Raw genomic sequence first — 57,019 nt, 5'->3', positions numbered from 1 at the left:
GTATCGCCAAGAAATTATTTATACTGATGCACCCTACATTTTGAATATTTTTTTATTTGGAAGTCTCATATCAAAGATAGGGTATAAATCAGAAATTGAAAAATTTCTGATTTATTTGGAAAAGGTATTATTGCCCCTAAACGACAAGAACCTCTCCTAAATGGCTGGAGTAACCACCAACTTTGCATTTATTTACGCCGAGTAGTGTCAGCCTTTTACACAAACAACTTGCTTAAGTGTAGCTACAACTTCGACTAAATCGGCTTGATTGTTCATTACTTGATCAATTGGTTTATATGCACCAGGTATTTCATCTAAAACGCCAGTATCTTTCCGGCATTCTACACCCTTTGTTTGCTCAATTAAATCATCAAGTGTATAAGTATTTTTTGCCTTATTCCTCGACAATAAACGACCAGCGCCGTGAGAGCAAGAACAAAAGCTATGTGCATTACCTTTACCTTTAACAATGAAAGATTTTGCTCCCATTGAACCGGGAATAATGCCATAATCTTCTGTCTGAGCGCGGACTGCACCTTTACGCGTTACATAGATATCTTCTCCAAAATGTACTTCTTTTTCGGCGTAGTTATGATGACAGTTAACCTGCAATAGAGATTTTGTCAGTTTTCCTCCAGCCAAATGCTTTTCAATGATGCGTTTGAAACGCGCCATCATTACATCACGATTGACACGAGCATAATCTTGCGCCCATTGTAAATCATGCCAGTATGCTTGAAATTCTGGTGTACCAGTTATAAAGTAAGCTAAATCAGGATCAGGTAATTTATTACCAGCCAATTTTGCTAACTCCTTTGCTGTACTAATATGACACTGAGCAAGTTGATTGCCGATATTGCGTGAACCAGAGTGCAGCATCAACCAAACTTGATTTTCTGTGTCTAGGCAAACTTCTACAAAATGATTTCCACCGCCAAGAGAACCCATTTGTCTCATAGCTTTAGATTGTAAGTCTTGGACACCTTTGTGTAAGTTTTTAAAGTCATGCCAATGTTGCCAGTTAGTGACTGATTTTTCTACTTCTTTATTTTCATTAAAACCTGTAGGAATTGCGGCTTCAATATCTAGGCGTATTTTCTTTAGTTTGCCTTCTAATTGTTCACCAGTAAATGGTGTTTTTATAGCACTCATACCGCAATTGTGTACAAAAACGCCAGCTTTGAGAGCAAAGTTATGATATTCTGGCACTGAGAGACAGTAAACATCCTCTGTATAATTGAGAGGAATTACTGCCACTACTTTGTGATTACATTGATGTTCTTTCTTGCGGTGGTTGTGCAGCCCAATAGGAGTTTTAATAGATGCTCCACAAATTTCGCATTTATAGTATCGGTTAGCAATTTCTTGAGATTTTGCTTTTCCTTTCTCGCTAGTATTGTAGGCAATTAAATATTGCTTACCCCGCATTCCATTATCTGCAACTGCATTTTTAAAATGTTCCGGTTGCTGCTGCATATATTGAAGGATGTTTCTAGTTCCTCGTTCTGCATAATATTGGTATCCTTCTGGAGTTGTTGCTTTGTGAGCTAGGGAAGCAATTCTTTTTTGTTCAAATTCAGGAGATTGCCAATGTTGATTATTTTCTACTAAAGAACGATGGTAAGCAGAATGTTCATTATTACCCATAAATTCCAAATTTTCTGGTCGGTTATCAGAGGTTTGGAAATTACGGTGATGAATGACTGTTATTTGACCTTCAAATCTAGGAATTTTACCCAGTAAACCTGATCTAGCAACAATCCAATGTGCTTTGTGCCATCGACTTGAATATGGTTGAGAAATTAGAGTATAACCATCTTTGTCAATCCGAGAGTAAAAAGGCATTAAGGAAGTTTCTGGTTGCAGTAACTCAGCTTTTTTATAAGTCCCATCTCGCAACATAAATTGATGGTCAGGAGTACAAATAATTTCCTCGTCATTGTCTAAAATTACTTTGACCAGTGGAGCATTTTTTCTGGTTAACTTGGCATTTGCTTGAGCTGCAACTATTTTCCCAGTTGGAGTACAAGTATAAATAATAAATTCGTTTCCCTGTTCTGCTAGGTCTTGAATTCGATAACATTGACCATCAACTAGAGGAACTAAAGTATCTCCAACAAAACAGCCGATATCCACGCCTACAGCAGCAGGAATGATTGCTTCTTTAGTAGCAATTACAGAACCAACTAAAGCACCTTTTCCTAAATGAACATCTGGCATTAATGCTACGTGTTTAAATACAAATGGTAGGGATGCCACATTTTTAGCCATCTTGGTTTCTTCTGAACCTAGTTCATGATTTGCCCAAGATAATACAGGTGCTGGTGTTTTAATTTCTAATTGTTCGTAAGGCATATTTTCAAATTTATGAGTTGGGATTTTCTAGAGAAGGTTTTTATTAGAGATAGTTAAAGATTTGTAGTCAGGATTTTAATTTCAAAAGAAGGACTAAAGTCCTAACTAAGAACTTGATTGTAATGAATTTAGATGACTTAACATTGATTTGCTCTATTTTTATACTACAAACATAATACAGAATGAATTGTGTGTCAAGAAGTAGTTTATGATACTAATTTGCCAGCAAATTACGTGAATTTAAAATTCATCGCAGAAGGTGTAAGATACAAGATAACCAAGGCTAACTCAACTTTATGGCAGCGCGTCCAAATACAATTTGGGGCAATTTTCTATCTCCTGTAGTCCGGTTTTTGATGGATGAGGATAAGTGGCGACGTTATGCTCAAAGTATCGACTGGGAGAAAGAAAGCGATCGCTTCCGCAGAACTGATGTCATAATTCCCTCGTACTACAATCACCAGAACTTTCACGGTATTGAGGGGGGATATCTCAATTCTAGTGCAGCCGTCAGCTACGACCCAATTACGGAATACGCTCTACCACCCAATGAGACTTGGGTGCGTCAAGCGTTAATTGATGCGGTGAAAGTCCAGCCAAGACGCATACTTGACTTAGGCTGTGGTACGGGTTCCACCACATTAATGTTAAAGCAGGCTTTCCCTCAAGCGGATGTCATTGGTTTGGATTTATCACCCTATATGCTGATAAGGGCAGAAGATAAAGCCAAAATTGAGGGTTTAGATATCAGCTGGCGACATGGGAACGCAGAAACCACCAGTTTCCCAGATGCTTCTTTTGATTTAGTGACAGCTTCTTTGTTGTTCCACGAAACACCAGTTGTAGTATGCCAGACAATTCTACAGGAATGTTTCCGATTGTTGGTAGCTGGTGGACAAGTATTGATTCTTGATGGGAGTCAGAAAAGCCTACGTCAGCTAGATTGGCTCAACGATATTTTTGAAGAGCCTTACATTCGTGAGTATGCTGCTGATAGTGTAGATGCGCGGATGGGTGCGGTGGGATTTGAGGCGGTGCGAACTGAAGAAGTTTGGTGGATACATCAAGTAAGTAGTGGTGTAAAACCCATTCCTGTAAAAGATGGAACTACACAAGCAAAAGTCAGACAACATATACCAGCAATAGATAATAATAATTTGGAGGGTTTAGAGTCTCCAGCTTTTGGCATAACGGCATGAGTTTAAAGGCAATTCTGTTTGATTTTAATGGCGTAATCATTAACGATGAGCGCATCCACCTACAACTGATAGATGAGATTCTCATTCAAGAAAATCTCCAACCCCAAAAAGTGCAAGAACGTCAAGCTTCATTAGGAAGGAGCGATCGCGCTTATTTTCAAGAACTGCTCATGAATCGCGGTAGAGTAGCTACAGAAGAGTATTTAACTCAGTTGCTGCACCGTAAAGCCCAAGCTTATGTGCAAGAACTCGGAAAGCTTGACAAACTACCGTTGTATCCAGGTGTAGAAGACTTAATATATCAAGCGCGATCGAGTAATCTGCAACTAGGGTTAGTCAGTGGTGCTGTTCGCCAAGAAATAGAACTGGTGTTTGAACGCGCCAATTTGGCTGAATATTTTACTGTTATTGTAGCGGGTGATGATATCACCACCAGTAAACCCCAACCCGATGGTTATTTGTTGGCAGTGGAAAAATTTAATCAAAAATATTCTGATTTGCATCTACAACCACAAGAGTGTCTAGCCATTGAAGATACTCCACCAGGAATACAAGCAGCTAAACAAGCACAAATGCAAGTAGCTGGTGTGGCGAATACTTACCCCTTTCATATGCTTCAGCGTTGCTGTAATTGGACCGTGGATTATCTTACTGATTTGGAACTAGAACGAGTTCAGGAAGTTTATTCGCAAAAAGAGATGAAACCTAGTGTACCTGAGTGTTAAAATATGATAAGTGTATCAGGGTGTATAACTCTGCATTCACAAGGGGAATTAGCTCAGTTGGTAGAGTGCTGCGATCGCACCGCAGAGGTCAGGGGTTCGAGTCTCCTATTCTCCATTTGTACATTAAATAATTATTGTCAGTTTTAAAGAATTATTTAATGGACATCAGTCACGGATTACTTCTATCGCCTTTAGTCCTGATGGAGCAATGCTTGCCAGTGGAAGTTCTGATGGTAGTCTTGGACTATGGAACATTAATGGTCAATCTATCATTCAACCTTCTAGAGTTGATGGTTGTTGGGTTGATTGTCTAGCCTTTAGTCCAGATGGAAAATACATCATAAGTAGTATCAATAATGATCCTCTCAGTGGTCGTGGTTTTGCTGGTGTACTGAAACTTTGGGATTTAGAAGGTAACATTATCGGTAATCCCTTCACTGGTCATGAAGACAGTGTTACTTGCGTAGCTTTTAGTCCTGATGGCACACTAATAATTAGTGGTAGTGTTGATGGCACTGTTAGACTTTGGGATCAACAGGGGAATGCTGTTGGTTCACCGTTTATTGGTCACAAATTTCGTGTTACATCTGTAGATTTTGATCCAACTGGAAAGCAGGTTGTCAGTAGCGGTGTGGATGGCACAGTGCGTTTGTGGCCAGTTGATTGGGTATATTGGTTGCAAGTAGGATGCGATCGCCTCCGCTACCATCCTGTTCTCAAGAATCCTCAAACTGAAGTAGAGAGACAAGCTTGGGAAACTTGTCAAAATTATGTGTGGGAACCAGAAAAAGGTACTCAAAAGTTATATGAGCAAGCACTACAAAGGATTAAGGACGAAGAAAACTTTCCCGCAGCAGAAGAAAAAAATTTTTCAGACGCGATCTTAATCTTGAATCTAGTGATTCAGTTTAATCCAGATCATGCTGATGCTTATTACCATCGGGGCAAGTGCTATGCTGATTTTCATAATAAGCACAAAACGATAGTGGATTTTAACACGGCTGCGACTCTCTATCGGCAGCAAGGAAAAACTGAAACTGAGGAGTACCTGGAGGTTAAGAAATTCCTCAATCAGCTTTAATTTTAAATTATTTCTGTTTGTGGCGATGTCTTGAAAGTCAAGTCATTGCCTTCGGGTACTAAAAGTTATTCAACCTCGGCATATAAAGCTGAAAATGCTTTGCTGATGAGCGTTATGAGCATAAGCTTTTCTAAAAAAATATGTCATCATTTAACTTAAAAGCTTACGGCATTTATGACACCATTTACTTTAAATTTATTTGATTGAGTGCTTTGATAGAAAAATTACCTAAAGCCTTATCAATTAAGACTTTCAGCGACTTCTACTGTTTAAAGTAAATATGACAATAATTCTTTAATTTGGACATTATTTATTTAATGGACATCAAACCACCAAGGGTTCCTGGCAGAGTTGGTTTTAATCAAAAATGCCTGTTTTCGCAGGAACCGCTTCAAACCTGCTGCACCCATGCGCGAACCACCCATGCCAGAAAATTTGAAGGCATTTTTCTCTCCCTCCTGCATAATGGCGGTGAGGGCAGCATCATTAATACTAATAGCACCTACATTTAATTGGCGGGCTACTGTTAAGGCTTCATCTTCTGATCCAGCAAATACCGCCGCACTAAGTCCATAAATTGAGTCGTTGGCTAAATATATCGCTTCCTCAACGGTGGGAAAGGGCATTACTGGCATAATGGGGCCGAAAGTCTCTTCGGTCATCACCTTCATGGAATGGTTGACTTGAGTTAGCACTGTGGGACGACACCACCAACCGCCGCCTAATTCCTCAACTTTACCGCCGCAGTGAATTACTGCTCCTTTCTCCACTGCCTCTAAAATATGATTGTTAATAATTCCCGCTTGTCTTTCGGCAATGATGGGGCCGATCGCTCCATCTTCAACTGAGGGGTAAGCTAGTTGTAGACGATGGGCTTTGGCTATTAGTTGATGATAAAACTCTTCAAATATAGATTCAGCGACGTAAATTCGTTCAATAGATAAACAAGACTGTCCTGTATTGACGACTGCGCCCCATAAAATAGCTGAGGTTGCTAAGTCTAAATCGGCTGATTCTAAAACGATCGCCGGATCTTTGCCTCCCAATTCCAGATAAGCTGGAATAAAGCGTCTGGCTGCAACTTCTGCTACTTCTCGTCCAGTGGCGACACTACCTGTAAAACATACCAAATCTACACAATCAATCAATGCAGCCCCAGTTTCCCCGGCTCCCTCCACAAAAATTAAGATATCTCGTAAGTCAGGAACTGTATTTAGTGCTATCAACAGTGGTGCTACAAACCGGGGTGCAATTTCACTGGGTTTGACAACTACCGCACAACCCGCCAGCAATGCCGGAATTGTATCAATCATCGATAGTAACAAGGGAAAATTCCACGGACTGATGACACCAACTAAGGAGTAGGGAACAGATGCTTGTTGTAAGGCGATAAACGGAATACTGGTATTTTTGGCAGATTCTTGCAGTAATTCTGGCGCTAAACCACACCAGCGATCGATGCTGGCCAGGAACGAATCAATTTCTAATACAGTTGTAGATAATCTGCCCGTATCATTCACCAACGCATCTGTTAGCTGTTCTCGCCTAGATAGTATGCCTTGTTTCCATTGCTGTAAGGCGCTAATTCTGCCTTCTACGCCCAATTGTTGCCAACGAGATTGCGCCCGCCGCGCCCGGTTACATTGCTGTGCCAGCAACCTCGGCGGTGGCGGTATAATCACATAATCAAATTTTCCAGTCCGTGGGTTACGAACTTCTATTGTTTTGGTCATTTGTCAATAGTCATGAGTCATTGGTCAACCATCAAATAATTCCTAACTCAGTTAGGCGTTTAATGGTTTGTTGTTGTGTTTGTATAAAATGTTTGCGGTCTACTTCCTGATCCAGCATAGTATTGGCTGGGTAAAATTGTGACTGACTATAGCTTTGAGCATACATCTCAAATCTTTGACGAGATAGTAAATTATATAACCCTGGTCTTTGGCGATCGCGTCTTAATGCGGCTAGGTCTATTTCGGCAAAGGCTGCCATACTCTCGCCTGCACCAGTCTCTGCTAAAATTATGCCCCGATGGTCAATGATTTTTGAGCCGCCATCAACGGAAGCAATGGGAATGGGGCTATTAGCTAGACCTGCGGTATTAGCTGAAACCACATAAGCCATATTCTCGACGGCGCGAGTAATTTTGGCTGCATCTTTGGGGGTGAGGTTTTGGCTATACACTTCAGAGGTGGAGTGGAGGAAAATTTCTGCTCCTCGCATTGCTAAACATCTCGCCACTTCTGGGTATAAAATTTCTTCTGATGCTAAAGCTGCTAAGTTACCAATGGCAGTTTTAGCCACGGGAAACACACCCTCTAAGCCGTAACAATCAAGGTATTTATCCCAGACATCATGGGGTGTGGGAGCAAATAAAGAATTTAACCTTCGATAACGTAAAATTACTGATCCCGATGGGTCAATAACAAAGCAGGTTTGAAAGTAAAGTTGGGGAAAGTTGGGGTCAAGTTCGTAGGCGTTACCAGCCAAAAATATTTGATGTTTCTGGGCAATTTTCCCCAATGCTTCGTATTCAGCACCGTCAATTTCCAAACAGGCTTTATCCGCCCATAATTGCAAGGGTTCTCCCATCGGGAAACCTGTCAGGAAATATTCTGGTAGGACAATTAAGCGACAGTCAAAACCAATGAAAGCAATACTCGCAGCGATTTGTTGTGCCAAGCGGTTAATAGTATTGTGCATCATCAATCCAGCTTCTTGGCGATCGCTTGCTTGATTCACTGCATGACAGGTAACTTGCAGCGCCAAAGCTCGAAATGAGTTGAGATTACTAGAGTTATCTGCCATGCTTTTGTAAATAGGGAGTGGGGAAAAGTAAAATTAAGAATTACGAATTATTTTATTCTGTCGCCTCCCCAAAGCGATCGCACTAATTTATCTGTCATCTGTTCGCCGAATAGCCGTACTGCAATTTTATTATCTGGGTCGCGTTCGGCGATCGCTCGACGGACAATTAAATCACGTTCTGCTAAAGCAGTGCGTTCTGATTCTGGTACAGGTTCTGCTTCATCTACCCAACCCAACCAACGATCTATCATCTCATGAGCTACTGAACTTAGAGCCGCAATGGTTTCATCTGTGACTGGGCTAGTATAACAAAGGCTTGTCTGAGATTGTACCTGACGAATGTAGAGAGTTTTGCTGATATATTGCTGGAAGCGATCGTCATTGGCAAATGCTAAATATCGGTCGTTTGCAGGTGCGTAGTAACGGTCTAAATAATCTAAATCGGTGAATAAATCGCTACGTGCAATATAATCCATGTAGAAGAATAAGTGTGGTACGGTAGCAAAGGCAAAAGCTAAATGGGGAACACGAATGTGTGAATCCAACCAAATAGTTAAGTGCATATTGCAAAAACCTGAGTTGGGTTCGCGCAACCATGAATGCACTAGCCAATCAATTTCTGCACCAGAGAAAGTATTCAGTGAACCGTGGGCTGCTCCTACCTGAGCAGAATAACTTTGTAAATCTTTGGTAGACTGATCTGGTTGTAACTCAAAACGTGCGTCTAGTTTCTGGCGGAGTTCTTTGGTAATATTCCACAACTGCTCAAATATGACTGTGGTTTCCCCAGAAAATTGCTGTTCAATCATTGTTTGTAATCTCCTTTTTCAGTTGGGATCTATGCAAACAAAATTAATTTAGATACAAAACACTCACATCTTGCTTGTGTTTGAGTTCATTCTCAAAATTGGATGATTTTTTCTTGGACTTCCTAATACAGTGTAAGTCTTCCAGGGAGGCGCACGTTAATCAAACTGCTTCACTCCCAATATCTAGGACTGACGTACCCTGCTTTAATTCACCTAAGCAAGACTGATCTGCTCACTCATGCGCTGTTCCAACACTTCTAACAATTCATTAACATCTTTACCAACTTGCTCAAAACAAACTGGCGGCGCTGGCTCTGGTGCAAACTGAATTAACTTAATTTCACCCTTACCAATACCAATCATCAATACTTCTACTTCTGGTTGATTATGTTCAATAATTCCCAAAAGTTCCTGAAGCCGATTTTCCACATTACTATTTAATTTTTCTACCGCTTCTTGAGGACAATAAACAAAACGTGGTGTAGGTTGTAAATCGATGCCAATACTACCTTGACTATCACCATTTTCTAACCATAAAGCCCATGATAACGCTGCCAATTCTGGTTGGTGTTCTTTGACAAATCTATCCAACTGACTGCGCCACTTGTTATTACTTGATTCCGGTTGGGTATTACTAAAGATCATAATCCACTCCTGAAGCCTCTAAACTCTAACCTCTATTTTCCAGCCAATGTTGCTAAAATAGGCATTCAAGGAAAGCAGGAGCCAAAACAAAGAATGCACCACCAACAACTACAATAGTCGTGACTAGCTGGATCATACTGTTTGCTTCCACGTCCGAAAAACGTCCTAGTTAGTTAACATCATCACTGAGGATGGATATGAAACTACCTATGCTGCATTCCTCAAAATAATATGCTAATTCCCACTCCTCTAGGTGACTATATGCGTCCAAAGGTAAGCTATGCTGGATATTCTGTGCCAGGTTACGCCATAACAAGATGACAACAATACTCAAAAAATGACTCTAGTATCCTAGTGATGGCTTTGAGCAGCACCACAATTCAAAATTGCCCAAAGATATATTTGAACTCCCGCTAATATTTAGATGCTATGGCAACAGATGTTGAAAGTTGTGTGCAACTGATATTACCACAGAGTCAAGGATGAGGGGATGAGAGAATGAGGGATATAAGCTTTACCTTCTCCTTCCCTACGGGACACTACGCGAACACAGACGCTACCGCGAACCCGCAGGGTGGGAGATGAGGGAGACTTAACTTCTGACTCAGTACTTACTACTCAGCGCTCAGTACTCACTACTCACAAGGAGAAACTAGCTTGAAAGATCAGCAATTGGGAAACTGGCAAACTACTGTTTTAGGAATTTTCTTGGCAATAATTGTGATTGTCGGGTTAAATTCCTTTGTTATTATCAACCCAGGGCAAGCAGGAGTGTTGAGTATCTTAGGTAAAGCTAGGGATGGTGCGTTACTGGAGGGTATTCACTTGAAACCGCCTTTCATCTCGGTGATGGATGTTTATGATTTGACGGTACAGAAATTTGAAGTACCAGCAGAAAGTTCCACCAAGGATTTGCAAAATTTATCTGCTAGATTTGCGATTAACTTTCGTCTTGATCCCATTCAAGTAGTGGATGTGAGAAGAAAGCAAGGAACCTTAGAAAATATTGTCTCAAAAATTATCGCTCCCCAAACACAAGAAGCATTTAAAATTGCCGCAGCCAGAAGAACAGTGGAAGAGGCAATTACCAAACGGAGTGAGTTAAAAGAAGACTTTGACAATGCTCTAGGCGATCGCCTGGATAAATATGGAATAATAGTATTAGATACTAGCGTAGTTGACTTGACATTCTCGCCGGAATTTGCCAGAGCCGTAGAAGAAAAACAAATTGCTGAACAACGCGCCCAAAGAGCAGTCTATGTAGCGCGAGAAGCCGAACAAGAAGCGCAAGCAGAAATTAATCGTGCCAAAGGTAAAGCAGAAGCCCAAAGACTTTTAGCAGAAACTCTCAAAGCCCAAGGTGGACAGTTAGTACTGCAAAAAGAAGCAATCGAAGCGTGGAAAACTGGTGGCGCTCAAATGCCAAAAGTACTAGTTATGGGTGGAGAATCACAAGGTAGTGTACCTTTCATTTTTAATCTAGGAAACACCCAAAATTTAAACTAATTTGCCTAATCACACACAAACACAACCGCAAAACATCATTAAACTAGTTTATGTCAATGCCCAACCATCCCAATCTTACCACCGCCGACGCGAAAAAAATCCTCAACAAATTCAACTGTTTAGATATCGCCCCGATTCTCAAGCCCTCAGAAAAGGAATCAATTCGTCGGGCATTGATTTTTATCACCAAACTTTCTGATTATCAAATATTAGGAATTTGTGCTGATACAGCCGAGGAAGGATTACTCGCCATGAGAACTTATTCCCATGCTTTAGGTTATGAAGTTCCTATTGATTTGCCTGTAGTTGAAGGCCCAGTATATATCAAACTAAATGGCAAAAACGGCTTGTGTTACCTCGATTCCTACGCCGGACATCATCGCGGTGTCCTAGTATCTTGCCAATCTTACTATGAAGGAGGAATCAACGAAATGTATGGACATCTACCCCTCGACTTATTTGTTTAAAGTCAAGCAATAATCTGAGGTACGCTACACTAAGTAAACGTACCTCTTCCCCCTAAAATATTACTTGTCAAGAGTCATAATCTCTCTTGTATATCTTAATATGCTGCTCTGTGTCAGCTTTCCATCAAAATTTATACTTTACATAATCAGCCAATCAACAGTAAATTAAACTGTATCTTTTAAAATTGCTATGAGCATCATCACATTACAATCAGTTAAAAAAGATTTTGGAATCAAAGAAATTTTAAAAGATGCGAGCTTTAGTTTAGATGTTACCGATAAAGTTGGTTTAATCGGTACAAATGGTTCTGGCAAATCCACCTTATTAAAAATGATTGCCGGCATAGAACCAGTAGACAGTGGTCAAATTTTATGCACTTCCGGTTCTAAAATCATCTACTTACCCCAACAGCCAGATTTAGATGAAAACCATACAGTTTTAGAACAGATTTTCGCTGACAGTGGCGAACAAATGGCTTTAGTCCGTGAGTATGAAGAACTTTCTGATAAACTAACTCATTACCCAGAAGATAGCCAATTAATGTCTCGCCTTTCTTCTGTCATGCAGCGTATGGATGCGACTGGTGCTTGGGAATTAGAAACCAATGCCAAAATCATCCTTAGCAAATTAGGAATTACTGATTTTGATGCACCAATAAGCAGTTTATCTGGTGGCTATCGTAAACGTATTGCTTTAGCAACTGCTTTACTTTCTGAACCAGATGTTTTACTCATGGATGAGCCAACAAACCATCTCGATGCTCTGTCCGTTGAATGGTTACAAAGCTATCTTAACCGCTTTCGCGGCGCATTATTTCTCATCACACACGATCGCTACTTTTTAGATAAAGTCACCAACCGCATCATCGAAATTGACCGGGGTGATATTTACAGCTATGCAGGTAACTACTCATATTACCTGGAAAAGAAAGCCTTAGCCGAAGAATCAGCAATCAGCACTCAACGCAAACATCAAGGTGTATTACGGCGAGAATTAGAATGGCTTAAACGTGGTCCCAAAGCCAGAAGCACCAAACAAAAAGCCAGAATTCAGCGCGTCCACGCCATGCGAGAAACTGAGTTTAAACAAGCTCAGGGTAAAGTTGACATCTCCACAGTTAGCCGCCGCATTGGCAAGAAAGTTATTGACTTAAATAACATTGCTAAAGCCTATAATGATCGCACCTTAATTAAAGATTTTACCTACGAATTTAGTCCAGAAGACCGTATCGGGATCATTGGTGGAAATGGTGCAGGAAAGTCCACCTTAATGAATATTATTACGGGACGTGTAGAACCAGATTCCGGTAGTGTAGATATTGGTTCCACTATTCACATCGGTTATTTTGACCAACATTCGGAAGAATTACTCACAGCTTTAGATGAAAATCAGCGCGTGATTGACTACATTAAAGAAGAGGGGGAATTTGTTCAAATAGCCGATGGCACAAAAATTACTGCTTCCCAAATGTTAGAGCGTTTTCTGTTTCCAGGGAATCAGCAGTATGCACCAATCCATAAACTATCTGGTGGAGAAAAACGCCGACTGTTCCTGCTGCGTATCCTCATCAGTGCGCCCAACGTCTTGATTTTGGATGAACCGACAAACGATTTAGATGTGCAAACATTGGCAGTATTGGAAGACTATTTAGAGGATTTTAGCGGATGTGTCATCGTAGTTTCCCACGATCGCTACTTTTTAGACCGCACTGTTGATACAATATTTGCTCTAGAAGAAGGTGGCAACCTACGGCAATATCCAGGTAATTACTCCGTTTATCTAGACTACAGGAAAGCCGAAGAAGCAGAACAAACAACAGCCAACACTAAAGAAAAGACAAAAAATTCCCCAGAAACAAAAGTTACATCGCAAACTAAAGATGTAGAAACTAAAAAGCGGCGTAGACTATCTAATTGGGAAAAGCGGGAATTTGAACAGCTAGAAGGCAAAATCGCTCAAATAGAGGACGAAAAAGCCCAAACCGAGCAAGCACTAGCTCATGTCTCTCCTGGTAATTATACCCAAGTACAAAAACTCTACGAACAAATAGAAGCGCTCAAAAAAGCAATTGATGCAGCAACTGAGCGCTGGTTAGAATTAGCTGAGATAGAGTCTTCCGAGAATGGGTGAGGGCAAAATGATAGCGCTAAAGCAGAATTTACCACCAAACTGGGCATTAACTGATGCTCAGTTTGCCAACACAAACCAATTCTTTAAGAATTCTGCAACTGAGTTTACCAAAAGTTTGCCTTACTATTTACCATCAGATGTTACTCTTTGTCTGAGTGGAAGTTTGACTAGGTTTTCAGGTTAGTGCTTTTCATCGGGCTATTGATAACTTTAGCCGTGCATCCAATAGTTAGATATAGTGCCAAACAATGATCATGATCAATCCTCATACTCAAGACCTCCGCTCTCAGTCCATTCATTTTTTAGAACAGAGTCCAGTACAACGCCTGCAAATTCTCCAAGAATTAGGTATAGGTCGTTTCAAATTCTTATCTAAAATCCGTCTGAATGACGAAAACATTGATTGTGTGATGCGATTTCTCCAAAATCCTGGACAGATGAAATTTCCCAATTTATCTGGCGCTAATTTATCTGAATTAAATTTAGATGAAGTAAGTTTGATTCGCGGGAATTTATCAGAAGCAAATTTGCAAGGAAGCAGTCTATTAAATGCTGACCTCATATTTGTGAATTTCACTAAAGCTGACTTGAGAAAAGCAGATTTAAGAGGCGCAACTCTGAATGGAACTGTTTGGTTAGACACCCTCGTTGATGAGTGCCAATTAGGCATTGGTAATGGTTTAACTCAACAGCAACGTAAAGATTTACAACTGCGTGGAGCTAAGTTTAACTATTTGGTAGATGATAATTAAAATGCAGCATAGTGAGCAGATTGCTGAATTTTAATTATCTGGGAAAGGTGCATGAGTAAGGCGATGAAGTTACCCCAAAAACTAATGTTATTGGGATCAGGGGAATTGGGCAAAGAATTTGTCATTGCGGCTCAACGTCTTGGGAATTATGTGATAGCCGTTGACCGCTATGCCAACGCCCCAGCTATGCAGGTTGCCGATCGCTCTGAAGTTATATCGATGCTTAGTGCTGATGATTTAGAAGCCGTTGTGACTAAGCATGAACCAGACTTTATTATACCAGAAATAGAAGCAATTAGAACTGAGAAATTGCAGGAATTTGAGCAGCGAGGTATCACTGTAATTCCGACGGCTGCGGCTACAAATTACACGATGAACCGCGATCGCATCCGGGAATTAGCCCATGAAGAATTAGGTATTAGAACAGCGAAATATGGGTATGCGGTCACATTAGAAGAATTGATTGCTGTTTCTGATCAGATAGGCTTTCCCAATGTAGTCAAACCAGTAATGTCGTCCTCAGGTAAAGGACAATCAGTGGTAGCCTCAAAAGAGGAAGTAGAGAAAGCTTGGAATTATGCGATCGCTAATTCTCGTGGTGATAGTCAAAAAGTCATAGTCGAAGAATTTATCAACTTTGAAATTGAAATCACCCTCCTCACCATTAAACAATGGAATAGTCCTACAATTTTCTGTTCACCCATCGGACACCGCCAAGAAAGAGGCGATTATCAAGAATCTTGGCAACCAGCCGACATCAGTGAAGATAAGATATTAGCAGCACAAGCCATAGCTCAAAAAGTCACCGATGCTTTAGGCGGAGCAGGTATATTTGGTGTAGAATTTTTTATCACCAAAGATGAAGTCATTTTTTCTGAACTTTCACCCCGTCCCCACGACACGGGAATGGTAACATTAATTTCACAAAACTTGAACGAATTTGAGTTACATCTGCGAGCAATTTTAGGCTTACCCATTCCCAAGATAGAACAGTTGGGATCATCAGCCAGTGCCGTAATTTTAGCCTCAGAAAAATTAGATGCACCCATGTTTACAGGTGTCGCCGAAGCTTTAGCCGAACCAGATGTAGATATTAGATTATTTGGTAAACCTACAGCACACCCTTATCGCCGCATGGGTGTAGCTTTAGCCAAAGCCGAGAATGTGCAAGCAGCTAGGGAGAAAGCAACAATAGCGGCGAGTAAGATTCACATTATTTAGTGAGTAGTTGCTGACTACAGGAAAAAAAAAGAATTGCCGAAGTCCCTTAAAATGCTCATACCCTAAACCAAACATGAAATGATGCAAGCATTATCTTCAGATTATAATTGACTTATTATTAATATGACGAATGTCACAAGGAGCATAAAAATGGATGTTGAAAAACTCCGTGACGAAACAATAGAGATATCAGACATTACAGCCTGGGATAAAAATGGGCAAAAACTTTTAGTATCAAAAATTAGAGCCAGAGACATTCAAGAAGATATTAAATCTAAATTGGCAGAAATTCTCGAATTTGAGTATGAGCATAATGGAGTTATAGTGCCTTATGCTATGACTGCTACCCGTAAAGAAATTAATATTTTTGAATGGGATGGGAAAATACTCAAGGATATCTATACCTTTCCAACTAATGAAGTTATGTCTGAGTACGATTCAGAATTTAGTAATAAGAGAATTTTTGAGTATTATCTGGAAACATTAGTTGAGGGATGGTTAAGAGATTTAGCTGAACACTGGAAAACTGATAATCCACCTAAATCACAAGAATTAACGCAGATCGGTTTCGTGGAAAAGCTTGCAGATGCGCTACAGTAAAGGGCAGTAATTTCAGTGATAACGCTTTATATCGAAACTAATTTTTTTATTGGTTTTGCTAAAAGCCAAGATGAGGATTCTGAAAAATTAGTCACTAACATATCGCCAGATAGAAATACACTGATTAAAATTGTGACTCCTTCAGTGTGTTGTATGGAATCTCTTTCTGTACTAAATGCTGAAATTAGCATAAGCAATCGATTTCAAGATAATTTAGATTTTGAAAGAAATAAACTCAAAGGGGATAAAAACTCCCCATATTCCCAAGAAATTCAAAAATACCTTGAACAAGCCAAAATTAAAAATAAAGCACGATTGAATGAAATAAACAATCGCCTTTTTCAAGTTCTTGAATGGGCTAGTAAGAATGTAGAGTTAATAAAATTAAAACCAGATATACTAAGCGCAAGTCTTCAACAAATACTTATCACTGATCAAACAGATAACCTAATTTTGCATTGTATTCTTGATCATGCTCGAACTCATCAGAACACATCTCCAGATGAGAAGAAGATTTTATTAACTGCAAACTCTAAAGACTTTGGTACAAAAGAAATCAAGGAAATATTGCAGGGAGTTGGTATAAAGTATCTTACCAGCACGGAAAAATTTTTAGGTTGGCTGCAATCAAACAACATAGAAGCTTACAAGTCCATACAACCAAACTTTCGATTACCCCGCAGTGGGTGGTGAGTTACGCTATTGTACCCGATAATATGTACCAGAAAGCGATCGCTACTAAGTAACATAGATGAAGATATTGTATTTGCCCATCTAGGTTATGAAGTCAGAACTGCCGATAATCACAAGCGATCGCCTATTATTACGTGTAGGTATTCAAGAAGATATACCGGAAATTATCAAATACTTTCTTGATAATCAAGATTACCTCACACCATTTTATCCTACTTGGGTAGACCATTTCTTTACAGCAGAATATTGGCATTATCAAATAGAAAATAATTTTCTAGAATTTATCCACGACCAATCTTTAAAGCTGTTTATCTTCCCGAAAAAAAAACCAACTAAAATTATTGGTACGATCAATTTTAATAATTTTATCAAAGGTGCTGCCCATTTTTGCTATGTAGGATATAGCTTGGCAGAGGCTGAACAAGGTAAAGGCTATATGACAGAGGCTTTACAAGCAGCAATTGATTATGTATTTCAAGAGTTAAATTTTCATCGCGTCATGGCAAATTATATGCCACATAATCAACGCAGTGGTAACGTACTGAGGAGATTAGGCTTTGTTGTTGAAGGTTATGCCAGAGATTATTTATTAATTAACGGTAAATGGGAAGACCATATTTTAACAAGTCTTATCAACCCCAAATGGCAAGAAAACGAAAATAGGTAATGAGGAAATAAAAAAATTACCCATTACCTATTACTAAATACCATCAAAATTATCCAAGCAAATCAGCTTTTTCTAATTCTTTGATTTCTTCAGATTGTTTAAACGCGAAACGTAACAAAGGTGGTGCTAAAAATGTTGTCAAAATCACCATAATAATGATTGCTGCTTGCAACGGTTTATCTAAAGCACCACTAGCAGAACCAATACCAGCAAATACTAACCCAACTTCACCTCTGGGAATCATGCCTATACCAACTGCCAAGCGGTTAATTCCCGGTTGACCAAAAACAGCCCAACCAGTGACAATTTTACCGATAATCGCTACCACAATTAAGAAAGTGGCAATAATCAAACCCTCTCTATTTTCTGGAACCACGGGATTCAGTACACTTAAATCAACCTTAGTTCCAACGGTGACAAAGAAAATTGGCACTAAGATATCAGCAATGGGTTTAACTTGCTCATCTAGTTCTTTACGCTTATCAGTTTCATCCAAAACTAAACCAGCCGCAAAAGCTCCTAAAATGGCTTCTAAATGAATGGCATTACCCAAGAAGGCCATGAAGAATGCAAAGATAAATGCTGGGATAATTAAGTTACCTCTGGTTTGCAATTTGTTGGCAATAGCAACAAAACTTTGATTGAAATATTTACCCAGAAGAATCGAGCCAATCAGAAAAACAGTGGCGCTGATAATCAAATAAATCACGTTGAAAATATCAACTTCGCCAGTTTTTGCCAAACTTGCCACCACAGCCAAGACAATAATTCCTAAAATGTCATCAATGACAGCTGCGCCGACAATAATTTGTCCTTCTCTAGATTTTAGCTGTCCCAATTCTGACAGGACTTTAGAGGTAATGCCAATGCTAGTAGCTGTCAGTGCTGCACCTGCGAAAATCGCGGGAATGACGGGAGCGTGAAATAAATAAATCAAACCTACAGTACCAGCAGTAAAAGGAACTGCTACCCCCACACACGCAACGATTGTGGCTTGATAACCAACTTTCTGTAATTCTTTTAAGTCCGATTCCAGACCAATCTCAAATAACAGAATGATGACACCCAATTCAGCCAGAATAGAAACCGCTTCACTCTGGCTTTGGAAAATTGATGTGACTGCATCTGGACTGAGATTGTTAATAAATTGCAGGATGGTCATGACAACGGAGTCGCTTGCAACTGCACCGCTTTCAGGAAACACAACCAGATGTAAGGCGGAAGCACCAACTACTACACCAGCAACTAATTCGCCCAAAACTGGAGGTAAATCCAGCATCCGAGATAATTCACCGCCAATCTTACTAGCTAAATAAATGAATACTAAACTTAGTAGTACGCCAGTCAAGACAATGGGTGCGTTTTCTGCCTCGTTTGTTGTTGCCAACAAGGGGGATTGTAAGGTTAAAGCTAGGGAATTTACCCATGTAATCGAATTAATTATTGGTTGTGCAAATATCATGTTGTTCGTCTATTTTGCTGATGATTGTTTGAATTTATTTACGATAATACGCAATTCGTAATTAGATGATGAATTACGGATTAAAATCGGTCAAATTTCAACCTATTTTGGGAAGACCAAAAAATAAATTGTTCCAAATTGACGGTTAGTAGGGTGCGTCAGTAGAAATATTTTCTTAGTACGGCTAGGTTTTATGGCACTGACGCACCCTACATTTCACTGTCTTTAATTTTGAATTGTTAAAGTCCCTTTAGTTAGTTGGGATAGGCGTAAGTATCAGGGTCATGACCTTGACTAGTAAAAGCATTCACCCCAGTTTCCTGAGCCTTCACTAAGACAACAGCTTGCTTAAGAGCTTCTACACGATCGACAAACATATAATGTGGAGGTACAAACCTCATGATGCCAAACTTCTCTAAGCGTCGTTTGACTTTACCTGTTGCACCAACAATTAACACTTGACGACCTTGTTCACTAGCGTCTTTAATGGCATTTTCAATTGCTAGGGAAGCAGTTACACCCAACATAGGTACATCGCTCAAGTCTACAATCAGCACATCGGAGTCTGCCATTGCTGTATGTTCGCGGGCGATCGCTTTAGATACCCCAAAGATCATCGGTCCACTCAGGTAAAATAGCAGAATGCGTCCATTGGCTTGATCGAGTAATCCCTTTTCTTCATCAGTTAAGACAATTGCATCATCAGTATCACTAATTGTCTTCACTTCTTGGGCTTGTAATTCGGAAAGACGCTCGATAGTCAAGATATTCGCAATGAACACGCCCACGCCGACGGCAACAATCAAATCAACAAATACGGTTAAAAATAATACGCCGTACATGATGATTGTACCCTTGAGGGATACCTTATGAGCGCGTTTTAAGAAGCTCCAATCCAGAATGTCAATTCCCACCTTTAGGGCAATCCCAGCCAACACAGCCATCGGGATAGTTTCAGTTATATTCGCAGCCCACAAAACTACAACTAACAAAATTAAGGCGCGAGTAATACCAGATAGAGCTGTTCTTGCACCAGTCTGGATGTTAACCACTGTTCCCATTGTCGCACCTGCACCTGGTAACCCACCACACAAACCAGATACCACGTTAGCAATACCTTGACCAATCAATTCTTTATCAGATTTGTGTTCGGTACGAGTCAAACTATCCGCTATTACCGCAGTTAACAAAGTATCGATACATCCCAGAAGTCCCAACATTGCACCATCAACAAGCATGACTGTGACTTGTGATGGCGTAAATGTAGGTAATCGTAATTGGGGTAGCCCCATTGGGATTTCGCCAATTCGTCTAATCTCAACGTTGCCAAAGAAAAATAGAGAAACTAACGTAACTACAATTAGTGCTACCAATTGAGGGGGCGCATAACGCTTAATTTTGCTTGGCATTAAGAAAATAATTGCCAACGTCAACGCACCCAAAATTGTTTCTGCCGGATTTATTTTTGTCAATAAATCTGGTAAGTTCTGCACGATTCCCAGCACGCCCCCTTTAGGATTGGGTTGCCCAACAAAAGGTGCAATTTGTAAAATGATCAAAATCACCCCAATTCCCGACATAAAGCCGGAAATCACACTGTAGGGCATCAAAGTAATATATTTACCTAACTTAAATACCCCAAAGAAAATTTGAAATAATCCGGCTAACATGACTACGGTAAACGCCATTGCTAAACCGTTTTCTGGATTACTTGCAGTCATGGAACTGACAATTGCAGTCATGACAACAGTCATCGGCCCGGTTGGTTCAGAAATTAAGGTTGGCGTTCCCCCAAATAATGCCGCAAAAAAACCAACGCAAACCGCGCCATACAGACCAGCTACAGGCCCAGCACCAGAAGCAACACCAAATGCCAAAGCTAGAGGCAAAGATACAATTGCGGCAGTTAGACCACCGAATAGATCGCCTCGCAGATTATTAAAATTGATAGTATTAGTTAAGGACATTTTGGCTAAAGCAATAAAAGAAGTTGGAAAATAAAGAACAATTTGAGTCGCTTTTAAAAAGGTTTGATTTCATAGGCATAGAAACTTTAGCCAAGAAAGAATAAATTTCTGGCGTTCTCGGAGGTGATGGCTACTAGCTATAGGCGACTCGCTATAGTGCGAATATCCAACAAAAAAAGCTCTTGCTGGAGATAGATCAAAAAAAGTCCGATTAGGACTTATTTAAGCAGTAGTTTTTTATGGGTAGTTATTGATATTCACTGACAATAGCTTACAGCCTTTTGATTCAAGTTTGTAAATTTGTAATTGTTATTATTAAAAGAATATTAAATTGCTTGCATAGATAAAAGCTTATACATCTTTAATAATTTTAGCTTTTATCAATATATAATGCTGGGTTATTTAATAAATTAGGATTATGACAGCATAAGCTTTCCTTAACTTTAAGAAGTAGACAAACAATAATTTAGTCTCCTTGCTCATTTGCTATTCCCGTTGTACACCATTGTTTTACCTGAAATACCTATAGGGATCATGGAATAAGGACAATTTTTCAGAAAAATGGATAAGTTTATCTAATAGATAAACTTACAAAATATGATATATACAGAAGTAACCTTATTTATTAAGTAGTAAAATATGTATCAGGATACGTAGAGCATAGAATATGAATCAGGTTAAAAGGGGTTTTCCTCTTAAGTTGTAATTGCGGAATTGGCAGTGGAGAGTGGAGAAAAACACTTTTTCATTCTTGGTTGTAAAATTTTTGTGGGAATGAATGCCTTAACAAGATTTTGTATTCCTGTGTATTTGTAGTAAAAAATAATACCCAAAACAGATGTTGAAAAAATACTTAAAAACTCCTCTTTTCCGAGCTAGAGGAGTTTTTGTCTTCTAAAAGCTTATGCTTTTATCAGTTCCAAGGTGAAGGAATGGCTGTTGTTGAAAGTACCTGATTAGCCATCAACCTAATTGCTGCTCTACCACAACTAGGACAAGTAACTTCTAGAACTTGTGGAGATACTCCTTCAACCTCACTTAATAAACCTTGTTTACAGTGCCAACATTCAAAAATAACTCTGCTCACTGCTTGGTTACAGTCGATTATTTTAACGTGTTGAAAGTTCTTAGTTTCATTGTCTTGAGTTTTTGGCTTGTAAGATTTTTTAATTTCTTTAATTTCCATACTGTCTGTGAGTGCTGGTAATTTACTTCAAAGGATGACAATCAGAGCATTATATGAGAAGGGTAAGCCTTCAAACCTGGGCTTTTTATCTTTTCACCGTTTTTTACATAAAACTGGGTATACTTCGATTTTATTTGGGAGACTTGCTTCACTCAACACCAATGCGGAAAGTAGCAATGAAGATGGGTAGATTATTGTATAAAAATCACCATAATCTAAAATACCTTTGTTACATTTATGACGGACTTAAAAAAAGTAGTGAGTTTTCTTGAAAAAATTGAAAGTGAAAAAGTTGGTAAATCTGCTGATGAAATTGCTAATTTTTTACGCGGTTACACGAAGTCAAAATATACAACTAATTTATGGACTGTAGCAACAGGATATAACCAAAAATATATTGAAGGAGAATTTAAAGGCAGACTTAGAGATACTTTATAAAGTAAAGCTTAAATTGTAGGGTGCATTAAAGCAACGCGTAACGCACCGTGTGATTATGGTGCGTTACGGCAATTTATACTGTCGCTCATACTCAAATCTTCTCACCGCCGTAACACACCCTACTTAATATTTACTTTATAAATAGGCTCTTAATCAACATTTATTATTGAGTGGTGAAATGACTGATTTCGCTCATTTCATAGTCAATAGTCATTGGTCGTTAGTCAAGGAATGCTGATAGATAATCCAAAATTCAACATCTGTAGAGTGGCAAGAAATAAGGAGAGTCACTTACGTAACTCTCCTGTTTATTAGGGTGCATATAATACATTTATAATAACTGCATGGCTGTAATTATTGACACCCAATTTTTTATAGTTTATGTAAAACTATTGTGAAAAAATGACTGAAAAAAGCCTGGTGTTAGCCATTTAGTTTCTTTTCTACCAATTCGTTGGTGAGTTTGGGGTCAGCACGTTTGTTAGTCTTTTTCAGCACCTGACCAACAAAGAAGCCCTTAAGATTGATGTTACCATTGCGGTACTTTTCCAGTTCTTTGGGGTTAGCGGCTATCACTTCCTCAACGATGGGTTCCAATACACTGGGGTCGGTGATGAGTTCTTGACCTGCAAAGGCTTTTTCAGGAGATAATCCTGTGAGTAACTCTGGTAACTTTTGTTTGGCTTGGGCGTTGCTAATTTTGCCAGTTTCAATCCGGGTAATCACATCAGCTAAGTTAGCGGGAGTTAAGCCAATTTCGGTGATGGTGAGTTTTTGCTTATTGAGATAGGCGGCGATATCTTGGGTAATCCAGTTAGCCGCAGCTTTGGGACTTGCACCAGATGCGATCGCTGCTTCAAAATATTCAGATACAACCACATCTTCTGTCAGGACTCGTGTATCATAAGCTGACAGTCCCAATTCAGTTTCGTAACGATGGCGTTTTTGGGCTGGTAGTTCTGGTAATTCGCTTTGCCATTGATGGAGTTGTGCATCCGTCACCTCAATCGGTGCTAAATCTGGTTCAGGGAAATAGCGATAATCGCTAGAACCTTCTTTAGTCCGCATACTAATGGTGCGTTGTGAACCTTCCTCCCACAGCCGGGTTTCTTGGATGATGCGTTCACCAGCTTCGATAGCTGCTATTTGCCGTTCAATTTCGTGTTCAATAGCTTTTTGAATGGCGCTGAAGGAGTTCATATTTTTAATTTCTACCTTCGTGCCAAACTTCTCTTGTCCTACAGGACGCACAGATATATTGACATCACAACGCAGAGAACCTTCCTGCATATTGCCATCACTGACACCGAGATAGCGTAAAACCCGGCGTAATTCTTGGGCATATTCGGCGGCTTCTTGCCCAGAACGTATGTCTGGTTCCGAGACGATTTCAACCAATGGCACACCCGCACGGTTGTAGTCTACCAGAGAATAGGTAGAACCAGAGATGCGATCGCTCCCCGCGTGTACCAGTTTTCCTGCGTCCTCTTCCATGTGCAGACGGGTAATCCCAATCCGCTTACGTTTTGGGTTACCATCAGCATCTAATAATTCAATTTCTAACCAGCCATGTTCAGCTATAGGCAAGTCATATTGAGAAATTTGGTAATTTTTCGGTAAATCAGGATAAAAGTACTGTTTCCGGTCAAATTTACTATATTTAGCAATTTGGCAATTCAACGCCAAACCTGCCTTGACAGCGTATTCTAGAACCTTTTCATTAAGTACAGGCAAAACACCAGGTAAACCCATGCACACCGGGTCAATGTTAGTATTAGGGTCAGCCCCGAATGCTGTCGAGCTACTAGAGAAGATTTTGGTGTTAGTACTCAGCTGACAATGGGTTTCTAAACCAATAATCGCTTCATACTCAGTTTTTACAGTCGTAGCAGAAGTCATAGAATCAATAGTTCAAGCAATTTACACGTAGATTACTATTTTAGCCCTGCCTTGACCGTCGCTAACCTTTGGGGGATTTTGGGAGCGATCGCCTGTTAAAATTTTGCCCTATATTTATGTTTTGACAGGTAGACGGGAAATCGTCCATAAAATCAGCATAAAGCCTAAGTAAATCACGCCAACTAGCCCAAACTCAATCAAAGGGATATAGGTGACTTCGTAAATTCTGCCCAAACCACGTCCAGTCAATCCATAAACAGCTAATACACTCACTAAAAAAACTGCGTAGATAGTACGTTTTGTCCACCTATCTATAAAAATACGCCGAATTATCTAACGCTAAGGACGAAGTACTTAACACAGAGAAAGTACCTAATAGGTTATTAACCTTATCAAAGGCGGTGATAAAAGTTTCCACTTCCAAATAGCTTTGGTAATCGTCCCCACTTCGGAAAGGATAATAGTTTGCCCTAGCTGGCTTGTCTATCATCCAAATCTATGCAAATCTAACTGTTTAACTATTTATCTAAAACTCGTAGCATAACACACTAAAACTTATAGAAACAGTAAGTTAGGCTTGCCTTAATGCACTCCAACAAAACTGAACTTTATAGGTAAGCTTGTGTCTGATTTAGAACTACACAAATATCTCCCCAAACTTCCCGAAATAGCACTACAAGAATTTACAGAATGGTGTGTTGTAGAGCAGTCGAGAGCAGCAGGAATAGAATTTATTCCTGACAAAAGCAAGCTAGAAAAGTTGATTCCAAATGAGTATATCTGGCAACTGATTGACCAGTTTATGAAAGTAAAACCAGATGCTATTAAAGCAGGATTAGTATCAGCGATCGCAGGGCAAGAAGCTGATAGTCATGGTTTGCTAGGTTCAGCAATTATGGTTGATTTCATAGCTCTTTATGTGAAGTATTTAATTCCCGAAAATGGCAATACGCCAGAAGAAGCGAAACAATTAATTTTGGAAGCCGCTATTCAGCAGTATGAGAAGCTTTCTGAACTGGCTGACAAGTATAATGTACAGTTCTAGTTAATAGCAGCTTTGGCTGGTGGTAAGATACCTGATTTTGCCAAAAATTCGGGTATCTAAGATTTTGTGTATTGAAAATAGAATTTTTGTAGGGTTTGTTAGGAGCGTATTTCGATATGATTGGTCACAAGAACGATAATTTGAGCGCCTAATATACCGCTATATCATCTGCTAGGCTAAAGCTCATAACAAAGCCTATGGAAGATTTATTTTATAAATAATTTCTTAATCACAAAATGTTGACTATTATTGGTTGCGGAAATTTTAATCGCAGTGATGATGCTGTAGGCGTGATTATAGCGCAACGCTTACAAAAATATCTAGCGGAAAATCCTCATCCCAATGTACAAGTTTATGACTGTGGAACCGCAGGAATGGAAGTAATGTTTCAAGCTAGAGGTAGCAAACAATTAGTAATTATTGATGCAAGTTCCACTGGTTCAGAACCTGGCGCAGTATTTAAAGTCCCTGGTGAAGAATTGACAGCTTTACCAGAACCTAGTTATAACTTACACGATTTTCGTTGGGATCATGCTTTAGCCGCCGGAAAGAAAATCTTTCAAAATGATTTTCCTCAAGACGTGACAGTTTATTTAATTGAGGCAGCAAATCTTGATTTTGGACTAGAATTAAGTCCTATAGTTCAACAATCTGCTGATTTGGTTTTTGATAAAATCGTGGAAATAATTGGTAATTAGGATTGGGGACTGGGGATTAGGTATTAGTTTTACTCCCTCATCCCCTTTATCTCCCTCATCACGCCATGTCTCGATACACAGAGAGTTCATCTACCCTCATTTCAAAAGGTACGCCTTCGCTTTCTGGGGGACAGACGCGAATTTTGGCGCTACTGACGATTTGATTAATTAATTTACCCATTGGCACAAGTTTTTGCAACACCCGCCAGTTGGTAACTTGATCTGGACATTCAATTACCAACGTCATTGCATTGGCTTGGGTTGTGACATACCATCTGCAATTAGAGAGGAGATTTTGTAAGGTGCGATCGCATCCTTCATAAAAGTATTTACTCAAGGAATACTCTAATTGCTGTCTTAATATAATGTCAGCAGAACTTGGCTGCATGGGATGAGAATCATCTCCGCTAAAATAATACCTCTGATTACTCATTTCTCTTTACAATCCTATTCAGATTCCAATTGCCGTTGCATAAAGTACATCTTTATGTATTTCTAAGAATTCCTGGGTTTCATCATCATAAAAAGCACCAATTCCACTACATTGAATGCCTATATAATTACTCACCAGATAAATTCTTTGTCCTAAAAAACCAGCTATTTGCATTGCAGTTTGATAACTGGTATGTTCAGATACGAAAAAGAAAACTACAGCACAATCTCTGGCAAGAGCTTGATTCACACACAAGTAACCAGTGTGTTCACTAAAGTCACCGGCTTTAATCAAATTTGCGCCTTTATATAACCCTGATTTCATCCCCTCTACTCGATGCACTACCGAGTAAAGTTCTATCTCCTCACCATTTTCTGTTGGGATTGGCTGTTCTAGTAGTTGCAAGACATATAAGTAATGTTCTTGCGAAATCAACTCTTTCCGGAAACGTCTAATTGAACGTCTATTCCAGACAGTTTGGTAGAATTTATCCTGCTCAAAATTAAATTTAGGCTGTTCTAATTGCTGCTGGCGACTTGTTTGACAAGCTGTTGTTTGATAGCTATCTTCAACAAATTGATTAGCTTCAAAATAATCTGTACCACAAACAAAAGGAACTTTCAGCCTTAATTTTCTAATCTGTTTCTCGTGTATTTTGCCAGATATCGCACAACCAGTAATAAACTCTTTATTCTCAAAACCTAAATCTGTATTGAGTGTGAGTTTATCAAAATCAAAAAGTAGCTGAATATTGCGGTTATGGAGATATGCTGAAGCAGCAACAGCACCTAAATGGTGTCCGCTATCCAACAAGCAATATCTCAAGCTCCTTTGTTGATATTTCCAGCTAGACCTATAATAAACAGAACTAATTAAAAAAATGAATCCGGCGATACATTTGCTTGGTATAACGTAACTCTCTAAACCATCATCAATTAATTCATAGATGAGTGTTAGACAATTATTCTCAACTTCTAAATGATAGATCCCATCTACTATTTCCGGCATTCCCCGAATCTGTACGTACATCTCAGTGGGATACAGTGCGCCTGCTGACGGATTTACCCTGAGTTTGTAGGCGACATTGTTATATACCTTCTCAAAGGTGACAGCACTGGTTAACCAGATAAAAGAGTGAATTGGATTATCGAGATTTAATTTCACTCGGCGATAAAATTTTGGATAAACTTTAAATGAAGATGGTTGAGTTGAAGCATCTACATAATTTGGATCAAGCTGCACCGACAAGTAAGAATGCTTAGTTGCATCATGATAAGCTTTACCGAAAATATCATTTTGCAGCATTTTTCAGTAACCTTAAAACTTCTACATTACTAGCAAAATCTATAGCTTTAAAATCATCTAAATTTTTTAAATATAAGTTAGGATGATATTGTAGGAGTAACTTCACTACTTCTGTTTTACCTGCTGATGCGGCATACATTAAAACAGTTGTAATGGTGGACAATGCCCACCATTACTAAAATGCTATGAAATTCTAGTGATTAGAGTTGTAAAACTATACTCTAAACTGTAACTAGCTCTGGTTTATCAGCAAATAGCTCTCTAGCAGATTTGTCTGGTTTTTGTAAGCCATAAAAGCAGGCTTCTACTTCCAGTTCATCTACTAAATCCCAAGCTTCAATGGCTCTTTTAGAATAGGAATACAATCACCTTTGCTAACAATTTAGACACACCTAATGATAAGTATTGAACTTATGGCAAACCCTAATAAATCTGGTTATTCTTGTTTGAATATTTATGCAGCTTTCCGAGAGTATCGTCTTGAAGATATATGACCATCTACCCAATTTCTAAGTTTGACCGTTATTAAGGTAGGAATGTCTGAGATAACCCTGTAATCGCTTTTTGCTGAGGTCTAGGTTCACTAGCAACAGTTTAGCTTACTTATATATTATCACTCTGATAAGTTTAAATTATGAATGTTTATAACGATCGCCATATACATTGATTAACTGTGCTTACAAATTACAACAAGAGCAGCTATTTTGACGGTTATCTTGTATGTAGATACCCGACTTCTTAAATAAGTCAGGTATCTGGATTTAAATTTATATCTATTGAAATAATTAAAAAATTCTAAAGGGGTGATTTAATTTACTGCAAATGTTGGTATGGTATCAGGTGTAAACAGCTAAGGTTAATAAATATGGAAGTTAGCGCACGTAATTTCTTGAAAACCACTGTTAAAAAAGTCGTTACTGGAACAGTTAATACCGAAGTGACATTAGAACTAGCTCCTGGAATAGAGATAGTTTCGATTATCACCAAATCCTCAGCAGACAAATTACAACTTGCTGAAGGTAAACAGGCTTATGCCTTAATAAAAGCTTCAGATGTGATAGTGGCTGTTGATTAAAGCAAAACTAATTAGGTGGCTCACCTTTATTGCCTAAATAGAGATGTTATATATTCAAGTCTCTATTTATTTTCTAATATTTTAATGATTTAAAGTAGTCTAAGACTGTAAAATAAGAGTCTTCTTAAATCAATTATTAATTACACGAACGTAGATATTGCGAGCAAGTTCTTTATCTATCTCTAAAAGAATGCTTCCTACTTGAATAATTAAAGAAGGAAATTCTTGTTCTATGGTGATAGTGACCCCTGTGTTTAAACCCAAAGAATTAAGCTTTTTGAGAATATTTTTATCTTCAATATTGCAAAACTTGACTATGGCGCGATCGCCTACTTTCAGCAAATCCAAAGAACTGCCAGTTATAGTAAATGGAGTAAACATTGGTATTAAGAAATTTAGAATTAATCATCATAGAAAATCAGGATGAAAAGCATCCTCCATCCTGATTTCAGCCATGCTAATAAAAGCTGTAAATAGGTAGCGACTACAGCAATTGATTAAACTAAATATGGCTCTTGGTGGGTTTTGATTGTGCAGTTAGAACGGGGATAGGTAACGCAAAGTAAAGCGAATCCTTTACCCATTTGTTCGTCATCCAAGAAAATTTGATCAGATTGATCAACTTCACCTTCAACAATTTTGCCTACACAGCTAGAACAAGAACCAGAATGGCAAGAGAAAGGTAACTCAATACCGTTTTCTTCTGCACCATCTAAAATTGTGGTTTCTTCATCAATTTCGATAGTGGTGTCGAGGTCTTCTTTCTTGTTGATCAATCTAACTTGATAGGTAGCCATTTTCCGATTCTCCTCAGATTTATAGGATCGATTGATTTCTCGAAGTTAAATCTCCCTGATGTCTTCGAGAAGTAAGCCGGATATGGACACTGCATTTGATGGGAAGCAAGTATCCGTTTTGTTTACAGGAAGACTTTATTTAGCTGCAAGGTACACCTTCGGGTGAACAGTCACCTACTTTGAAAGATTTTCCACAACCGCAGGTGCTAGTTGCATTGGGGTTAGTAAATTTAAATCCACTTTCTACAACCCCTTCAACGAAATCAATGACTATTCCTTCTAACAAAGGTGCGCTTTTCGCATCGACGTAAACCAACACACTACCTTGTTGAATTACTAAATCATCTGATTGCGGCTGACTGGTGACATCCATTGTGTACTCATAGCCACTGCAACCACCATCTTTGACAGAGACGCGAATACCTTTTGTGGTTTCGTTAGCTTCTGTAGCAGAACCTCGAAGAAAGGCTCGCAGACGAAATTCAGCTTTTTCTGTTAAAGTAACAGTCATCAAATCTCCTGATTAGTAGCGAATAGTTATTATGTTTTCAGGTGTGGTGTTTGTAGTGATTTGCATTTGTATCAACTATGTGTGCAATTACTGCTGGTTTCCATTGAATTGGATTGTGCATATCGCCAAGGTGCATTATTACCGCATACTGGACAAGAGCGATCGCGGTATAAACGACGCTTGGCAAATTCCATCCGATTCAAGTCTATGGTGAGTAATTGCGACAATAGGGGCTGACTAAAACCAGTGATCAACTTAATTGCTTCCAGGGCTGTTAGACAAGCTAGTGTCCCAGAGACAGCGCCCAACACAGAAAAGCCACGCCGATCCCACTCTGGTTTTTCGGGGAAGATACAAGACAAACAAGGAGTCACACCAGGAACAATTGTTGTCAGGTAAGCCTCCATCCCGTCCATCGCTGCTTCCACCATAGGCTTACGCCAGCGTACACAAGCCGTATTTAACAAATCACGCTCAGTAAAATTGTGAGCGCAATCCAGCGCCATATCAGCCGATTGTACCAATGAATCTACGTTGTCCGGGGTGATATAGTCGTGAATTGTTTCTATCTGGATATCGGGATTGATAGCTTGTAGAGTTTCCTTAGCCTTAAATACCCTTGGTTTACCAACCCAATCATCAGTCATCAACACCTGACGATTCATATCATCCAGTCGCAAATCACCGCCTCGGACGAGGATTAGTCGCCCAACGCCCGCTACTGCTAAGTAAAGCGCCGCCGTACCACCCAATCCCCCCACACCTGTCACTAAAACTGTCGCTGACTTCAGACGTTTTTGAGCCGCTTCGCCAAAATTAGGAAGCATCATTTGGCGGCTATAACGTTCTAACTCGGTAGGCGTTAGGTTGATCACTTTATACCTCCTAATCAGACGATAATTCTGTCAGCGTGATTACATTTTTTGGCTTGTCATTAAACACCTTGAATAACTTTTGTTCTTGGGGTGATGAGTCCAGAAATACTTCATAAGCTGATTGCAAAGCTAATGAATATTGGTTTAACTTTTCCTCTGCACTTAAGTCTGGATAATTAGTATCAATCTCACTGATTAATTGTGAGAACTTTTTCAAAATATGCAAACGATTAACATTGACAATTTTCACATCGTAATCTAGCTCAAAGAATTTAAAATATTCTTCTGCATCTACGAGCTTTTTAAATTCTTCTAGATTCTTAGTCATTTACCACTCTCCAATTTCTTCAGCTCTTGCTTGAGTTCATCTAGCTGACGATAAATCTCATAAGTTGCGGCTGCAACATCCATCAGTTGGGTGTAATCTGTTGGCAAACCCTCTGCTAAATCATGCAGATCCATTTTCATTTGCCCAGCTTTACTATTGAGGCGTTTGATTTTAGTTTGTATTTGCTCAATACTTGTTTCTTCTACTTGCATACTGTTGAATAATTTCTGAACATCTTATACCAATTTGCAATTCGCAGTTCGCAATTGAAAAATCCCAGATTGACAAGAACTTCCGAAGTTGGATCTGTTTCAGAATTTTAGTGAATTGGTATCACATAGAGGCGCAGAGAAGAAAGTAAAACTCTGCGTTCCTCCGCGTAAACCTCAGCGCTCCTCTGCGTTTAAAACCTCTCTTACAACTTACTCACTTCTTTATAGCGATTAGCTAAATCAACCCCTCTTTCGACATACCTATCGCCTTCTTCCGCCAACTTCTCCAAAGAATCAAAACCAAAACGATGAGCATCTCTTAAAGTTTTAACTGTCAGTATCAAACGACCAGAAAAAACTAACGCCCAGCCAAAACCCTCATGACTTAAATCAAGAACAACTTGAGAAATTAAGCCTGTTTCTTGTTCAATTCTCGCAGCGATCGCCTTAAAAAAAGACATAATCCGCGCTATAGTTACCGGGTCAACTTCTCCTTGCACAGAAATTTCCCGTTTCTTTTGTTTAGTGACAACAAAGCCCTTCAAAAGTAAATCATCAGACCAGCTACGATAAACCCCATAAGCATCTTGTCCGCGAATTTGTAAGACTAATGCTTTCAAAAATGGTGATGTAGAAACTACACTCTCAGCAGTGCCATTTAAATTATTTTCTGGTGTCATACTGTTGCTTCATCCTCAATTTCATCAGCAAAATTTTTGGTTTTTGGTAGCAATGCTTTCCGCAACCAAGGAGGAGGATTTCCTTTCAAGGTTTGGACTAATTTATTTAAGAGTTCGCTGATACTTTCTTCTTCAGATCGCGCCTTTACAGGAGTCACACCTTTTTTGATCAATTTAGCAGCAGCAGTCCCACCAATAGCCACAACATAAACAATGGCACAATCAGCTAATGCTGCTAATTTTGGGGCTACTTTATCCTCGTTACCGTCTTCTTTGAGGTCGCCTTCAAAGTTCAATGTTTCTAAGAATTGATATCCTTCTGCATTAATTTCGTAGACATCAATTTCTTTAGCAGAACCGAAGTGCGAATTAATATGAATCCTGTCACTGGTTGTAAAGGCAATTTTCATTCTGATTACTCCTGCATGGGGGGTTGGTAATTGGCTATTATCTATAACTGATAACCAGTTACAAAATTCTCGTGAAAGTTCTTGACTCTTGCTTCTTCCGCATCTATAAATAAGTTGCCGATCGCAAACAAAACTTCCATTGAACCGCGATAGCCGACTTTGGTAAAATGACCATTGCCTAAACGGTCATAAATGGGGATACCCAGACGATAGTGAGGGATGGAAAGACGTTTGGCGATCGCTGCTACGTTAGAATTACCAATGAGCAGATCAGATCCCATTGCCAGTTGTTCAAAGTCTTCTAAATCACCAATAGTTACACTCTTGATGGGGAGTTGTTCTAACAGGGGTGAGCGTGTGGTGGTGACGGCTGCGTGAATTTGTGTCCCCATTGATTGCAGAAACCGCACCATCGACCACAACAAGTCCGGTTCCAACGCCAAGGAGATGCGTTTTGCACCGAAGTAAAAGTGTGTGTCTAACATCGCATCTTGCAACTGGCGACGTTGACGGCAATACTTTTCTGGTACTGGATTGCTGCTGAGAATCGCTAAGGCTTGGATAAACTCGTCTACAGGTTCTAAACCAGTGAGTTCGCTAAAGACTTCGTAGGGAATGTTAAACCTGTCTTCCAGAATCCTCGCCGCCCCCCGCATACTCTCACCCAAGGCGATAGTGAAAGCAGAACAACCAACTTCTTTGAGTTGTGTGACGGTTGTGCCACTAGTTGTCACCGAGCTATATTCATCTTCTAGGTGTCCATCTAGGGAAGCACCAATGTCAGGAACGAAGATAGGTACTAGACCAAAAGCGGTGACAATCTCTTTGATTTCCTGCAAATCTCCAGGGGTGAAAGCAGAACCAGCCAAAATGGTGACTTGTTCGCTTCTGGTTGTACCTGGTTGGGGAATTTCTTTGACAATGCTTTCCACAGCTGCCGCAAATCCATCTTGCAACGCCCCTTTAAAATCTGGTGTAGGCGCGAATACAATTGGCAGGTGAGATATTTCGGGATGGCGATCGCGGATATCCTTAAGAAAGCGTTCAATATCATCACCTCTGGTTTCTGTCAATCCAGTGCTACACAAACCAATAACGTCTGGGTTGGACTTCTCCACCAAAGTGAGAATCGCTTGCTCAATGTTATCTTCACCACCCAAAATGGTAGTTACTTCCGTCATCGCCGTCGTAGCTAAGGGAATCGCTTCCCGAAAATGCCGGACTAACACCACCTTGGCAAAAGCTGTACAACCTTGGGAACCGTGAAACAGAGGAATCATCCCCTTCAATCCCAAGAAGGCTAGAGATGCGCCCAAGGCTTGACTTTGCTTGAGAGGATTGACTGCAACTGATTTATTGGGGAGATTAACAATCGCCATCAAATTAACTCCTCGATAGATGCCAAGATATCGTTTTGATTATTTGTATATCCGGGTATCCATGTTCCTGTATCTTCTTCCCAAGGTGCAGGCTTACGAATTTGTTCCCAAATCGGGCTGTAGAGGGCTTCGTATAACTCCCGCGCCATCTCAATCATGCCGACATAACCAGCATAAGGATGATGGCGTTCTTGGTTGATATCTAGGAAAGGAATCCGGGCTTTCAAGGCGGTGTATTGGTTACGACCACCAGCAATTAACATATCAGCTTGCGTATCTTTTACCAGTTGTAAGAGTTCCTTGGCGTTGCCTTTTTCTAGCATGATGCCATCAGCACCCAACAACCGTTTGATTTTAGCTTTATCTTCTTCCGTACTCTTTCTGGTACTGGTAGCAACTACTTCAATACCCAAGTCCTTCGCTGCCGAGATAATCGACCAACTCTTGACACCACCAGTGTATAAAACTACTCGCTTACCTTTGAGGCGATCGCGGTAAGGAGCCAGTGCCAAATCTAGCGCCGCCGTTTCCTCAGCAATCAGCTTTTCTGTCCGCGCTTGCAAATCAGGACAGCCCAACTTAGCAGCAATATTCCGCAAACACCGATTCATATCATCGATGCCATAAAAAGACTCTTCAATGTAGGGGATGCCGTATTGTTCCTCCATCTTTCTCGCCATATTGAGCAGCGCCCGTGAACAGATCATCACATTCAGCTTGGCGCGGTGTGCATAGCGGATTTCCTCAAACCGAGCATCGCCTGTGATTTTCGACAGGACGCGAATACCCAATTTTTCTAGTAACGGCAGGACTCCCCACATTTCCCCGGCGATGTTATATTCGCCGATTAAGTTTATATCATAGGGTGTGGTGTACTCCGGTTCTGCTGTACCGACAACATATTCTAATAAAGATTCACCACCAAAGCGGTTGCCTAGATTTTTACTCCCAATAAAACCAGGCGCAATCACCGGGATTACAGGAGTACCAATTTTTTCTGCCGCAGTCTTGCAAACAGCATCAACATCATCACCAATCAAAGCCGTCACACAAGTAGCGTAGACAAACACCGCCGATGGATTGTAACGTTTGTGAATTTCTAGAATTGCCTTATAGAGTTTCTTCTCACCACCGAAAATTACATCATTTTCTGACATATCGGTAGTAAAACCCATTTTGTAAAGCTGGGGGCCAGAAGAGAGACTACCACGACTACCCCAAGAATTACCAGCACAGGCGATCGGCCCATGCACCAAATGAGCCGCATCCACAATCGGGACAAGAGAAATCATCGCCCCATCAAAAGCACAGCCCCCTTGAGCCGCCCCTGGTTGTGCTTGTTGCGTACAAGACTTATTCTTCTTCTCACCATGCTTGTGCTGATTATGTTCGCATCCCGACTCATTCAGTAGCTCGTTGATTTTGCCTTGGGTGTTCTTCATCTCTCTTCTCGCAAGCGATCGCTATTGTTAATTGTCATTTATCAGTCATCAGCAAACAGTTAAAAACTATCAATCTGCCCACTGATGACCGTTCATCATAAACTTCCAGCAAAAATCTTCTCTCACCACGCGACATACACAAAGAAATACTCCGCGTACCTCCGCGCTAACCTCCGCGAAACTTTGCGTTTAAAATCTCAACCTTCGTCTCTAGCAAATGTACTTCGTCACATCTACCCCACATTCATCAGCCAGATAAGACAAAGCCCGAAACCGCAACCCCACAAACTCGTCATACAAAGGATTGAGTTTACACAGTGGTGGAATGTGCAGAGTCCGCCCAAATAAACTAATATTTCGCTCAAAAGGACAACAGCAAGGAATTACCCGACAAACAAGATGAGCGAAACGAGCATTTTTAACCGGAAAATTGTCAACCCAACCACGCACAGGACGCAGCAAAACATCAAATGCGCCTGGTTTCTTATAGTTTGGTGGATGAAAATTAGGATGATGGTGATGAGTGTGAGTTGATGACATACTGAGGAATTTGAGGTGAATAGAGTGTTAGATATTGGGTACTGGGGATTGGGTATTAGTCCCAGTCCCCAGTCCCTAAGTTCTACCTGTCAATAGCAAACTGTCAACAATTTCTAGCGAATCAAGTCGAAGGAAATATCGGTCTTACCAGTGATGTTGGTGTTGCGATCCATTTCATCCAACAGGGTGTTAACAACCCAGTTAAGAATATTTAGACCACCTTGGTAGCCGAGGGTAGAATAGCGGTGTAAGTGGTGGCGATCGAAGAGAGGATAACCAATCCGCACCATTGGGATATTGGTATCGCGCCACAGGTACTTACCGTAAGAGTTACCGATGAAGAAGTCTACAGGCTCGGTGAACAACAAGGAACGGAAGTGCCACAAGTCTTTTTGAATCCAGACTTTAGCTTCTTTACCGAATGGGCTAGCAGCGAGGATAGCTTCCATTTCTTTCTTGAAGCTTTCATCACCATTGTTGCAGAGGATGTGTACTGGTTCAGCACCCATCTCTAACAAGAAGTTGGTAATGGAGATGATCAAATCTGGATCGCCGTAGATAGCGAACTTCTTACCATGAATCCAAGCGTAGGAGTCGGTGATAGCATCAACTAAACGACCGCGTTCGATTTCCAATTCTTCAGGAATCGCTTTACCGGTCAATTCAGAAACAGCAGTCAAGAACTCGTCAGTACCCTTAACACCGAATGGGCGCAGAACTTTTGTTTCTTGCTTCCATTGAGTTGTAATGTATTCGCGGGTTTTGGGTGTGGTGTAAGCTTGGAGAGCAACTGTTGCCTTAGCGTTGATAGAATCAGCCGCATCTTCCAACTTAGTACCACCTGGGTACATTTCATATTCACCGTTATTTGGTGAATCAAAGTAGTCGCTGCTATCAGACAGAATTGTGTAGTCAACACCCATTACACCAAGCATCCGCTTCAATTCGCGGTTGTTACCTACATAGGTATCAAAACCAGGAATGAAGTTAATCTTACCGTTGCTGGTAGCTTTCTTCTTGCCTTCTGTCAGGTTAGACAGAATACCCTTCATCATGTTGTCGTAACCAGTTACGTGAGAACCAACGAAACTGGGGGTGTGAGCAAAGGGTACGGGGAAATCTTGAGGAATAGAACCAGCGTTCTTAGAGTTGGTGATGAACGCGCCCAAGTCATCACCGATAACTTCCGCCATACAGGTGGTGCAAACAGCAATCATCTTGGGTTTGTACAGTTGATAAGCAACCTGCATACCTTCGATCATGTTGTTCAAGCCACCGAATACTGCTGCGTCTTCTGTCATAGAAGAAGAAACTGCGGAACAAGGCTCTTTGTAGTGACGGCTGAGGTGGGTACGGAAGTAAGCAACGCAACCTTGAGAACCTTGGACAAAAGGTAAAGTACCTTCAAAACCCAAAGCAGCAAACATTGCGCCTACAGGTTGGCAACCTTTAGCAGGGTTAACGGTTAAAGCTTGGCGAGCGAAGTTCTTTTCGCGGTAGTCCCAAGATTTTGTCCACTCAGACACTCTTTCAACTTCTTCAGGAGAATGAGCGCCTTCAAAGTTCTTTCTCTTGTTTTCAAATAGCTCGGTGTATTCTGGCTGTTTGAACAGATCAACGTGGTCTACAATTCTTTCTGGATTCTGAGGCATTTCTCTCTCTCTTTACGCTTGCTGGTTGGTTTGTAAGTGATGAGTTGGGATAGCCTGGGGGGTTCACTCCTACCAAGGTAGTAACGAGAGATGAATCATGAATATTGAATAAAAATATTCATCCAGCATTCAGCATTCACCATTCTTCCCTGGTTTCCTGGGGCAATAACCCCAGGCTATCCCTCTATTTCCCTGGAATTAATTAGGCAGCAGCCTTAGCCTTTGCAGCAGCTTTCTTCCAAGGAGCGCCAATCAAGCTCCAAGTGGGGCTGTTGAGGGCTAAATCCATATCGCGGGCGAAGATAGCGAATCCGTCGTAACCGTGATAAGGGCCGGAGTAATCCTTTTTGTGATTTAATGGCTTTTAACAGTTGAATGTTTGCACTGAGCAGTGTTAGTGATGAACATTGTTTGCTGATAACACATTAATTTTTAGGCTAAATATAGGCTAATACCACAGTGATGCAAAATCAGGGTCAAGACAAATATCAGCAAGCCTTTGCAGACTTAGAGCCAATCTCATCTACCGACGGCAGCTTTCTCGGCTCAAGTCTGCAAGCACAGCAGCAAAGAGAACACATGAGAACAAAAGTACTACAAGAGTTAGAAAAGGTAAATCTGCGTTTGAAGTCTGCAAAGACAAAAGTATCAATTCGGGAATCAAACGGAAGTCTGCAATTACGAGCGACGTTACCAATTAAACCAGGCGACAAGGACACAAACAGCACTGGTAGAAAACAATACAATCTCAGCTTGAATATCCCAGCCAACTTAGATGGACTGAAGACGGCTGAGGAAGAAGCTTATGAATTAGGTAAATTAATCGCTCGTAAAACCTTTGAATGGAACGATAAATATTTAGGCAAAGAAGCCACTAAAAAAGATTCACAAACAATAGCTGATTTACTAGAAAAATTTGCAGAAGAGTATTTTAAAACCCATAAACGCACCACCAAAAGCGAACATACTTTCTTTTACTATTTTTCCCGCACCCAGCGATACACAAATCCCAAAGATTTAGCGACGGCGGAAAATCTCATCAATTCAATTGAGCAAATCGATAAAGAATGGGCTAGATACAATGCAGCCAGAGCCATATCTGCATTTTGTCAAACCTTCAATATAGAAATTGATTTGTCTCAGTATTCCAAAATGCCCAATCGTAATTCTCGCAACATCCCCACAGATTCAGAAATACTATTAGGAATTACCAAATTTGAAGACTATTTAACTACCAGAGGAAATCAAGTTAATCAAGATGTGAAAGATAGCTGGCAACTGTGGCGTTGGACGTATGGAATGTTAGCAGTTTTTGGTTTACGCCCCAGAGAAATTTTCATTAACCCTAATATTGATTGGTGGTTAAGCAAAGAGAATATAGACTTGACATGGAAGGTAGACAAAGAGTGTAAAACTGGGGAAAGACAAGCATTACCCTTACATAAAGAATGGATTGATGAGTTTGATTTAAGAAATTCCAAATATTTAGAGATGCTGGCAACAGCAATTAGTAAAAAAGATAAAACTAATCATGCGGAAATAACAGCATTAACTCAGCGTATTAGTTGGTGGTTTCGTAAAATTAAATTAGATTTTAAACCCTATGATTTACGTCACGCCTGGGCAATTCGAGCGCATATTTTAGGAATACCAATCAAAGCGGCGGCGGATAATTTAGGTCATAGTATGCAGGTTCACACGCAAACCTATCAGCGTTGGTTTTCCCTCGATATGCGGAAGTTAGCGATTAATCAGGCTTTGACTAAGAGGAATGAGATTGATGTTATTAGAGAGGAGAATGCTAAGTTGAGGATGGAGAATGAAAGGTTGAAGTTGGAGATTGAGAAGTTAAAGATGGAATTAGTTTATAAGCAGAGTTAAATTTAAGTACAAAATAAGCAAAATTAAGGATATATATGATAAAAATTTGTACAAAGGGGCGTTATGTTTAACAGTAGTTACTCTTAGTCTCTAAACAGAGAAAAGTTTTGTTATGAATGACCCTCTCGATAGCATTGAATTTCGTGATTACCCACCTTTACAGCCAGATGAAGAGTACAAATTTGATATTCTAGATTATGGTGAGGTTATTGGTACTGCTCATGTCAAAACTCAGCAGTAAAAAGTAGGGTGCGTCAGCTTGAGTAGATTATTTCATCACGAAAATGAATCTATGCTGACGCACCCTACAATATATGGTTATTCTCGACCGATGTAGTTAGGGATATTTGGTGTTTGAATTGTTCCCCAATCTGCTGGATAAGTTCCTTGTTTAACAAAACGGTGAAAACTTGAATATTGCCATTCTTTGGGAGATTCACATAAACCATGTTTGACAGGATTGTAATGAATATAATCGCAATGGTTAGCAAAATCTTTTTCATCTCTAATTAAATGTTCCCAATATCGCCTTTGCCATAAATTCCCTTCTTGGCGTTTTTTGCGAGATTCACTAATTTCGGCTGTTATGTTTAACTGTTCTGCACAACTTTGGGTAACAAAGCTTTTAATTAATCGCCAACGGATTGCATAATTACTATCATTTTCTGGTAAAGTCCAGATACAATGAATATGTTCTGGCATAAGAGCGATCGCATCAAGAGAAAAAGGATAAAGTTGCTGAACTCGCTTAATAGCTTTTCTCAAACTGTCTCTTCCTATATCGCTACATAACCAAGGGATTCTTTGGTAAGTTACCTGTGTAAAAAAGAAAGTACCTCCAGAGGCTATAACTCTGCGATAATTAGACATAGTTTAGTATATTATCTCAGCATTATTTCATTTTAAGAGCAAAAATTTTAACTTACACTAAGGCTCATCCTGCTCTACTAATAAATATTCGCTAAAACTCTGAATTGAACCATACAGATGAATCGCATTGGCTCTAGGACAACAATCATATTTTGTCACAAATTCAGTTGTAATGTTTTGCCTGCATCTAAATATTAAAACCTATGTAATATTACGTAGGCAAATCCTTATTACCCCTAGTTACAATTGTGAGATTATTTGTATTCTCAAATTGGATAGAGGAGAAAATTGCTAAATGGCTCTTACTGAAAAAATTATTGAATTAGTTCTTGATAAAATTTTGCTTGGTGGCATTGTTTTGGTAGCAGGACACTGGCTTAATCAAAGATTTGAAATATTTAAAAATGAAACTAATGAAAAATATCATCAAAGACAATTAATTGCCGAATTAGAGAATCAACAGAAGCAACAAGTCTCCGAGCTAGAGAATCAGATTTCTATCGCTCGCCATAATGCAGAGATTGGTTTTATAGAAAGACAAATATCTGAGTTCTACTGGCCTATATATTTGAGGCTAGAGAAAGATAATGTTATGTGGAAGCGAATCAAATCTTTGAGTCCTGAACAAAATGTTTTACCTGAAGCTGCAAGTGATGCAATAGAAAAAGAATTTATCTTGAAAAATCATCAAGAAATAGTAGAAATCATAGAGTCAAAAATTCATTTAGCAGAAAAGCAAAATAACAGCAAAGAATTGATGAATGAATTATTAAAATATATTAAACACGTTGCAGTTTATAAAACAATTCGTTCTGTAAAAGAACTACAAAAAATTAATCCAGTTGATTTAAATGAACCATTTCCTGACAAACTTTTTCCATTGATTGAAAGTAATTTTCGGGAGTTGCAAAATAGGTATGAGTATCTGAAGAACATTAAATTTGGAGAATATAATAAATAACACTACTGACGCTGCAAAACTTGAAGTGTAGACAGAGGAATCTTATTTGATGTTTGACACAATCCAAGTATCTGTAGGGTGGGCAATACCCAACGCCACTTGCTACCCTGCGGGAGCACTACGAGCGAATAATCCGGGAAACCCCCTTCAACACAGTGACTCCCCTACTTTTATTTCAGAAATCAAGTATGTATGAATGTCATCGCATAACTTATGCCTTTCGTGAGTTGTGTTGTAAGTTTGCTGGTCTTTATTATTGCAAAAGCCTGAGTTAGACTACTATTGATATGTAATTACCGTAATAATTGCTTGCAAAAGTTATTATTTGTTACTAAAAAAAGAATTATACTGAGGAAAAAGTACTTAATTAATATTATGCAAATTCGCTTCTTTGCGACCAACCGCGATCGCCAAAATCTAGGACGTAATATTGATCGTGATACACGCATTAAATTACAAAAAGGTGGTTATCACTGGGTTGACATGAAGAAATATATGTCTCACTATCTGGAGACTACTGATCCATCAAGTATGCCGAGCGAAGTGATCATCGAAAATTCTCAAGAAACCGTATTTGAAAACTTTCTGTGCAAAGATGCTGTCAAGCGAATTATCATTGGCGTTCATGGTTACAATGTTCCTTTTCATGGTGCATTAACTTCTTTTTCAGTCCTTGCAGACAGCTTAAGTTTAGCCCTGAAGAAACACGATTATACTGTGGTAACAGACCCAGACAAAACTTTTCCAGGAAACCTCGACGACGCTAAACAAGACCTGACTGCTTTTGTGGGATTTTCCTGGCCTTCCAATGGCAGAGTTTTGGATTACCAATCTGATCGAGCTGAATCTATACAAACAGCCCCTGCTTTAGCTAACTTGATCAGCTATATCCGTACCAAAAAAACCCAAACTAAAATTCACATTATTGCTCATAGCATGGGCAGTTATCTTGTCTGCAAGATGTTGAATAGCTTAGTTGAAGAAAGGTTTAGACCGATTTACATCAATGACGAAATAGAACAAGAATTAAAGAGACTAGATAAGGGTGGAGATAATTCTTACTTTGTTGATAGTTATGTAATGCTGGCTCCTGATGTAGAACGTCGGGAAGTGACCAAATGCTATGTGAATAGTTCTGTGGGAAATCCTTTTATTGGTGAATTTTATTCTGGACTTGAACATCTAGTGCAGAAAACTCATGTGTTCTACTCTCGTTACGATAATGCGTTAAAGGCCTCCGTAGTTGAAAAAGATACTATCCGTGAATCATTACAGAAGGGGTTGGAGTTATTCACAGGCCCCGACCTGAAAAAACGCTGGGAGAGCAGCTTAGGTCTTAATCCCTTACCAGCCTTAGCTCCCAACAATATGTACAGCTACAATGCAACAGCCTTGACCAATCGACCAATCGACCACGGTGACTATTTCGATGCTCCAGCAATCATCGAAAAGATCGCAGAGATTATCATTGAAGCAGACAAGAATATTAGTAGTCTCCCGGATATTCCCTGGAGTTTTATTTAGTTAAGCGAGCGATCGCATCTAGTTGAATGAAACTTGAGAAAAGATATGATTCTGAAGTAAATTTTTGACATTATTTAGGTGGAAAACCGGAATGTTTTTACCAGAGGGAGTACCGGCTCCGTGGTTTCAAGCGGTTTGTACAAGCAATCCAACTTATCACTTTAACTCGATTGCCGGTCGTTACGTCTTGCTCTGTTTCTTCGGTTCAGCTAACAATCCAGTTAGCCAGATGATACTGCAAGATTTTATGCAGCATCGAGATATTTTTGATGACGACAAATGCTGTTTCTTCGGCGTAAGTATTGACCCTGATGATCAGCAATTAGCACGAGTGCAACCCCAGTTACCCGGAATACGATTTTTCTGGGATTTTGACCAGAATATTAGCCAAAAATTTGGTGTCTTGGAGCCATCAGGTACTTATCTTCAATGTACTTATCTACTCGATGAACGTTTAAGGGTTTTAGAAGTCTTTCCCTTTAATTCCCAACCTGAAACCCACGTCGCTCAATTGATCTCTATTCTCTCTCGTTTACCTGCACTACCAGTTGGGAATGCTGTCATACAAGCTCCTATTCTAGTTGTGCCACGCATATTTGAACCAGAATTGTGTCAAGCGTTGATTGCTTACTACAATCAACATGGAGGAGAAAAATCAGGATTCATGCGCCAGGTTGAGGAACTTACCGTTGCTGTCAGCGACGACAGTTTTAAGCGTCGCCGAGACCAGGAAATTTTGGATGAAAAGCTGAAAAATGCGGCTATGTATCGTATTCATGACCGTCTGGTTCCAGAAATTAAGAAGGCATTTCAGTTTGATGCAACTCGCATTGAACGACATATTATATCTTGCTATGACAGTACTACTGGTGGTTTTTTCCGCCCTCACCGCGACAACACAACAAAAGGCACAGCACACAGGAAATTTGCCGTATCGTTAAATTTGAATACTGGAGAATATGAAGGTGGGTTGCTGCGTTTTCCTGAGTTTGGACAGTTGACATACAATGCTCCAGCCGGAGGTGCTGTGGTGTTTTCCTGTTCATTACTGCATGAAGCAACTGCTGTTACTCAAGGTCGTCGTTATGCTTACTTACCATTTTTGTATGACGATGCGGCTGCTAAGATTCGGCAAATGAACCAACAGTTTTTAGCATCTGAATAAAGCCAAAAATCTCAGTTATCTAATCGCGGTCTAATGATAACATTAGATGTACTTCAGGATGTCTGCATAAGCAAGCAAAACATAATGGACAGATGGTTCCGGTATGTGTTGATATCAACTGCAATTTTCAATTTATTTGGAGCAGTGATATTTGCATTACCCATATTTGGTCAAGAAAAACTCTCAGCACTACCTCAAAATACTCATCCCCTGTATTTATGGATTATCTCGTCTTGGATTTTCATACTTGGTGTGGCGTACTTGTGGCTGGCTTTTGCTGACAAACCTGAGCCATTATTCATCGCAGTAGCCGCCGCAGCTAAATTAGCGATCGCCCTGATATTTTTCACATTTTGGATGCTTGGTGAACTCAAATTTAGTTTTGTATTGTCTGGGTGTGTGGATTTATTTTATGCGATGGTCTTTATCTACTGGCTGCTTCAAACCAGTCAAAAAACTTAGCCATCCCCAAATATACAATTTGCTACTATTAAAAAACTAGGGAATTGCTTACGACCCAAACTAGGCAAAAACCTCTAGTCGGAGACCATCGCCACAATAGCAGATTTGCAAAAACATTATGGCAAAGCGCAAAAAAAGCAATCTCCAGTGGATCAAAGAAACCCTCGACCTAAAACCAGACCATCACTGGGAAGCACCAGATGGCTACAAAATATTTGTTGCTGGTCGGGGTGCTGTGCGCTTCAACGTCCCTCAGGACTGGTTTTTTGAGCCACAAGAAAACTCTTTCAAGTTCAGTGATAAAAAACCGCCTAACGATGATTGCTGTCTGGAAGTATCCTTTAATCAACTTCCCCCTAACGACTGGAGTCTATTTCCCCTTAAACCTACCTTGAGGAAAGTAGTAGAAGACGATGGACGTGATGTGATTGAAAAAGGAGAAATCATTAGCCTCAAGCGCCAAACCGCCAAAATAGTTTGGACAGAACTAAAATTCATCGACACTCAAGAAGAACCACGGGAAGCTTTTTCGCGGATTTGCATTGGTTTGGGGTCAAATGTGCAATGCTTAATTACATTCGAGTTTTGGGCAGATCAAGCAGAGCAAATGACACCCGTTTGGGATGAGGTGATGCGTAGTCTCACACTGGGTCTGTATATCCGTGACCCCAGGACTGGTTTAGCTTTCCCAGACTGAGCCACAGCAAAAAATCTTATCCATATTACCTCAGTTAGACGAAATTGCTTAAATTGAACCACTATAAAACCAATGGGCGATCGCCTACAACCGACAGTCGGTCATTGCATAGCTAATCAAGGTCATTGCATGATGTTTATTGGCTGCGTTAGCGTAGCTTACCGTAGGTATCGCTCTATCCCGTAAACTAGTTTTATTAACGCACAATCATCGAGATTTCAAAAAAGTACCCGGATTGTTAATTGAGGATTGGACTTTTTAAATAGCTTTTTGAGAGATATAATCATCATGAAATGTAGAGCTTGCAAATGCACGTAATCACTCGCAAACGGCTGAATGAATTTGCCAAACTTCATCCTGATACAAAAAACGCTCTGACTCAATGGTATCAATTGGTAAAGGGGAATGAATTTTCTTCATTTGTCGAACTCCGAGAAATTTTTCCATCCGCAGATAAAGTAGGTAAATTGACTGTATTTAATATTGGGGGAAACAAAGTTAGACTGATTGCAGCAATTCATTACAACCACCAAAAACTTTACATCAGGGCTGTGTTAACGCATTCAGAATATGATGAAGGAAAGTGGAAGGAATAATGCAAAGTTTTAACATCGACCAAACTATCATTGCCTGGTCATCCATTGCCGAAAATGTTTTTGTTCCTCATACTGAAGAGGAATATGAGCGATTAGTGGAGATGCTAGATGGTCTCATTGATCAAGTTGGTGAAGACGAAAATCATCCGCTTGCCTCACTGATGGAAGTTATTGGTGTTTTAATTGAAAACTACGAAGATGAACATATTCCTCAGTTACACTCAGTTAGGGTCAACTTGGAATGATCACTCCCGCTATTATTCAATTAACCGGGAACCTTGGCAATCAGCCAGCCATGCCTTTATCTGTATCTGCTGAAATTGCAGATTTCGCAGCAGTCAAGTTAGTATTTGCATGGGTGCGTAGCCCGCCGTCAACATTACTGAAACTTTTTAAGTGTATATTTAGGAACATTTAAGAGGCTCTATATCTTTGCGCTATATTTAACTATATTTTACTCTGCCTCCACCTTATAAATGTGATTTTCTATTAACTTTTCATTGTCTTAATCCTAGTATGTATAATATTTACATATTGGGTTTATATTTGCGTCTATGCTTGAAGATTACTTTATTAAGTTGGTAGTTATTATCTGCTGGCTAATATTTCCTAGTATATGGATTGGCCATAGAATGAATTGGTTTATAAAGCTTGCAATTTGGTGGAAAGTCAAGGATGAAAAGGATGTTATTTTACCTTCAATTTCTTTTTTCTTTCTACCATTTCTTATTTGTATTGCTTATCAAAGTATTTATCAACTAATAACTAATTCGCACGGAAATAATCATTTTAGCATGGTAATAGATACTGTCATCAAGATAATTCCTATGGCAACTATATGTACATATTTTTTGGATAAAATTAAGAAAGATCAGCAAATTCAACTATCAAAAGATATGTTGTCTTCTGAACTATTTCAGAATTACCTTACTACAAATAATATTTTGTCTTTAATTCAACTATCTAATTTTACAAATATAAATCTTCAAGAAAAACCAATTCAGTGTTTTAGAATTTTATGGTCTACTAAAGCTTATGATAATATTTTTTTATCAATCATTAATATGAAATCAGGTATATACAATGATTTAAGTGAGCTATATAGAAATGCCAATTTGATTATTAATATGTATGGTGAGGATGATACATATAATTCTTACTTTTCTGTATCTGATAATCAGATGCTTATCACCCGATTAAGTCTCTTAATTAATGAACTTTATAGGAACCTTATTTTACTAAATAACAAATCAGAGATTGGATTATTTATATTGGAAAACGTAGAAAAGATGCAGCAAGAGAGGTTATTATAGATTATAAATTTTATCAAATTAATTATATGTAGCTTTATATTTTATATTTTAAAATAATCGTTAATTCTATAAAAAATAAGTTTAAATAAATTAAACTATTACAGTCGTTTTACGAGGGCAGAGAAATCATGCAGCGTTACTTACCTGAAGTTCAAAACTATTTAGGTAGATTTTTTCAAGCTAAATACTTAGAATACTTTGAAGACATGAAAGAATTAAGACCTAATAAGGGTTATGGATTTTACTATAGACATTCTGAAATTTCACAAATAATGTCCAATACTTTTTTCTCAATATCAGAAACATTTTGTGATTTACGCATACCTGAAGGTTTTTCCTCTCCAGAACAACTTGTAACTGCTCTAATAAGATTTCAAAATCTTCTTTTAAGCCAAAACACTATTTTTGCAGATGTATTTGAGCATTATCAAGTAGAAAATAAAGAACCTCCATTTCCTGTATTTGAGATACATAGAATTAACAATGAAGTTCTTAGCGCAGTCAACTATGCTCTATCTTTAGATGAGGTGTACCCTTATTTGTATAAAAAAGATGCTCAAGAAACGCTTTCAGAACAAGCTGTAAACAGGCTTGTTGTAATTTGTCGACGTTTTCATTTAGTTGCTAGACAATTAGAGAGAAGGCGTTTAGATAACAGCAAAGCTAGAGAGACTTTAAAGATTAAAGATGAATATGATGTACAGGACTTACTAAACTCACTTTTAAAAGTCGATTTTGATGATGTTCGTTCAGAAGAGTGGACTCCTAGCTACGCTGGTAGTTCATCAAGAGTTGATTTCTTACTAAAAGCAGAAAAAATAGTTATTGAAGTGAAAAAAACTCGTGAAACATTGACAGATAAGAAAATTGGTGAAGAGTTGGCCATTGATATTATTAGGTATAACAATCATCCAGATTGTAAATACTTGTTTTGTTTTATTTATGATCCAGATGGTTATCTGAATAATCCTAATGGATTGGTTAATGATTTAAAGAATTCTGGCAGCGATAATCTAAATGTGATTGCTGTAGTAAATCCATAGTATTGACTAGCTATTTAAACATTTTTAGTAATTTGTTTGCTGTATCTAAATTATTTGTGTTGATTTTTACTTTTCACAAGCAGGCTATTGAATTGAGATAATAGTCTAAAAAAAATAACTTAAAATAGTATCTAAATTTATATTTTTAATTTCATACAAATTTAATAAAATCTTAAAAGCTAGTCTTCATGAGAGTTATATTATATGTAGTTTCAAACAAACATTGCCCCTACCCAACTCTACAACCTGTATTTAGGCTAAAAATAGACTCTTTTTTCTCCCCTCACCGAAAAATCTTACCTCATCTGACATCTGCACCCCGTCGCTAGGTTCGGAGTAATCCCAAGAGTGCATTTGACGGAAGGGAAGACCCATCTTTTGGAAGACGTACTTCTCTTTAATACCAGAAGCGATTAAATCAGGCTTCTTAGCTTTTACGAACTCTTCAAATTCGTAGGCGGTAACGTCATCGTAAATGATGGTGGCGTTATCGATGTAGTGGGTGGTACGTTTGTAGTCGTCGTTGTGAGCGAATTCGTAACCAGTACCAACTACTTTGATACCCAAGTCTTCAAAAGCGGGAACAACGTGACGAGGACGTAGACCACCTACGTACAACATGACGGTGTTACCTTCTAGGCGAGGACGGTATTTCTCAAGTACAGAGTTCATTACTGGTGTGTACTTAGCAATTACCTTCTCAGCGTTTTCTTGAATCTTGGAGTCAAACTTAGCTGCGATTTCACGCAAAGATGCAGCAATCTTGGTAGGACCGAAGAAGTTGAACTCCATCCAAGGCATACCATATTTTTCTTCCAAACTACGGCAGATGTAGTTCATGGAACGGTAGCAGTGGATGAGGACTAACTTAGCAGCAGGCCCTTGGATCAACTCGTTAAGAGTACCATCACCAGACCACTGAGCTACAACGCGTAAGCCCATTTCTTCCAACAACATCCGGCTGGCCCAAGCATCACCACCGATGTTGTAGTCACCGATTAGAGCTACATCATAAGGGCTTGGCTCGAAGTCAAGTCTGTTTTCTTTCTTGAGCTTGTCGTATTCTGGGAAAATCCAGTCACGGATAGCGTCGTTAGCGATGTGGTGTCCTAAAGACTGAGATACACCACGGAAACCTTCGCAACGTAAGGGTATAACAGGCTTACCAATTTGCTTAGAAGTTTTCTTAGCAACAGCTTCGATGTCATCCCCAATTAGACCGATGGGACATTCAGATTGAATGGAAACACCACGGTTGAGAGGGAAAAGAACGTCGAGTTCTTCAATGAGTTTAATGAGTTTTTTGTCACCACCAAACACGATGTCGCGTTCTTGGAAGTCGGAGGTGAAGTGCATGGTACCGAAAGAGTTGATACCAGTTACACCAACGTAGTAGTTACGACGACCAGACCAAGACCAGTAACCACAACCTACGGGACCGTGGCTGATGTGGATCATGTCCTTAATAGGACCCCAAACCACACCCTTAGAACCTGCATAAGCACAACCACGGGCGGTCATTACACCAGGAACGGATTTGATGTTAGACTTAACGCCGCAATCAGACTTGTTTTCTTCGTGGACGTTGAGGTGCTTTTCGCGTTTTTTGCGAGATTTTTCGGGATAAGCTTTGAGAACTTCTTGAATAAGTTCCTTATTTTCTTCTACAAGATTCTTGTTTTCTGGAGGTGTCATATCTGCCTCAGTGACTCTTACGAATGGGGAAATAGAAATATATTTGGGAGAGTGAGGAGTCGGGAAGGGAGAGTGGGAAGAGGAATTGCTTCCTCATCTTCCTGTCTCCGTGTCTCCTGATTACGGCATTACCTATTTGGTAGCTTCTGCGGGCTTACCAATGATCTCTGCGTGCTTAGAATCATCGTCAAGGATACCGTATTCGATCAACAGTGCTTCCAGTTCATCCATTTCAATTGGTGTAGGAATGGTGAGCTTGTCGTTGTTGATGATTTTCTTAGCTAATGCGCGGTATTCTTGACCTTGGTTGCTGTCAGGTGCGTACTCGTTAACAGTCATCCGACGCAATTCAGCGTGTTGAACGATGTTGTCACGGGGTACGAAGTGAATCATTTGGGTATTCAAACGTTCAGCCAAGTTTTCAATCAATTCAGCTTCCCGGTCTGTTTTACGGCTGTTACAAATCAAGCCACCCAAGCGCACACCACCGGAGTGAGCATATTTCAAAATACCGCGAGCGATGTTGTTTGCAGCGTACATCGCCATCATTTCACCAGAAGTAACGATGTAGATTTCTTGTGCTTTACCTTCACGGATAGGCATAGCGAAACCACCACATACAACGTCACCTAATACGTCGTAGGATACGAAGTCTAGGTCTTGGTAAGCACCGTTTTCTTCTAAGAAGTTAATAGCGGTGATGATACCACGACCAGCGCAACCTACACCGGGTTCTGGACCACCAGATTCTACGCACTTAACACCACGGAAACCGGTGAGCATTACTTCTTCGAGTTCTAAGTCTTCTACTGCACCACGTTCAGCAGCCAAGTGAAGAACGGTGGTTTGAGCTTTAGCGTGCAGCATCAAACGGGTGGAGTCAGCTTTAGGGTCGCAACCTACAATCATGATGCGCTGACCCATTTCTGCCATAGCTGCTAGGGTATTTTGAGAGGTGGTAGATTTACCAATACCGCCTTTACCGTAGAAAGCTATCTGTCTAATGTTTTCGTCAGTCATGGTTCTCTTTTCCTGCTAGTGGTTGGTTAGTTGGTGGGTCTTTGCGTTTGTTTGTTGGCTGCTCATGCCTGGTTGAGCTTTGGCAGTGAGCCTCATGTAGAACGTCGCTATCGGCAAAGTGCCGGGGGCGATCGCTCCACAGAAAAACCATTAGAATTAGTGTTCATGATGGGTTCGTTATGTAGTTGTGAAAGTTCTTTTGGGTGTTAGTTAACTGTTAACTAAACTGCTTCTACTACTAGGCTGGGGTTGATGCGATCGCGTAATCTGGATTCAATCGCTATCTTTAAGGTGGCTGTAGAGCTTGAACAAGAGCCACACGCCCCTTGCAGCACTACTTTGACAATATCGCCGTCTACATCGTAGAGTTCTACATCTCCACCGTCGGCAATCAATACGGGTCTTACTTCTTCGTCTAATACTTTTTGAATGAGGGCAATCTTTTGAACGTTGGTGAGGGGTCGTTTTTGCCCAGAATTAGGAATATTTGTAGGTTTACTTCCGCCTTTATTGTTTAGGTTTGTTGCGGCTTTGTTTTCCTTTACATCTTTAATGATATCATCAATTTTAGCTAAACAGGAACCGCAACCGCCGCCAGCTTTAATGTAATTTGTTACCTGTTCCGCATCAGTGAGGTCATTTTCGATAACTATGCGACGTACTTTATTTTCACTCACACCGAAGCAAGTACAAACTAATGCACCTTCGTCATCTTCATCATGGGCTGCGAGAGGAATACCACGATAATTATAGATAGCAGCTTCCAGAGCTTCTTGCCCCATGACAGAGCAGTGCATTTTGGCTTCTGGCAAGCCACCGAGGTAATCAGCAATGTCTTTATTAGAAACTTTTAGGGCTTCATCTAAAGTCAGACCCTTAATCATTTCAGTTAAAGCGCTAGAAGAAGCGATCGCACTCGTGCAGCCAAAGGTTTGGAAGCGAGAGTCAACAATCTTATCAGATTCAACTTCCACTTTGATGTGCAGTCTCAGTGCATCACCGCAAGCAATACTCCCTACTTCTCCTGTGGCAACCTTCACGCCAGGTTCGCCGTTTTCTTCAATGACTCCCTGATTCTTGGGATCGTAAAACAGTTCTAATACTTTATCTGTGTAGTCCCACATATTTAGTTCCGAGTGCTTAATAATTAGTGCTGAATGGGGGAATGGGTACTGGGGACTGGGTACTGGGAATTGGGAATTACAGATATTTTTTCCCCCTGCTCCCTGCTCCCTGCCCCTCAGCTTCTTCCTATTCCCTAATTAACGATGTGCCAATGTCTGTTCTTGGGCTTGCAGCCAACCCGCTTCATCATTTTTAAAGGGGGAAAGGGCGCGGAGACGTTCGACAATTTCGGGCATGACTTCGATGACGCGATCGATTTGAGCTTCTGTAGTGTAGCGACAAAGACTGAAGCGAATCGAACCGTGGAGGGTGGTGTATGGTAAACCCATTGCCCGGAGGACGTGGGATGGTTCCAGCGACCCAGAGGTACAAGCCGAACCAGACGACGCACAGATGCCATATTTGTTTAAGGAGAGCAGAATTGCTTCGCCTTCGATGTATTTGAAACCGATATTAGTGGTGTTGGGCAATCTCTGCGTAATATCGCCGTTAACTTCGCAGTTAGGGATTTTAGCGAGTAAAGTTTGTTCTAGGCGATCGCGCAGCCTTGTTTCTTTTTTAATCGCTGTTTCTATGTGCAGTAATTCTAATTCTGCGGCTTTACCTAAACCGATAATTCCCGGTACATTCTCTGTACCTGCACGGCGACCGCGTTCTTGATGTCCACCAATTAGTAAGGGGCGGAATCTTACACCGCGACGCACATACAAAGCACCAATCCCTTTAGGTGCGTGGATTTTGTGACCAGATATGGTTAACATATCGATGGTGCTGGTCTTCATATTCAGAGGTATCTTACCTACTGCTTGCACAGCATCCACATGGAAGATTGCGCCACGTTCCTTTACCCGTTTCCCAATCTCTTCAATTGGGAATACAGTCCCGGTTTCGTTGTTCGCATACATAATTGTCACCAGGGCGGTGTTACCTGTGAGTGAGGCTTCTAGTTCATCTAGATCCAATTGCCCGTGACTATTTACGGAAAGATAGGTAACAGTATAACCTTGGGTTTCTAGTTGTTTGCAGACATTTAAGACTGCGGGGTGTTCTACCTGAGTAGTAATGATGTGGCGCTTCTCAGGTTGGGCTAACAATGCGGCACGAATGGCAGCATTATCACCCTCAGTTCCACAACTGGTAAAGATAATTTCTGATTCATCGGCTCCCAATAGGGCAGCAACTTGTTCTCTCGCTGTTCTGACTGCCTTTCCTAGTTGCCCACCAAAGGTGTGCATACTAGAAGGATTTCCGTAATAATCGGTCAGGTAGGGCATGATTGCCTCTACAACGTCTGGATCTACCTTAGTGGTAGCATTATTATCGAGATAAATAACACTCATCTTTATACCCCTAAGATTTCACCCTGATGCTTTTGTAGCTGTTCGGAAAATTTCTGAGAATAACAATTAAACCAACGATCCCAATAGTCTTGTTTTTTTGTCAATTTCGCTATAACTCGGTTGTAGTTAGCAAACCAGCCTTCCCAATAATCGCTAGGTACTTTAACGCAACCATCGCAGGTGGGACAACCAGCTTTACATTGAGGTACGGTGTAGACGCTATCAACGCAGTTTGTACACAGTTCGGAGTCAATCCAGTGTTGTCCGTTTTCAGCGATCTTAATTGCACCAGTGGGACATACAGACGAACAGAGCTTGCAGGAAATACATTGGCTGGTGATGGTGTAAGCCATGATTATTCTCCTTGTTGATTGGGGATTGGAGATTGGGGATTGGGTATCGAGGATTGGGGATTGGGTAATTTGCCTAGTCCCCAGTCCCTAGTCCCTAGCCCTTATTCCATTGCTCGTAAAACTCTAAAGCAACCTTCTCAATCACGTCGTAAGCTTCAACAGTCTGTATACCAGCTTGGAGCAGTTTTTCTTTGGGAGATTCGCCAATCTTGGAAACCAAAACTGCTTTACAATCTGCGATAGTTTTAACAATATTGTCAAATGTGGCTTCTTCGCCGTATCCACCTTGACAATAATGGTCAACCTTGCGATGACTGATAAAGCGAACTTCACTACCGTCTACTTCGTAAACCTGGAATTCCTTGGCGTGACCGAAGTGTTGGTTAACTAATCCACCGCCTTTGGTTGCTATTGCAACTAAGATTTTCGGATTGTTAGCTGTTTTTTCTTTGCCAGCTAGGACTTTTTCTTTGGCTACTTTTAGTTCTACTCTAAATTTCTCAATACCTTCATGGACTTCTTGACGTTTGTCGAAGTCATATTCTGGAGCCATTTCGAGGAACTTATCTTTGGTAAATTCCTGGCTACGGTCTTCGCCTAACAAGCCTACAGCATCGGCGCGGCACTGGCGGCAATGGCGCATCATTTTCATGTTGCCAGAGCATTGGTCTTGCACTCCCTTGAGTTCTTTCTGTGAAGGGCCGCGTTGACCGGTTAAGCCGAAGTGTGTACCGTGTTCTGGTGCAGAAATTAGGGGCATGATGTTGTGCAAGAATGCACCGTTTTCCCGAATCATCTTGTTGACTTCAACTAGATGTTGGTCGTTAATGCCAGGAATCATCACGGAGTTGACTTTGCACAAGATATCAGCTTCTCTCAGGGCTTGTAAGCCTTCCATCTGCTTTTCTAGCAGAATTTTCGCACCTTCTACACCCCTGTAACGTTTACGCTTGTAGTGAACCCAAGAATAAATCTGTGCGCCGATTTCTGGGTCGATGGTGTTCAGGGTAATTGTAACGTGGTCGATATTTAGTTGTTTAATGCGATCGACATATTCCGGCAGCATCAAACCATTGGTTGATAGACACAGCTTAATATCTGGTGCTTTGTCTGCAATCAACTCAAAGGTGCGGAAAGTCTTTTCTGGGTTTGCCAGAGGATCGCCAGGGCCAGCAATTCCCAAAACTGTCATTTGGGGAATTTTGCCTGCAATTACTAAGACTTTATGTGCTGCTTCTTCTGGTGTGAGTAATTCACTAACTACCCCAGGACGGCTTTCGTTAGCGCAGTCATATTTACGGTTGCAGTAGTTGCATTGAATGTTGCAAGCAGGAGCCACTGCAACGTGCATTCTCGCGTAATGATGGTGAGCTTCTTCGCTGTAGCAGGGATGTTTAGCAATGCGTTCTTGGAGCTTTTCGTCCATTTCCACGGTGGTGCTGCTGTCGCAACCGCAACCACCTGATTTTGCTGTGGTAGGTGTCGATTCAGTAACGGAGGAGTCTGTAACCTTTAGTGTCATTGAATTTCGCAAATGTCGGTAGTGGACTAGCTGCCCTGTGGGAGATGCCGTTGCTGATGGTCTTTGCCCTAAGGATTGAAGTCGCGTCTGCCACATTGCCTGTAGCGGCTTCGCTGAGTAGGGCAGGCTTTGAAGTCCTTGGGTTTCGGCTGGTGTGTGTCAACTTGGGGTCTTGGTAGAATTTATATGTACAGCCGCGACTTCTATTCCAGATGGCATAGTGCTATCTCATCCCTCCACTCACTTTTCGTTTTCGTTTTATGTAGAAGCGTTAAGTGATTGGCGATATAAGATTTATAGCAGTCGTCTTTGACTATTACAGTTTGTATCTCTGGAATAGAATTTATTGGATTTATTAGAGTTGTACTCAAAATCCCAAATGATGATGTTGAAGGGATTTCAAGAAATTTTAAAAGTTTTTTCAGGTAGGGGTTCTAGTATTTTCTAGTTGGGGTACGAGTATTTATGGCAAGGGGTTCAGGATCTAGTTGTACTCATTTGTAACCCAATCACAGCAAGTAATTGAGGGCTGTTTGGGCTAATTGTTAACTATACAATTTTGTACTCAGACCCTCTTTAAATATTGCTGAAAGTCATTATTTGCAAGGGATTTAGGAGGGAAAAACTGGAGTAGATTACGTTGTACTACTCCAGATACGTGCGAAATTCAATTCTGTATCCAACATATCATTTTTTTTCAGGGAAAAATGTAATTCATATTTTTTTAATGTTTTATTTAAAATGATATTCAATTAGGGTTGTAAACCTTATATGACAAGCTATACAGGCTCATACAAAGAATATTATTAATGCAGATTATTTTCAATAAATTTAATATTTTCTCTCTTTTTTTTCTAGGTTAAAATACTCTCAAAGGTTAAAACTTAATTTTCTTAATGTAGAAAAAATAGAACGAATGTTCTATTTTTTCCTATTTCAGATTGTTATGCTTCCACAGCTTGAGGAGACTTTGGCATCATGGATGGATCGATCGCAATCCCCAAGCCTTCAGCTACACGGCGACCATAATTCACGTCTGCTCCGATAAAGTTCTCCGGCTTGGGTGTAGTCGTCATTTCCTGGGCGGTGGTCAAGAAGAGGAAAAGGGGCAGGGGGCAAGGGGGAAGACCGGGATGGAGCTTGGACTGCGCCCCGTATAAGCGTCCTAGAAGGACGGGGCTTGTACCCATGTTCCGCTCCGCTCCACGCAGAGGGGAAGGGCTTGTTCCCCCTGCTCCCTGCTCCCTTCCCCCCTGCCTCTTCCGGTCATAGCGATCGCTTTTCATTCACATTGCCTAAATCCAAGACTGGCTAGGCATAAGCACAGTGGATCAAGTTTGAACTCATGAATTACGCCTAATGTGAATTAAGAAAAAAGGCGGGAGAAGTAAGAAGATGAAAGTTACCAGCTTCTCAAATCAAACTTCCCCCATGACTAGCATAAACTTTGGAACGCTAT

Annotated in this window: 61 protein-coding genes, 1 tRNA gene and 3 pseudogenes; 29 read left to right on the top strand and 36 right to left on the bottom strand. The window is 40.1% G+C overall.

Going from position 1 to position 57,019, the window contains the following annotated elements; translation table 11 throughout:
* Window positions 1-207: 207 nt before the first annotated feature.
* Window positions 208-2,355: an RtcB family protein gene (locus H6G18_RS15950; protein WP_190408078.1), complete on the bottom strand. Its 2,148-nt coding sequence runs from the start codon at window positions 2,353-2,355 to the stop codon at window positions 208-210.
* A gap of 296 nt (window positions 2,356-2,651) precedes the next feature.
* Between H6G18_RS15950 and H6G18_RS15945 the strand changes: the two genes are divergently transcribed.
* The 4 genes from H6G18_RS15945 to H6G18_RS15930 all read left to right on the top strand — a co-directional run bounded on the left by H6G18_RS15945 (window position 2,652) and on the right by H6G18_RS15930 (window position 5,360).
* Entirely contained in the window at window positions 2,652-3,554 is a 903-nt protein-coding gene (locus tag H6G18_RS15945) for a class I SAM-dependent methyltransferase (protein ID WP_190408077.1), read from the top strand.
* Window positions 3,551-4,279, top strand: coding sequence for an HAD family hydrolase (locus H6G18_RS15940; RefSeq protein WP_190408076.1), 729 nt, complete (start codon window positions 3,551-3,553; stop codon window positions 4,277-4,279). The genes H6G18_RS15945 and H6G18_RS15940 overlap by 4 nt, the downstream gene beginning before the upstream one ends.
* Window positions 4,280-4,321: 42 nt before the next feature.
* A tRNA-Ala gene (locus tag H6G18_RS15935) sits at window positions 4,322-4,394 on the top strand.
* A 12-nt stretch (window positions 4,395-4,406) separates the two neighbouring features.
* Window positions 4,407-5,360, top strand: a complete 954-nt coding sequence (locus tag H6G18_RS15930) for a WD40 repeat domain-containing protein (RefSeq protein WP_313954439.1) — start codon at window positions 4,407-4,409, stop codon at window positions 5,358-5,360.
* Between the two features lie 314 nt (window positions 5,361-5,674).
* Here H6G18_RS15930 and H6G18_RS15925 read toward each other — a convergent pair whose 3' ends face one another.
* The 5 genes and pseudogenes from H6G18_RS15925 to H6G18_RS24820 all read right to left on the bottom strand — a co-directional run.
* Window positions 5,675-7,093: an aldehyde dehydrogenase family protein gene (locus tag H6G18_RS15925; RefSeq protein WP_190408074.1), complete on the bottom strand. Its 1,419-nt coding sequence runs from the start codon at window positions 7,091-7,093 to the stop codon at window positions 5,675-5,677.
* Window positions 7,094-7,124: 31 nt separating this feature from the next.
* Window positions 7,125-8,168 (bottom strand): nitrilase-related carbon-nitrogen hydrolase, encoded by a 1,044-nt coding sequence (locus H6G18_RS15920; protein ID WP_190408073.1) that lies wholly within the window; start codon window positions 8,166-8,168, stop codon window positions 7,125-7,127.
* Between the two features lie 47 nt (window positions 8,169-8,215).
* The gene (locus H6G18_RS15915; protein ID WP_190408072.1) at window positions 8,216-8,977 is read right to left on the bottom strand and encodes a red chlorophyll catabolite reductase; all 762 of its coding nucleotides are present in this window, start codon (window positions 8,975-8,977) and stop codon (window positions 8,216-8,218) included.
* 213 nt (window positions 8,978-9,190) lie between these two features.
* Window positions 9,191-9,622: a beta-carboxysome assembly chaperone CcmS gene (gene ccmS, locus H6G18_RS15910; protein ID WP_190408071.1), complete on the bottom strand. Its 432-nt coding sequence runs from the start codon at window positions 9,620-9,622 to the stop codon at window positions 9,191-9,193.
* Window positions 9,623-9,695: 73 nt separating this feature from the next.
* Window positions 9,696-10,026 (bottom strand): annotated as a pseudogene (locus H6G18_RS24820) (ABC transporter); the annotation flags it as partial.
* Between the two features lie 253 nt (window positions 10,027-10,279).
* Here H6G18_RS24820 and H6G18_RS15900 point away from each other — a divergent pair.
* From H6G18_RS15900 to H6G18_RS15865, 8 genes are all read left to right on the top strand, one after another.
* Complete coding sequence (locus H6G18_RS15900; RefSeq protein WP_190408069.1) at window positions 10,280-11,128, top strand: prohibitin family protein; 849 nt, start codon at window positions 10,280-10,282, stop codon at window positions 11,126-11,128.
* A 50-nt stretch (window positions 11,129-11,178) separates the two neighbouring features.
* Window positions 11,179-11,595: a DUF1824 family protein gene (locus H6G18_RS15895; RefSeq protein ID WP_190408068.1), complete on the top strand. Its 417-nt coding sequence runs from the start codon at window positions 11,179-11,181 to the stop codon at window positions 11,593-11,595.
* A 190-nt stretch (window positions 11,596-11,785) separates the two neighbouring features.
* Complete coding sequence (locus H6G18_RS15890; protein WP_190408067.1) at window positions 11,786-13,726, top strand: ABC-F family ATP-binding cassette domain-containing protein; 1,941 nt, start codon at window positions 11,786-11,788, stop codon at window positions 13,724-13,726.
* 248 nt (window positions 13,727-13,974) lie between these two features.
* Entirely contained in the window at window positions 13,975-14,478 is a 504-nt protein-coding gene (locus H6G18_RS15885) for a pentapeptide repeat-containing protein (protein WP_190408066.1), read from the top strand.
* Window positions 14,479-14,529: 51 nt separating this feature from the next.
* On the top strand, window positions 14,530-15,699 hold the full coding sequence (purT, locus tag H6G18_RS15880) for a formate-dependent phosphoribosylglycinamide formyltransferase (RefSeq protein ID WP_190408065.1): 1,170 nt from the start codon (window positions 14,530-14,532) through the stop codon (window positions 15,697-15,699).
* A 150-nt stretch (window positions 15,700-15,849) separates the two neighbouring features.
* Complete coding sequence (locus H6G18_RS15875) at window positions 15,850-16,299, top strand: hypothetical protein (RefSeq protein WP_190408064.1); 450 nt, start codon at window positions 15,850-15,852, stop codon at window positions 16,297-16,299.
* Between the two features lie 15 nt (window positions 16,300-16,314).
* Entirely contained in the window at window positions 16,315-16,992 is a 678-nt protein-coding gene (locus tag H6G18_RS15870) for a PIN domain-containing protein (protein WP_190408063.1), read from the top strand.
* 88 nt (window positions 16,993-17,080) lie between these two features.
* On the top strand, window positions 17,081-17,659 hold the full coding sequence (locus H6G18_RS15865; RefSeq protein ID WP_190408062.1) for a GNAT family N-acetyltransferase: 579 nt from the start codon (window positions 17,081-17,083) through the stop codon (window positions 17,657-17,659).
* A 49-nt stretch (window positions 17,660-17,708) separates the two neighbouring features.
* Here H6G18_RS15865 and H6G18_RS15860 read toward each other — a convergent pair whose 3' ends face one another.
* The 3 genes from H6G18_RS15860 to H6G18_RS15850 form a co-directional block, all read right to left on the bottom strand.
* Window positions 17,709-19,121, bottom strand: a complete 1,413-nt coding sequence (locus H6G18_RS15860; RefSeq protein WP_190408061.1) for a cation:proton antiporter — start codon at window positions 19,119-19,121, stop codon at window positions 17,709-17,711.
* Window positions 19,122-19,375: 254 nt separating this feature from the next.
* Complete coding sequence (gene bicA / locus H6G18_RS15855) at window positions 19,376-21,088, bottom strand: bicarbonate transporter BicA (RefSeq protein ID WP_190408060.1); 1,713 nt, start codon at window positions 21,086-21,088, stop codon at window positions 19,376-19,378.
* Between the two features lie 913 nt (window positions 21,089-22,001).
* Window positions 22,002-22,274: a hypothetical protein gene (locus H6G18_RS15850; RefSeq protein ID WP_190408059.1), complete on the bottom strand. Its 273-nt coding sequence runs from the start codon at window positions 22,272-22,274 to the stop codon at window positions 22,002-22,004.
* 237 nt (window positions 22,275-22,511) lie between these two features.
* Here H6G18_RS15850 and H6G18_RS15845 point away from each other — a divergent pair, with 237 nt between their 5' ends.
* Complete coding sequence (locus H6G18_RS15845) at window positions 22,512-22,712, top strand: hypothetical protein (RefSeq protein WP_242040352.1); 201 nt, start codon at window positions 22,512-22,514, stop codon at window positions 22,710-22,712.
* A 423-nt stretch (window positions 22,713-23,135) separates the two neighbouring features.
* Here H6G18_RS15845 and gatB read toward each other — a convergent pair whose 3' ends face one another.
* Window positions 23,136-24,611: an Asp-tRNA(Asn)/Glu-tRNA(Gln) amidotransferase subunit GatB gene (gene gatB / locus H6G18_RS15840; RefSeq protein WP_190408058.1), complete on the bottom strand. Its 1,476-nt coding sequence runs from the start codon at window positions 24,609-24,611 to the stop codon at window positions 23,136-23,138.
* A gap of 114 nt (window positions 24,612-24,725) precedes the next feature.
* On the bottom strand, window positions 24,726-24,884 hold the full coding sequence (locus H6G18_RS15835; RefSeq protein WP_190408057.1) for a hypothetical protein: 159 nt from the start codon (window positions 24,882-24,884) through the stop codon (window positions 24,726-24,728).
* A 349-nt stretch (window positions 24,885-25,233) separates the two neighbouring features.
* Here H6G18_RS15835 and H6G18_RS15830 point away from each other — a divergent pair, with 349 nt between their 5' ends.
* Both H6G18_RS15830 and H6G18_RS15825 read left to right on the top strand, forming a co-directional pair.
* Window positions 25,234-25,656 carry a hypothetical protein gene (locus H6G18_RS15830; protein WP_190408056.1) on the top strand — a complete coding sequence of 141 codons (423 nt, stop codon included), beginning with the start codon at window positions 25,234-25,236 and terminating at the stop codon, window positions 25,654-25,656.
* 236 nt (window positions 25,657-25,892) lie between these two features.
* Window positions 25,893-26,354: a hydrogenase maturation protease gene (locus tag H6G18_RS15825; protein ID WP_190408055.1), complete on the top strand. Its 462-nt coding sequence runs from the start codon at window positions 25,893-25,895 to the stop codon at window positions 26,352-26,354.
* A gap of 58 nt (window positions 26,355-26,412) precedes the next feature.
* Here the strand turns inward: H6G18_RS15825 and H6G18_RS15820 are convergent, their stop codons facing one another.
* The 4 genes and pseudogenes from H6G18_RS15820 to H6G18_RS15805 form a co-directional block, all read right to left on the bottom strand.
* A complete protein-coding gene (locus H6G18_RS15820; RefSeq protein WP_190408054.1) occupies window positions 26,413-26,787 on the bottom strand; it encodes a hypothetical protein in 375 nt (124 codons plus the stop codon).
* 18 nt (window positions 26,788-26,805) lie between these two features.
* Window positions 26,806-28,092, bottom strand: a complete 1,287-nt coding sequence (locus tag H6G18_RS15815; protein WP_190408053.1) for a nitroreductase family protein — start codon at window positions 28,090-28,092, stop codon at window positions 26,806-26,808.
* Window positions 28,079-28,240: pseudogene (locus tag H6G18_RS15810) on the bottom strand (ankyrin repeat domain-containing protein); the annotation flags it as partial. The pseudogene H6G18_RS15810 and the gene H6G18_RS15815, both read right to left, overlap by 14 nt.
* 73 nt (window positions 28,241-28,313) lie before the next feature.
* Complete coding sequence (locus tag H6G18_RS15805) at window positions 28,314-28,457, bottom strand: hypothetical protein (RefSeq protein WP_190408096.1); 144 nt, start codon at window positions 28,455-28,457, stop codon at window positions 28,314-28,316.
* A 500-nt stretch (window positions 28,458-28,957) separates the two neighbouring features.
* Here H6G18_RS15805 and H6G18_RS15800 point away from each other — a divergent pair, with 500 nt between their 5' ends.
* Window positions 28,958-29,167: a TOBE domain-containing protein gene (locus H6G18_RS15800; RefSeq protein WP_190408052.1), complete on the top strand. Its 210-nt coding sequence runs from the start codon at window positions 28,958-28,960 to the stop codon at window positions 29,165-29,167.
* 129 nt (window positions 29,168-29,296) lie between these two features.
* On the opposite strand, the gene H6G18_RS15795 is transcribed toward H6G18_RS15800, so the two are convergent.
* The 13 genes and pseudogenes from H6G18_RS15795 to H6G18_RS25270 form a co-directional block, all read right to left on the bottom strand.
* Entirely contained in the window at window positions 29,297-29,548 is a 252-nt protein-coding gene (locus H6G18_RS15795; RefSeq protein ID WP_190408051.1) for a FeoA family protein, read from the bottom strand.
* A 116-nt stretch (window positions 29,549-29,664) separates the two neighbouring features.
* The gene (locus H6G18_RS15790) at window positions 29,665-29,964 is read right to left on the bottom strand and encodes a 2Fe-2S iron-sulfur cluster-binding protein (RefSeq protein WP_190408050.1); all 300 of its coding nucleotides are present in this window, start codon (window positions 29,962-29,964) and stop codon (window positions 29,665-29,667) included.
* Between the two features lie 139 nt (window positions 29,965-30,103).
* Window positions 30,104-30,475 (bottom strand): HesB/IscA family protein, encoded by a 372-nt coding sequence (locus H6G18_RS15785; RefSeq protein ID WP_190408049.1) that lies wholly within the window; start codon window positions 30,473-30,475, stop codon window positions 30,104-30,106.
* A 71-nt stretch (window positions 30,476-30,546) separates the two neighbouring features.
* Window positions 30,547-31,350, bottom strand: coding sequence for a HesA/MoeB/ThiF family protein (locus tag H6G18_RS15780; RefSeq protein ID WP_190408048.1), 804 nt, complete (start codon window positions 31,348-31,350; stop codon window positions 30,547-30,549).
* Between the two features lie 10 nt (window positions 31,351-31,360).
* Window positions 31,361-31,678: a nitrogenase-stabilizing/protective protein NifW gene (nifW, locus tag H6G18_RS15775; RefSeq protein WP_190408047.1), complete on the bottom strand. Its 318-nt coding sequence runs from the start codon at window positions 31,676-31,678 to the stop codon at window positions 31,361-31,363.
* Window positions 31,675-31,890 (bottom strand): CCE_0567 family metalloprotein, encoded by a 216-nt coding sequence (locus H6G18_RS15770; RefSeq protein WP_190408046.1) that lies wholly within the window; start codon window positions 31,888-31,890, stop codon window positions 31,675-31,677. Before H6G18_RS15770 ends, nifW begins: the two co-directional genes overlap by 4 nt.
* Before the next feature lie 203 nt (window positions 31,891-32,093).
* Window positions 32,094-32,570 (bottom strand): NifX-associated nitrogen fixation protein, encoded by a 477-nt coding sequence (locus H6G18_RS15765; RefSeq protein ID WP_190408045.1) that lies wholly within the window; start codon window positions 32,568-32,570, stop codon window positions 32,094-32,096.
* On the bottom strand, window positions 32,567-32,980 hold the full coding sequence (nifX, locus tag H6G18_RS15760; RefSeq protein ID WP_190408044.1) for a nitrogen fixation protein NifX: 414 nt from the start codon (window positions 32,978-32,980) through the stop codon (window positions 32,567-32,569). Before nifX ends, H6G18_RS15765 begins: the two co-directional genes overlap by 4 nt.
* 41 nt (window positions 32,981-33,021) lie before the next feature.
* Window positions 33,022-34,359 carry a nitrogenase iron-molybdenum cofactor biosynthesis protein NifN gene (gene nifN / locus H6G18_RS15755; protein WP_190408043.1) on the bottom strand — a complete coding sequence of 446 codons (1,338 nt, stop codon included), beginning with the start codon at window positions 34,357-34,359 and terminating at the stop codon, window positions 33,022-33,024.
* A complete protein-coding gene (nifE, locus tag H6G18_RS15750; RefSeq protein ID WP_190408042.1) occupies window positions 34,359-35,801 on the bottom strand; it encodes a nitrogenase iron-molybdenum cofactor biosynthesis protein NifE in 1,443 nt (480 codons plus the stop codon). The genes nifN and nifE overlap by 1 nt, the downstream gene beginning before the upstream one ends.
* 210 nt (window positions 35,802-36,011) lie before the next feature.
* Window positions 36,012-36,341, bottom strand: a complete 330-nt coding sequence (locus H6G18_RS15745; RefSeq protein ID WP_190408041.1) for a Mo-dependent nitrogenase C-terminal domain-containing protein — start codon at window positions 36,339-36,341, stop codon at window positions 36,012-36,014.
* Window positions 36,342-36,454: 113 nt separating this feature from the next.
* The gene (gene nifK, locus H6G18_RS15740) at window positions 36,455-37,993 is read right to left on the bottom strand and encodes a nitrogenase molybdenum-iron protein subunit beta (RefSeq protein ID WP_190408040.1); all 1,539 of its coding nucleotides are present in this window, start codon (window positions 37,991-37,993) and stop codon (window positions 36,455-36,457) included.
* Window positions 37,994-38,195: 202 nt separating this feature from the next.
* Window positions 38,196-38,345, bottom strand: a pseudogene (locus tag H6G18_RS25270) (nitrogenase molybdenum-iron protein subunit alpha); the annotation flags it as partial.
* Window positions 38,346-38,455: 110 nt separating this feature from the next.
* Here H6G18_RS25270 and H6G18_RS15735 point away from each other — a divergent pair.
* Both H6G18_RS15735 and H6G18_RS25070 read left to right on the top strand, forming a co-directional pair.
* Window positions 38,456-39,874: a site-specific integrase gene (locus H6G18_RS15735; RefSeq protein ID WP_190408095.1), complete on the top strand. Its 1,419-nt coding sequence runs from the start codon at window positions 38,456-38,458 to the stop codon at window positions 39,872-39,874.
* 112 nt (window positions 39,875-39,986) lie between these two features.
* Window positions 39,987-40,115, top strand: coding sequence for a hypothetical protein (locus tag H6G18_RS25070; RefSeq protein WP_277875600.1), 129 nt, complete (start codon window positions 39,987-39,989; stop codon window positions 40,113-40,115).
* A gap of 77 nt (window positions 40,116-40,192) precedes the next feature.
* Here the strand turns inward: H6G18_RS25070 and H6G18_RS15730 are convergent, their stop codons facing one another.
* Window positions 40,193-40,744 carry an REP-associated tyrosine transposase gene (locus H6G18_RS15730; protein ID WP_190408039.1) on the bottom strand — a complete coding sequence of 184 codons (552 nt, stop codon included), beginning with the start codon at window positions 40,742-40,744 and terminating at the stop codon, window positions 40,193-40,195.
* Between the two features lie 295 nt (window positions 40,745-41,039).
* Between H6G18_RS15730 and H6G18_RS15725 the strand changes: the two genes are divergently transcribed.
* The 9 genes from H6G18_RS15725 to H6G18_RS15685 all read left to right on the top strand — a co-directional run bounded on the left by H6G18_RS15725 (window position 41,040) and on the right by H6G18_RS15685 (window position 48,505).
* The gene (locus H6G18_RS15725) at window positions 41,040-41,705 is read left to right on the top strand and encodes a hypothetical protein (protein ID WP_190408038.1); all 666 of its coding nucleotides are present in this window, start codon (window positions 41,040-41,042) and stop codon (window positions 41,703-41,705) included.
* 375 nt (window positions 41,706-42,080) lie between these two features.
* Window positions 42,081-43,229 (top strand): alpha/beta hydrolase, encoded by a 1,149-nt coding sequence (locus tag H6G18_RS15720; RefSeq protein ID WP_190408037.1) that lies wholly within the window; start codon window positions 42,081-42,083, stop codon window positions 43,227-43,229.
* Window positions 43,230-43,320: 91 nt separating this feature from the next.
* Window positions 43,321-44,394: a redoxin domain-containing protein gene (locus H6G18_RS15715; protein ID WP_190408036.1), complete on the top strand. Its 1,074-nt coding sequence runs from the start codon at window positions 43,321-43,323 to the stop codon at window positions 44,392-44,394.
* 105 nt (window positions 44,395-44,499) lie between these two features.
* Window positions 44,500-44,856, top strand: a complete 357-nt coding sequence (locus H6G18_RS15710; protein ID WP_206757216.1) for a hypothetical protein — start codon at window positions 44,500-44,502, stop codon at window positions 44,854-44,856.
* A gap of 118 nt (window positions 44,857-44,974) precedes the next feature.
* Window positions 44,975-45,553, top strand: a complete 579-nt coding sequence (locus H6G18_RS15705; protein WP_190408034.1) for a hypothetical protein — start codon at window positions 44,975-44,977, stop codon at window positions 45,551-45,553.
* A gap of 308 nt (window positions 45,554-45,861) precedes the next feature.
* Window positions 45,862-46,149, top strand: a complete 288-nt coding sequence (locus H6G18_RS15700; RefSeq protein ID WP_190408033.1) for a type II toxin-antitoxin system HigB family toxin — start codon at window positions 45,862-45,864, stop codon at window positions 46,147-46,149.
* Window positions 46,149-46,394, top strand: a complete 246-nt coding sequence (locus H6G18_RS15695; protein WP_190408032.1) for a hypothetical protein — start codon at window positions 46,149-46,151, stop codon at window positions 46,392-46,394. Before H6G18_RS15700 ends, H6G18_RS15695 begins: the two co-directional genes overlap by 1 nt.
* Before the next feature lie 309 nt (window positions 46,395-46,703).
* Window positions 46,704-47,462, top strand: coding sequence for a hypothetical protein (locus tag H6G18_RS15690; RefSeq protein WP_190408031.1), 759 nt, complete (start codon window positions 46,704-46,706; stop codon window positions 47,460-47,462).
* Between the two features lie 128 nt (window positions 47,463-47,590).
* Window positions 47,591-48,505, top strand: a complete 915-nt coding sequence (locus H6G18_RS15685; protein WP_242040351.1) for a PD-(D/E)XK nuclease domain-containing protein — start codon at window positions 47,591-47,593, stop codon at window positions 48,503-48,505.
* Window positions 48,506-48,757: 252 nt separating this feature from the next.
* Here the strand turns inward: H6G18_RS15685 and nifD are convergent, their stop codons facing one another.
* Window positions 48,758-50,200: a nitrogenase molybdenum-iron protein alpha chain gene (nifD, locus tag H6G18_RS15680; RefSeq protein WP_190408030.1), complete on the bottom strand. Its 1,443-nt coding sequence runs from the start codon at window positions 50,198-50,200 to the stop codon at window positions 48,758-48,760.
* A 132-nt stretch (window positions 50,201-50,332) separates the two neighbouring features.
* On the bottom strand, window positions 50,333-51,220 hold the full coding sequence (gene nifH, locus H6G18_RS15675) for a nitrogenase iron protein (RefSeq protein ID WP_190408029.1): 888 nt from the start codon (window positions 51,218-51,220) through the stop codon (window positions 50,333-50,335).
* 33 nt (window positions 51,221-51,253) lie between these two features.
* Here nifH and H6G18_RS15670 point away from each other — a divergent pair, with 33 nt between their 5' ends.
* A complete protein-coding gene (locus H6G18_RS15670) occupies window positions 51,254-51,430 on the top strand; it encodes a hypothetical protein (RefSeq protein ID WP_190408028.1) in 177 nt (58 codons plus the stop codon).
* 11 nt (window positions 51,431-51,441) lie between these two features.
* On the opposite strand, the gene nifU is transcribed toward H6G18_RS15670, so the two are convergent.
* From nifU to nifB, 4 genes are all read right to left on the bottom strand, one after another.
* Entirely contained in the window at window positions 51,442-52,344 is a 903-nt protein-coding gene (gene nifU / locus H6G18_RS15665; protein ID WP_010995627.1) for a Fe-S cluster assembly protein NifU, read from the bottom strand.
* Window positions 52,345-52,482: 138 nt separating this feature from the next.
* The gene (gene nifS, locus H6G18_RS15660; RefSeq protein WP_190408027.1) at window positions 52,483-53,685 is read right to left on the bottom strand and encodes a cysteine desulfurase NifS; all 1,203 of its coding nucleotides are present in this window, start codon (window positions 53,683-53,685) and stop codon (window positions 52,483-52,485) included.
* Between the two features lie 2 nt (window positions 53,686-53,687).
* On the bottom strand, window positions 53,688-54,038 hold the full coding sequence (locus H6G18_RS15655; RefSeq protein ID WP_190408026.1) for a DUF362 domain-containing protein: 351 nt from the start codon (window positions 54,036-54,038) through the stop codon (window positions 53,688-53,690).
* 94 nt (window positions 54,039-54,132) lie between these two features.
* Complete coding sequence (nifB, locus tag H6G18_RS15650; protein ID WP_190408025.1) at window positions 54,133-55,560, bottom strand: nitrogenase cofactor biosynthesis protein NifB; 1,428 nt, start codon at window positions 55,558-55,560, stop codon at window positions 54,133-54,135.
* Here nifB and H6G18_RS15645 point away from each other — a divergent pair.
* Window positions 55,554-55,739 carry a hypothetical protein gene (locus H6G18_RS15645; protein WP_190408024.1) on the top strand — a complete coding sequence of 62 codons (186 nt, stop codon included), beginning with the start codon at window positions 55,554-55,556 and terminating at the stop codon, window positions 55,737-55,739. The two genes, nifB and H6G18_RS15645, sit on opposite strands and share 7 nt — an antisense overlap.
* Before the next feature lie 765 nt (window positions 55,740-56,504).
* On the opposite strand, the gene H6G18_RS25065 is transcribed toward H6G18_RS15645, so the two are convergent.
* A complete protein-coding gene (locus H6G18_RS25065) occupies window positions 56,505-56,636 on the bottom strand; it encodes a hypothetical protein (RefSeq protein WP_277875599.1) in 132 nt (43 codons plus the stop codon).
* Window positions 56,637-57,019 lie beyond the last annotated feature (383 nt).

The sequence above is a fragment of the Anabaena subtropica FACHB-260 genome (assembly GCF_014697105.1).
GTDB lineage: Bacteria > Cyanobacteriota > Cyanobacteriia > Cyanobacteriales > Nostocaceae > Trichormus > Trichormus subtropicus.
The sequence above is the reverse complement of the archived record's forward strand: the minus strand, read 5'-3'. Positions and strand labels throughout refer to the sequence as shown.

Bases quoted from the DNA above. Each gene is read 5' to 3' on its own strand.
- H6G18_RS15950 (WP_190408078.1), bottom strand. From the start codon at position 2,355: ATGCCTTACGAACAATTAGAAATTAAAACACCAGCACCTGTATTATCT.
- H6G18_RS15945 (WP_190408077.1), top strand. From the start codon at position 2,652: ATGGCAGCGCGTCCAAATACAATTTGGGGCAATTTTCTATCTCCTGTA.
- H6G18_RS15940 (WP_190408076.1), top strand. From the start codon at position 3,551: ATGAGTTTAAAGGCAATTCTGTTTGATTTTAATGGCGTAATCATTAAC.
- H6G18_RS15925 (WP_190408074.1), bottom strand. From the start codon at position 7,093: ATGACCAAAACAATAGAAGTTCGTAACCCACGGACTGGAAAATTTGAT.
- H6G18_RS15920 (WP_190408073.1), bottom strand. From the start codon at position 8,168: ATGGCAGATAACTCTAGTAATCTCAACTCATTTCGAGCTTTGGCGCTG.
- H6G18_RS15915 (WP_190408072.1), bottom strand. From the start codon at position 8,977: ATGATTGAACAGCAATTTTCTGGGGAAACCACAGTCATATTTGAGCAG.
- ccmS (WP_190408071.1), bottom strand. From the start codon at position 9,622: ATGATCTTTAGTAATACCCAACCGGAATCAAGTAATAACAAGTGGCGC.
- H6G18_RS15895 (WP_190408068.1), top strand. From the start codon at position 11,179: ATGTCAATGCCCAACCATCCCAATCTTACCACCGCCGACGCGAAAAAA.
- H6G18_RS15890 (WP_190408067.1), top strand. From the start codon at position 11,786: ATGAGCATCATCACATTACAATCAGTTAAAAAAGATTTTGGAATCAAA.
- H6G18_RS15885 (WP_190408066.1), top strand. From the start codon at position 13,975: ATGATCATGATCAATCCTCATACTCAAGACCTCCGCTCTCAGTCCATT.
- purT (WP_190408065.1), top strand. From the start codon at position 14,530: ATGAGTAAGGCGATGAAGTTACCCCAAAAACTAATGTTATTGGGATCA.
- H6G18_RS15875 (WP_190408064.1), top strand. From the start codon at position 15,850: ATGGATGTTGAAAAACTCCGTGACGAAACAATAGAGATATCAGACATT.
- H6G18_RS15865 (WP_190408062.1), top strand. From the start codon at position 17,081: ATGAAGTCAGAACTGCCGATAATCACAAGCGATCGCCTATTATTACGT.
- H6G18_RS15860 (WP_190408061.1), bottom strand. From the start codon at position 19,121: ATGATATTTGCACAACCAATAATTAATTCGATTACATGGGTAAATTCC.
- bicA (WP_190408060.1), bottom strand. From the start codon at position 21,088: ATGTCCTTAACTAATACTATCAATTTTAATAATCTGCGAGGCGATCTA.
- H6G18_RS15850 (WP_190408059.1), bottom strand. From the start codon at position 22,274: ATGGAAATTAAAGAAATTAAAAAATCTTACAAGCCAAAAACTCAAGAC.
- H6G18_RS15845 (WP_242040352.1), top strand. From the start codon at position 22,512: ATGACGGACTTAAAAAAAGTAGTGAGTTTTCTTGAAAAAATTGAAAGT.
- gatB (WP_190408058.1), bottom strand. From the start codon at position 24,611: ATGACTTCTGCTACGACTGTAAAAACTGAGTATGAAGCGATTATTGGT.
- H6G18_RS15825 (WP_190408055.1), top strand. From the start codon at position 25,893: ATGTTGACTATTATTGGTTGCGGAAATTTTAATCGCAGTGATGATGCT.
- H6G18_RS15820 (WP_190408054.1), bottom strand. From the start codon at position 26,787: ATGAGTAATCAGAGGTATTATTTTAGCGGAGATGATTCTCATCCCATG.
- H6G18_RS15815 (WP_190408053.1), bottom strand. From the start codon at position 28,092: ATGCTGCAAAATGATATTTTCGGTAAAGCTTATCATGATGCAACTAAG.
- H6G18_RS15800 (WP_190408052.1), top strand. From the start codon at position 28,958: ATGGAAGTTAGCGCACGTAATTTCTTGAAAACCACTGTTAAAAAAGTC.
- H6G18_RS15795 (WP_190408051.1), bottom strand. From the start codon at position 29,548: ATGTTTACTCCATTTACTATAACTGGCAGTTCTTTGGATTTGCTGAAA.
- H6G18_RS15790 (WP_190408050.1), bottom strand. From the start codon at position 29,964: ATGGCTACCTATCAAGTTAGATTGATCAACAAGAAAGAAGACCTCGAC.
- H6G18_RS15785 (WP_190408049.1), bottom strand. From the start codon at position 30,475: ATGACTGTTACTTTAACAGAAAAAGCTGAATTTCGTCTGCGAGCCTTT.
- nifW (WP_190408047.1), bottom strand. From the start codon at position 31,678: ATGACTAAGAATCTAGAAGAATTTAAAAAGCTCGTAGATGCAGAAGAA.
- H6G18_RS15770 (WP_190408046.1), bottom strand. From the start codon at position 31,890: ATGCAAGTAGAAGAAACAAGTATTGAGCAAATACAAACTAAAATCAAA.
- H6G18_RS15765 (WP_190408045.1), bottom strand. From the start codon at position 32,570: ATGACACCAGAAAATAATTTAAATGGCACTGCTGAGAGTGTAGTTTCT.
- nifX (WP_190408044.1), bottom strand. From the start codon at position 32,980: ATGAAAATTGCCTTTACAACCAGTGACAGGATTCATATTAATTCGCAC.
- nifN (WP_190408043.1), bottom strand. From the start codon at position 34,359: ATGGCGATTGTTAATCTCCCCAATAAATCAGTTGCAGTCAATCCTCTC.
- nifE (WP_190408042.1), bottom strand. From the start codon at position 35,801: ATGAAGAACACCCAAGGCAAAATCAACGAGCTACTGAATGAGTCGGGA.
- H6G18_RS15745 (WP_190408041.1), bottom strand. From the start codon at position 36,341: ATGTCATCAACTCACACTCATCACCATCATCCTAATTTTCATCCACCA.
- nifK (WP_190408040.1), bottom strand. From the start codon at position 37,993: ATGCCTCAGAATCCAGAAAGAATTGTAGACCACGTTGATCTGTTCAAA.
- H6G18_RS15735 (WP_190408095.1), top strand. From the start codon at position 38,456: ATGCAAAATCAGGGTCAAGACAAATATCAGCAAGCCTTTGCAGACTTA.
- H6G18_RS25070 (WP_277875600.1), top strand. From the start codon at position 39,987: ATGAATGACCCTCTCGATAGCATTGAATTTCGTGATTACCCACCTTTA.
- H6G18_RS15730 (WP_190408039.1), bottom strand. From the start codon at position 40,744: ATGTCTAATTATCGCAGAGTTATAGCCTCTGGAGGTACTTTCTTTTTT.
- H6G18_RS15725 (WP_190408038.1), top strand. From the start codon at position 41,040: ATGGCTCTTACTGAAAAAATTATTGAATTAGTTCTTGATAAAATTTTG.
- H6G18_RS15720 (WP_190408037.1), top strand. From the start codon at position 42,081: ATGCAAATTCGCTTCTTTGCGACCAACCGCGATCGCCAAAATCTAGGA.
- H6G18_RS15715 (WP_190408036.1), top strand. From the start codon at position 43,321: ATGTTTTTACCAGAGGGAGTACCGGCTCCGTGGTTTCAAGCGGTTTGT.
- H6G18_RS15705 (WP_190408034.1), top strand. From the start codon at position 44,975: ATGGCAAAGCGCAAAAAAAGCAATCTCCAGTGGATCAAAGAAACCCTC.
- H6G18_RS15700 (WP_190408033.1), top strand. From the start codon at position 45,862: ATGCACGTAATCACTCGCAAACGGCTGAATGAATTTGCCAAACTTCAT.
- H6G18_RS15695 (WP_190408032.1), top strand. From the start codon at position 46,149: ATGCAAAGTTTTAACATCGACCAAACTATCATTGCCTGGTCATCCATT.
- H6G18_RS15690 (WP_190408031.1), top strand. From the start codon at position 46,704: ATGCTTGAAGATTACTTTATTAAGTTGGTAGTTATTATCTGCTGGCTA.
- H6G18_RS15685 (WP_242040351.1), top strand. From the start codon at position 47,591: ATGCAGCGTTACTTACCTGAAGTTCAAAACTATTTAGGTAGATTTTTT.
- nifD (WP_190408030.1), bottom strand. From the start codon at position 50,200: ATGACACCTCCAGAAAACAAGAATCTTGTAGAAGAAAATAAGGAACTT.
- nifH (WP_190408029.1), bottom strand. From the start codon at position 51,220: ATGACTGACGAAAACATTAGACAGATAGCTTTCTACGGTAAAGGCGGT.
- nifU (WP_010995627.1), bottom strand. From the start codon at position 52,344: ATGTGGGACTACACAGATAAAGTATTAGAACTGTTTTACGATCCCAAG.
- nifS (WP_190408027.1), bottom strand. From the start codon at position 53,685: ATGAGTGTTATTTATCTCGATAATAATGCTACCACTAAGGTAGATCCA.
- H6G18_RS15655 (WP_190408026.1), bottom strand. From the start codon at position 54,038: ATGGCTTACACCATCACCAGCCAATGTATTTCCTGCAAGCTCTGTTCG.
- nifB (WP_190408025.1), bottom strand. From the start codon at position 55,560: ATGACACTAAAGGTTACAGACTCCTCCGTTACTGAATCGACACCTACC.
- H6G18_RS25065 (WP_277875599.1), bottom strand. From the start codon at position 56,636: ATGACGACTACACCCAAGCCGGAGAACTTTATCGGAGCAGACGTGAAT.